This window comes from Caballeronia sp. BR00000012568055 (assembly GCF_029439455.1).
In the GTDB taxonomy this organism is placed as follows: domain Bacteria; phylum Pseudomonadota; class Gammaproteobacteria; order Burkholderiales; family Burkholderiaceae; genus Caballeronia.
In genome coordinates this window covers 83,417-130,632 of sequence record NZ_JAQFVG010000243.1, presented here as the reverse complement: position 1 = coordinate 130,632, position 47,216 = coordinate 83,417, and the positions used below count along the sequence as shown (strand labels likewise).

Genomic DNA, 47,216 nt, shown 5'->3' with positions numbered 1-47,216 from the left:
CCTGAGGAGACGCACATGGACGCGATTTCCTATCAGCGCGCGCCGGATATCGGCGCGGCGCTTGCGGCTGCGAGCCAGCCGGGCACGATGTTTATCGGCGGTGGAACCAATCTGCTCGATCTGATGAAAGGCGGCGTGATGCGGCCGGTCACGCTCGTCGATATCACGCATATCGATGCGTTGAACGGCATCACGGCGTTGCCCGATGGCGGCTTGCGGATCGGCGCGCTGGTCCGCAATAGCGATGCCGCGAATCACGCGTGGGTGCGCGAGCGTTACCCGCTGCTGTCGCAGGCGTTTCTGGCGGGCGCATCGGCGCAACTGCGCAATATGGCGACGGTCGGCGGCAATCTGATGCAGCGCACGCGTTGCTATTACTTCTACGACACCGGTTTTCCCCAGTGCAACAAGCGCAATCCCGGCAGCGGATGCGCCGCGCTTCAAGGCAACACGCGCATCCACGCCATTCTCGGCGCGAGCGCGCAGTGCATCGCGACGAATCCATCCGATATGAGCGTGGCGCTCGCCGCACTCGATGCCGTGGTGCGTGTGACCGGTCCGCAAGGCGATCGGGCGATTCCGTTTGCGGAGTTTCATCGCTTGCCAGGAGATCGGCCGGAACTGGATACGACCCTTAAGCAGGGCGAACTGATCACGTCAGTCGATCTGCCGCCGCCGATGTTCGCCGATCACGCGAAGTATCTGAAGGTGCGGGACCGGGCGAGTTATGCGTTCGCGCTCGTGTCCGTCGCCGCTGCGTTGCAGATGGATGGACGCACGATCAAACAGGCGCGTATTGCATTGGGCGGCGTGGCGCACAAGCCGTGGCGCGCGACGGCGACCGAGCAGGCATTGACCGGCCAATCGCTCGATACGAACACGCTGCAACACGCCGCCGCCCTCGCCGTACGCGATGCCAAACCGCAGCGCGACAACGCGTTCAAGGTGCAACTCGCGCAGCGCGCCATCGTGCGTGCGATTCAACAGGCCGGAGGTGTCGCATGAGCGTAATCGGACAACCGTTGGATCGCACCGACGGCATTCTCAAAGTCACCGGCCAGGCCCGCTATTCCGCCGACAACACCGACGCCAAACTCGCGCACGCGGTGTTGATTACGAGCACGGTGGCGAAAGGCCGTATCGCATCGATCGATACGAACCGCGCGCCATCCATGCCCGGCGTGCTGCTGGTGATGACGTATCAGAACGCGATGCGCCTGCCGAACAACGGCGTCCCCGATGCGCAGCCGCCCGCCGTGCGCAAGCTCACGCTGCTGCAAACGAACGAGGTGCGCTACAGCAACGAGCCGGTCGCGGTGGTGATTGCGGACACGCTGGAACATGCGCAAGGCGCGGCGCGCTACGTCGATATCCGCTACGAAGGCGCGATGCCGAACGCCGATTACACGCGTGCTCGCGCGACGGCGTATCAGCCCGACAAGATGATGGGCCGCGCCATCACCACGCAACGCGGCGACGTCGATGCCGGTTTGCGCCAAGGTCCGACACGATTGGACGCGGTCTACACGACGCCCTACGAACATCACAATCCGATGGAACCGCACGCGACCGTCGCGCGCTGGGACGGCCCGAATCTCACGCTCTACGATGCCACGCAAGGCGTTTCCGGCGCAAAAAGCGCGGTCGCGAAATTCTTCGGCATTCCCGATAACAACGTGCGCGTGATCTGCCCGTTCGTCGGAGGCGGCTTCGGCTGCAAAGGCTCGGTATGGTCGCATGTCGTGCTGGCGGCGATGGCATCGAAACAAACGGGACGGCCGGTGAAGCTCGTGCTCGATCGGCCGCAGATGTTCGGCATGATCGGCAACCGGCCGTTCACGGAACAGCGCATCAAAATCAGCGCGCGCGATGACGGCACTATGACCGGCATGCGTCACGACGTCATCTCCACGACATCGACGTTCGAAGACTGGACCGAAAGCTCGGCGATCGTTACGCGCATGCTCTACGCGGTGCCGAATCAGGCGACCACGCACAAGCTGGTGAAACTCGATATCGGCACGCCGACTTTCATGCGCGCGCCCGGCGAAACGAGCGGCTGCTTCGCGCTCGAAACCGCGATGGACGAGATGGCGTATCAACTGCGCATGGACCCGCTGGCGTTTCGCATCAAAAATCATGCGGCGATGGAACCGCAAGAGAAAAAACCGTGGTCCGAAAAGTCGCTGCTTCAGTGTTATCAGCGCGGCGCGGATAAATTCGGCTGGGCGAACCGCAGCATGCAACCACGTTCGATGCGCGACGGCAATACGCTGATCGGCTGGGGCATGGCGACGGCGACGTATCCGGCCAATCGCAGCGAGGCATCGGCGGTGGCGCGCATTCTGCCCGACGGCACCGCGATGGTCGCCTCCGGCACGCAGGATCTCGGCACCGGCACCTACACGGTCATGACGCAAGTGGCCGCCGACGCGCTCGGCTTTCCGCTCGATTACGTGCGCTTTGCATTGGGCGATTCATCGTTGCCGAAAGCGCCGGTGTCGGGCGGATCGCAATCGGCGGCGAGCGTGTCGCCAGCGGTGCGCGCGGCATGCACGCAGGCGCGCGATCAGCTTATTTCGATGGCGCTCGCCGACAAAGGCTCGCCGCTGTTCGGCGTTCCGGGCGACGACGTGCGCGTATCGAACGGCTGGGTGGTGAGCGTATCGAATCCCGACAAGCGCGATCCGGCCGCCGCGATCATCGCGCGAAACGGCGGCCGCGCAATCGAAACCTTCGCCACCACGAAGCCCGGCGCGGAGAAACAGCAGTTCGCGTTTCATTCGTTCGGCGCGGTGTTCGTCGAAGTTCATGTCGATGCGGACCTCGGCATTATTCGCGTGCCGCGTATCGTCGGCGTTTATGACGTTGGCACGCTACTCAACGAGAAGACCGCGCATAGTCAGTTGATGGGCGGCATCGTGTGGGGCGTGGGGTCGGCGTTATTCGAGAAGACCGAACTCGATGCGCGCTACGGGCGTTATACGAACGCGAATCTGGCGGAGTACCACGTGCCGGTGAACGCGGATATCGGCATGCTGGATATTTCGTTTATCGGCGAGGCCGATCCGCATATCAATCCGGATGGCGCGCGCGGGATCGGCGAAATCGGCATCACGGGCGTGGCGGGCGCGATCGGCAATGCGGTCTATCACGCGACCGGCGTGCGCGTGCGTGACTTGCCGGTGACGCTGGATAAAGTGTTGGCGTGAAATATCGGACGATGCGCGGCAGCTTTTTCAGCTTGCCGCGCCGTTCGATGCGCTGCACAATCGACGCTTCTCCCCACACGAGCAGCCGCGATGACCTATTCGTCCAGCGCGACCGGCATCCTGCTGGCAGCGGGCCTCGGCACCCGCTTCGACCCGTCCGGACTGCACAACAAACTGCTTGCTTCGTTAGCCGATGGCACGCCGGTGGTGTTTCAATCGGCGCGTCGTTTGTTGCTGGTGGCGGCGGAAGTCGTGGCCGTCGTGAGGCCGGGCGCGGAAAAGCTCGCGGATGTGCTGAACGAAGCGGGCTGCAACGTGATCTTCAGTATCGATGCCGAGCGCGGCATGGGCGCGACGCTGGCCGCAGCGGTTCGGGCGACATCGGAAGCGGAAGGCTGGCTGGTCGCGCTGGGCGATATGCCGTGGATCGAGCCTTCGAGTATCGAAGCCGTCGCGCGTCCGCTGGATGCGGGCGAAGCGCTGGTCGCGCCGGTTTATCGCGGAAAGCGCGGGCATCCGGTGGGATTCGGCATCGGGCATCGCGACATGCTTATGACACTTGATGGCGATGCCGGTGCGCGCGGCGTGTTTGCTACCGCGACGCCTTTCGTCGTGGAAGTGGATGATCCGAATGTGCTGCGGGATGTGGATTTGCCGGGGGATTTGGAGGGGCGGTAGCGCCTGCGTTTCCTACCATCGACATATCAACCGCAGATCGAAGATTAGTCAAGATACCTAATCGAATTGTCACGCCGCCAGCCCCACCTCATTTCCCGCATCATTCCCCACCGCCAGAATCCGCTGGCTCACCTCCAGCAGCGTCGCCCCGAATCCCTTCTGCGCGCGAAAATCCGTTCGCGCGCTGGTCACCACGCGCGGCCCCGCGCTCCACTCGATACGCGCGCCACTTCGCACCAGCGCATCGACGAGTGCGACGTCTTCGCTCGTCGCCAGCGGCGGAAAGCCGCCCGCCCGCAAATACGCACTCGCCGATACCCCCAGGTTCGCGCCATGAATATGCCGATGCCCGTCCGCATCCGTGTACATGCGGCCAAAGTGCTCGCGTACCGCGCCGGTATGCGGTGACCAGTCGCGCACGCCGATCACCCCGCACACCGCGTCCGCGCAGCAGTCGAGCTGGCGCGCGAGCCAGTCGTCGGCGACGGTGGAGTCGGCGTCGGTGAAAGCGAGCCAGCGCGCGCCGAGCGCCAACGCCCGTTCCGCGCCATGCGCACGCGCCATGCCGACGTTGCGCGCATCGATGCTCGTCACGTCCGCGCCGTGCGCACGGGCGGTCTCGCCGGTGGCATCGGAACAGCTATCGAGCACGACGATCACGCGCGCGTCTTCGCCCAGCAATTGATGATGATCTGCCGCGCGTCGCGCCGCGGTGACGCAGGCGGCAATGTGATCGGCTTCGTTATGGGCAGGGATGACGATGGCTAGCATGACCGCTCCGTTTGGCTTGTTCGTCGGCATGCGAGCCGCGATAGGCCAATTTCAGCAAAGGCTATTCCACCGTTTCTATCGACAAAACGAAGCGGTAGGCTGTTTCGCATAAAGGGTTCGACCAACCGTAAAAATTTGCTTAAAAGCAGTGGGCATCGCTAGAATCACTGTATGGATATACAGTACTTTTCATGCGCTAGCTCTCGTGCCTTCAACCAGAAAAAACGTCCCGCTCGATCCCTCTTTCGCCGCCTGGCGTCGTGCCGCGCGCTCGCTGCTTATCGAAGGCGTGCCGCCGCAGGAGGTGCTGTGGCTGGAGTCCGACGCATCGGCGACGGTGTTCGGCGTGGTCGATCCGCCGCCGCCCGGTTCCGTCGATCCGAACGCGCCCAAGCCGCCCAAGATCGCTCGCGAGTTTTTGTCGATGCTCGAAGCCGCCGCGTGTGTGCGCGTGCCGGATCGCTGGCCGTTTCTGTACAAGGCGCTGTGGCGATGGACGCAGGGCGACCGCGCGGTGGCATCGCGCGAAGATGAGGACGGCAGCCGGTTGCATCGGATGATCGAATCCGTGCGGGCCGAGGAAGACAAGATGCGCAAGATCCTGCGCTTTCGGCATCGCGACGATTCGCTCGGGCCGCCCGAGTTCATCAGTTGGTTCGAGCCGGTGCACGATCTGCTGGAGCACGCGGCCATGCACTTCGCCACGCGCATGGGCAACGCGACGTGGATGATCGCCACGCCGCACGGCGCGGCGTTCTGGGACGGCGCACTGCTGCGCGTGGATCGCACCAGCGAGCCGGAAGAAAAGCCCGCCGATTTCGGCGAGACCTCGGGCGGCATGAACGGCGAGGCGGTGAGCGGCGACGCCATCGAAGCGCTCTGGCTGGCCTATTACGAAAGCACCTTTGCCGAAGCGCATGCCAACGCCATCAAAATGGCCTCGCATATGCCGGTGCGCTACTGGAAAAGTCCGCCGGACGGTCGCGTCGATCCTTCGCTGATCTCGCGCGCCGATCCTTACTCGCGGCGCGATCGCCGGCCGCGCAACGTGCCGTCGGACATGGAAGTCGCGCTCGATACGAGTCTGGAGCCGCTCAAGGGCACATCGCTGAAAGAGCCGCCGTCGCTCGATGTGTGCAAGCGCTGTTCGCTGTGGCGCAACGCGACGCAGGCGGTGGCAGGCGTCGGTCCCGCCAATGCGCGCGTCATGCTGGTCGGCGAGCAGCCCGGCGATCAGGACGATCGCGAAGGCAAGCCGTTTCTCGGTCCGACCGGCAAGCTGCTGGATGAGGCGATCGCGGAAGCGGGACTGGCGCGCGAATCGCTCTATCTGACCAATGCGGTGAAGCACTTCAAGTTCGAAACGGAGACCGGCAGCGACGGCGAGCGTCTGCATACCACGCCTTCTCAACGCGAGCGCGAAGCCTGCCGCTTCTGGCTCGAAGAGGAAATGACGCGGATCGGGCCGAAGGTCGTGGTGGCGCTCGGCGCAACGGCGCTGAAAGCGCTGACGGGGCATCGGACGGCGTTATCGGAATATTTGGGGAAGACGATCGAGCACAAGGGGCGCATTGTCGTGCCGACGTATCACCCGTCGTATCTGATGCGGCTGACCGACGAGAAAATCCGCGCCGAAGTGTTCGGGACCATCGTGGAGGCGCTGGTGTTCGCGCAGCAGATTGCGGACGGCACGGCGAGTATCCGCACGCCGATCAAGCCGCGCTGATCGACGGAAGATGCAACAAGGCGCAACAGGAAGAAACAAGACGAAAGTGCCGTCAACGATCTTGTAAGCCACGCGTTATTACCGGTGTCGCGCCGCACTGGCGCTCTACGAAGGTCCAGACGACACCTCCATGGCCGCTCTCCCGCTCCAAGAACTTCGCCGCCAACAATCCCTGATCGCGCTCGTGCCGAAAACCGCCGGGCAACTGAACACCGAACGCGAGCGCATCGTCGCGCGGCTCGGTGTGCTGCTGCATGCGACCATCGCGCTGGCGCTCGCGGGCGCGGTGCTGATCGCGTATCTGCCGTTTTCGTCGGTGCCGAACGAATATCGCTTTGGCGTGCAGGAAGTGCTGGCGGTCGGCGTGTTCGCCACTTGTTTGTTCCTGCTGCACGAACGCGCCGAACTCGCGCTCGGCCTCTACAACTTCGAGCCGGTCGAGCAAACCACGCAAGGCGAACTGCGCGCGCTGCTGCATCGCGTGCCGGAAGGCGTGTCGTATCAGGAAAAACTCGCCGCCGATAACCGCACCTTCGTGACCGGCGAAATCGACGATATCCGCCGCCGCGCCGAAGCCTTCGCGCCGACGCCGCTGCCTTCGGAAGACGGCAACACGGAAACCTGATCGACAGAACATCGACTGCACTGCGTTATAAAACCGCCGGCCTGCGCCAAGCAGGCCGGCGGTTTTGCTTTTCGACTGCCGATTTTTTCAATCCAGCCGATGCGCCCTTGACGTTCCCTTTTCCGGCATCTTCAATGAGCGTAAGGCCGGGCGCGAAACGAAGCGCGCCAGCGCTACGCGGGCACGCCCGGTGCTTGCCCATGATTTTTGCCTCGTACGCCCGGTCGCCCTACACACCGTGGCCAAGCCCATTGCCGGAGCAAAGATGCGCGCCATCCCCCTCTCCATGCTGATCGAAAATCTGGTTCCCGATATGCCCAGCGCCACCGCATCCCTCGAACACGAGCACGACGATTACGACGCCCTCGTCGCTTTCCACGGCATCGAGCGCGAACGGCTGGTGCTGATCCATCCCGGCAGCCATCAGTCGGCGCCCGCCTGGCCCGCCGAACGATACGCCGATGTGGCAGACCAGCTCGCCGCGGACGGCTGGCAAATCGCCATCGTCGGCGACGCGCCGGAACCGGAGCGCACCGCAGGCGTTTTGGGCGCGATGCAAACCGCCGCGTTGTTCCTCGCCGGCGCGGTCGGCCCGCGCACGCTGCCGCGCCTGATCGCCGACGCGCGCCTGCTCCTTTCCGACGATGCCGCCGCGCCCTCGCCCGTCGCCAAAGCGCGCGCGCTCGGCACGCCCCATATCGTGCTCGCCGAGCATCCGCGCGATACCGACAGCGCCGCGATCATCGCCCGGGCGCGCGCCGAACTCTCCGGCACCCGCGACGCGCATCCCGGCCGGCCATTCACGCTGCATATGCCCGCCGAACACGACGCGCTTTAAGCGATAAGGCACAGGAACATCGACATGACATTCGACCTGCAAACCACGCCCGTCCCCGATCCGATCGCCGACCCGAACCGCGATCCGGAAGCCGATCCGCTCACGCCGCCATCGCCGGGACATCGTCCGGACGAGCCGCAGCATCCCGACGCGCCGCCCGACAAAGATCCGATCCGGCGCTTTTAAAAATTTACTGCTAATAGTCCGGGATTTCCCTCATACGCCTTCATTCGCGCCGCCGCGTGCCGTAAATCGGGCATGCGGCGGCACGTCGCCGTCGCCATCAAACGACCTGGCGCACTCATGAACGGAATGACGTTGAATAGAAAGCTCGGCTCGCTGATCGCCGTGCTGTGGATCGGCCTGATCGCGATTGGCGTGATCGGCGCGTGGCAAAACCGCACGTCGATGATCGAGGATCGCAAGGAGCAGTTGAAGACGCTGGTCGGCGAGGCGTACGCCATCACCACGTACTACGCGGCGCTCGCCGACAACAAAACCCTCACGCAAGACGATGCCAGGAAACAGGCGCTGGCCGTGATCGGCGCGATCCGTTACGGCACGGACGGCTATCTGTCGATCAACGACTCGCATCCGACCATGGTGATGCACCCGATCAAGCCCGCGATGAACGGCAAGGACTTGTCGAGCTATACCGATCCGGCGGGCAATCGCCTGTTCGTGGATATCGTCAAGGCGGGCGATCAGACGGGCGGCGGTTTCATCAATTATTTGTGGACGAAGCCCGGCAGCGATAAGCCCGTGCCCAAGCTCTCGTACTCGCAAAAATTCGCGCCGTGGGACTGGTATCTGGTCACCGGCATGTACATGGACGACGTGCAGAGCGCGTTCTATGCAAGCGCGCTGCGCTGGCTCGGCATCACCGTGCTGCTCGGCGCCATGGCGACGGCCGCGATGATCGTCGTGTTGCGCAGCATCCGGCGCAATCTCGGCGGCGAGCTGGAACTGGCGGTGGGCGCGGCGCATCGCATCGCGAATGGCGATCTGACGGCCAATGTGAGCGTGCATCCGAATGATACGACCAGCCTCCTGCACGCGCTGAACACGATGCAGCGCGGTCTCGTCGAAACCGTGTCTCGCGTGCGTCATGGGACGGAGAACATCAACGTGGGCGCATCGGAAATTGCGGCGGGCAATACCGATCTGTCGCAGCGCACCGAGGAACAAGCGGCGGCGCTGGTGCAAACGGCATCGAGCATGGAGCAGATGACGGCGAACGTGAAAAGCAACGCCGACAGCGCCGCGCAGGCCGCGCGCCTCGCCAGCCAAGCGGCGGACGTCGCCACGCGCGGCAGCGGCGTGGTCAGCGATGTGATCGATACGATGACGCGCATCACGGCCAGTTCGAAGCAGATCGGCGACATCATCGGCGTGATCGATGGCATCGCGTTTCAGACCAACATTCTCGCGCTGAACGCGGCCGTGGAAGCAGCGCGCGCCGGTGAGCAAGGACGCGGTTTCGCAGTCGTGGCGGCGGAAGTGCGCAGCCTCGCGCAGCGTTCCGCAACAGCGGCGAAGGAGATCAAAGCGCTGATCGAGACATCGACGGATACGGTGCAGCAAGGCGCATCGCTCGTATCTAATGCAGGCACGACGATGAGCGAAATCGTGCAATCCGTGCGGCGCGTGAACGAGATTCTCGATGAAATCAGCCACGCATCGAGCGAGCAGAGCGCGGGCATCGAACAGGTGAATCGCGCGGTGGTGGAGATGGATCAGGTCACGCAGCAGAACGCCGCGCTGGTGGAACAAGCCGCCGCCGCCGCGCACTCGCTGAAGGATCAGGCCGATATGCTGCGCGAGGCGATCGGCAGCTTCAAACTGCCGGCGTAAGCGTTCTTACGCGAGATATCGCTCGACCAGACGCGCCCAGTACGCCGCGCCGATCGGCAAATTCTTGTCGTTGAAATCGTAGTGCGGGTTGTGGACCATGCAGCCGTCCTCGCCCGCACCATTTCCGATGCGCAGAAACGTGCCCGGCCGTTCCTGCAGCATGAACGCGAAATCTTCACTGCCCATCAGCAAATCCGTCTGCGCAACGACGTTTTCATCGCCGACCAGTTCGCGCGCCACCTGCGTCGCGAATTCCGTTTCCGCCTCCGAATTGACCACGACCGGATAACCCGGCGTGACCTTCACGTTCGCCGTCGCGCCATAACTCGCGGCCTGCGCTTCCACCAGTTCCTTGATCCGCGCCCGCAGCCGTTCGCGAATCTGCGGATTGAACGATCGCACCGATAATTCCAGCGTCGCACGCTGCGGAATCACGTTGTTGACCGTGCCCGCGTGCATCGAACCGACAGTGACGACGGCGGGTTGCGCGGGATCGATATTGCGCGCGACGATGGTCTGCAAGGCCATCACGATGCTCGCCGTCACCACCACCGGATCGACCGCCATATGCGGCCGCGCCGCGTGCCCGCCGACCCCGACGATTTCGATCGACACCTGATCGCACGCCGCCATGAACGGCCCTTTGCGGAACAAAAATGTGCCCGGCTGCGCGCCCGGATGATTGTGAACGCCGAAGACCGCATCGCAATGAAAACGGTCGAACAGGCCTTCCTGAATCATGCGTTCCGCGCCGCTCGGCACGCCGTGTTCCTCGGCCGGCTGAAAGTACAGATGCACCGTGCCGTTGAAACGCTTCGTGCGCGCGAGATGACGCGCCGCGCCGAGCAGCATAGTCGTGTGGCCATCGTGGCCGCATGCGTGCATCTTGCCGGGCGTTTCGCTTGCGTACGGCTTGCCGCTTTGCTCGATGATCGGCAGCGCATCCATATCCGCACGCAGTCCGATACTCTTCGTGCCCTCGCCCGCGCTGAGCGTGCCAACCACCCCCGTCCCCGCGATACCGCGCGTCACCTGCCATCCCCACTCTTCGAGCCGTTGCGCGACCAGCGCCGAGGTGCGCGTCTCTTCGTAAGACAGTTCGGGATGGCGATGGATGTCTTGGCGAATCTCGCGCAACGCGGGCGCGTCGTCGGCGAGATCGGCCAAAACAGTAAAGCTCGCAGTGAAGCTCGACATGGGCAAACCTTTTGAGGATGAAAACGGAATCGCAAAACGGCGCACATCATGCGCCACTCACGCGGCGTGCGCCAGTTCCAATTTCACTTCGACCGACATGCGCGCGAGGGTTCACTCACTACACCTGGAAAGTGGCTCCATCGGTTTTAATGAAATGGCCCTGATGTCCGGAGCCAAATGTCTCTATATTTGTCCGTGAAAGCTCTGGCCTGGTCAGGCCGCCACAGAACCCAAGGAGATCGTCGCCGTGAATTCCCCTCTCAATAACGCCAGCCTGCAAGCCCGCAAAAATGCCGCCACGCCGCGCGGCGTCGGCGTGATGTGCGACTTTTATGCGGCGCGCGCCGAGAACGCGGAATTGTGGGACGTCGAAGGACGGCGTTTTATCGACTTCGCGGCGGGGATTGCGGTGTGCAATACGGGGCATCGGCATCCGCGTATCGTCGAGGCGATTCGCGCGCAACTCGATTGCTTTACGCACACGGCGTATCAGATCGTGCCGTATGAATCATATGTGTCGCTGGCGGAAAAGATCAGCGCGCGTGCGCCCGGCAAGTTTCAGAAGAAGACCGCGTTCTTCACGACCGGCGCGGAAGCCGTCGAAAACGCCGTGAAGATTGCGCGCGCGGCGACCGGACGTCCCGGCGTGATCGCGTTCGCGGGCGGTTTTCATGGCCGCACGCTGATGGGCATGGCGCTCACCGGCAAGGTCGCGCCGTACAAGATCGGCTTCGGGCCGTTCCCGTCGGATGTGTATCACGCGCCGTTTCCGAACGCGCTGCATGGGGTATCGACGGAAGCATCGTTGCGCGCGGTCGAGCAGTTGTTCAAGAGCGATATCGAGCCTGCGCGCGTCGCGGCGATCATCTTCGAACCGGTGCAGGGCGAAGGCGGTTTCAATCCCGCGCCGCTGGATTTCGTGCGCGGCCTGCGCAAGATCTGCGATCAACACGGCATTCTTCTGATCGCCGATGAAGTGCAGACCGGCTTCGCGCGCACCGGCAAACTTTTCGCGATGGATCACTACGACGTCAGCCCCGACCTCATGACGATGGCCAAGAGTCTCGCGGGCGGCATGCCGCTGTCGGGCGTCGTGGGCCGCGCGGAGATCATGGATGCAGCCGCGCCGGGCGGACTCGGCGGCACGTACGCGGGCAATCCGCTGGCGGTGGCGTCGGCGCATGCGGTGCTGGACATCATCGACGATGAAAAGCTGTGCGAACGCGCGGTCGTGCTCGGCGACAAGCTGAAAGCGAAGCTCGAAACGCTGAAAAGCGAAGTGCCGCAACTTGCCGATGTGCGCGGCCCCGGCGCGATGATCGCCGCCGAATTCCGCGCGCCCGGCACGACCGAACCGGACGCCGCGTTTGCCAAACTCGTGCAGACGCGCGCCCTCGAACGCGGCCTGTTGCTGCTCGTGTGCGGCGTGTATTCGAACGTGGTTCGCTTCCTGTTTCCGCTCACCATTCAGGACGCCGTGTTCGATGAAGCGCTCGCCATTCTCGAAGACGTGCTGACCGAAACGGTCGGCGCGACGGTTTGAGGTCCGAACGAATGAGCCTGAAAGATCAACTGAAAGACGCGTCGCTGCTGCGTTTCGATGCCTTTATCGATGGCGAATGGCAGCAAGCCGACAACGCCGCCACCTTCGACGTGCTCGATCCATCGAACGGTGAATCGCTCGGCCGCGTGCCGATGATGGGCGCGAGCGAAACGCGCCGCGCCATCGATGCTGCGAACGCCGCGTGGCCCGCATGGCGCAGCAAGACGGCGAAGGAACGCGCCGCGATCATGCGCCGCTGGTACGACCTGATGATGGCCAACGCCGACGACCTCGCGCGCATTCTGACCGCTGAGCAAGGCAAGCCGCTTGCCGAAGCGAAGGGCGAAATCGGCTATGCGGCGTCGTTTATCGAATGGTTCGCGGAGGAAGGCAAGCGCGTCGCGGGCGATACGCTCGCCACGCCCGCAGCGGACAAGCGCATCGTTGTGACGAAGGAACCGATCGGCGTGTGCGCGGCGATTACGCCGTGGAATTTCCCGGCAGCGATGATTACGCGCAAGGTCGGCCCGGCGCTCGCGGCGGGTTGTCCTATCGTCGTGAAACCGGCTGAAGCCACGCCGCTGTCCGCGTTCGCGCTGGCCGTGCTCGCGGAACGCGCGGGGGTGCCGAAAGGCGTGCTCAGCATCGTGACCGGCGATCCGAAGGCCATCGGCGCGGAAATGACGTCGAATCCGATCGTGCGGAAGTTGTCGTTCACGGGTTCCACGGCGGTTGGCCGCTTGCTGATGGCGCAGAGCGCGCCGACGGTCAAGAAAGTTACGCTGGAACTCGGCGGCAACGCGCCTTTCATCGTGTTCGACGACGCCGATCTGGACGCCGCGGTGCAAGGCGCGGTGGCATCGAAATATCGGAACAGCGGGCAGACGTGTGTGTGCACCAACCGCTTCTATGTGCACGAACGCGTGTACGACGCCTTCGCCCGCAAACTCGCCGATGCAGTCAGCGCACTGACAATCGGACGCGGCACGGACGACGGCGTGACGCTCGGCCCGCTCATCAACGAAGCAGCCGTGCAGAAAGTCGAGTCGCACATTGAAGATGCGCTGTCGAAAGGCGCGTCGGTCATGACGGGCGGCAAGCGTCACGCGCTCGGCCACGGTTTCTTCGAAGCGACCGTGCTCGCCAACGTCACGCCCGACATGAAGGTGGCGAAGGAAGAGACCTTCGGCCCGCTCGCGCCGCTGTTCAAATTCTCATCCGACGAGGAAGCCGTGCGCCTCGCCAACGACACCGAGTTCGGTCTTGCCGCGTACTTCTACAGCCGCGATATCGGCCGCGTGTGGCGCGTGGCGGAGCAACTCGAATACGGCATGGTCGGCATCAACACCGGTTTGATTTCGAACGAAGTCGCGCCCTTCGGCGGCGTCAAGCAATCGGGGCTGGGCCGCGAAGGGTCGCATTACGGCATCGACGACTATGTGGTGATCAAGTATCTCTGTCTCGCCGTTTGATGCTCACGGTGGCCGCGTCTTACTTCGCTGCGGCCACCGGCGTCACCTTCACCACCGCCGCCGACATGAACACCGCATGCACGGTGTCGCCCTTCTTGAATTTCTGCGATTCAAACTGCGGCAACAAGTCGATGGTTTCCGTATGCCACGGACCGCGCAGCGTTATCTTGTGACGCTTGACATCGACATTTTCGACGGTGGCCACGACCTCCGTCTGACGCGAAGAAGTAAAGCCGCTCTCGCCGTTCGCGCCTGATGCGGGCGAGATGCTCTGCGAATCTTTGCGCGCACGCTCGCCCGCGCCCTTGCCCGTCACCTTGTCTGCGGTCAGCAACACCGCGTTCTTGTACAACACATCCACCTTGTCGCCGACGTGCAATTGATCGAAGTTCGTCACGTCCTTGCTGATGACGAGCGTCGCATCGCGACGCGGTCCGCGCACGGTCACCATCCGCGTGCCCCGATCGATACTGAGAATGGTCGCCTGAATATGCACCGGCGGCGCGGCGGCAAGCGTGTCTTCTGCCTGCTTGACCAATGCGTCGTTATCTTGCGCGACGGCTGCGCGCAGCGGCGCAGCGACAGCGATCGCGAAGAGAATCGAAAGCGCGCAACGTTTCATTTTCATACATGTTCTCCGTAATGTAATCCGTAGTGCCAAGTATTTCAGATTGCTGTCGGCACGCGTGATATTGCCGAGGCTCGGAAGTTATACCGCGCCGTCATAAGGCATGTCCATTCCCACTCGCGGCACACATTTTGACGAACCGGTAGAATCGGTTCCAGAGTCGGCGCGGGCGCAATTTTGTGCATAAACGCACCCGTCGATGCGCCGTTCGTCACCTCTCTCAGGGCCGTTATGCGTCGCTCCGCGTTCTTTATCCGTTTCATCGGTATCGGCGTTCTCTTTCATATCTATGTCGGCGTGCGGCTGATTCCGGATGCGCCGGTCGCGCATGCGTGGAAAGTGCTCGCGGTGGCGCTGCTGGTGGCTTCACTGGTACTGATACCGCTTGGCATGTCGGCGCGCAATATCGAACAGCAACCTTTGTCGGATCGTCTTGCGTGGCTGGGGCTGACGGCGCTCGGGTTCTTTTCGTCGTTGCTGCTGCTGACCTTTGTGCGCGACATCGTCTTGCTGGCCGTGCGTGTGACCGACTGGCTGCGCGGTGCGCCGATCGGCTCGCCCACGTTCGTGGCGCGCAGTGCGCTGGTGGTGCCGGCGCTCGCGCTGATGTCATCGGCGATCGGGTTTTACAACGCTCGGCGTCGCGCGCCGGTCGTCAGTGTCGATGTGCCGATCGACAATCTGCCCGCCGCGCTGCAAGGTTTCACGATCGTGCAGATCAGCGATATCCACGTCGGTCCGACCATCAAGCGTCATTACGTGGAGCGGATCGTCGCGGCGGTGAATGGATTGAAGCCCGATCTGATCGCCGTCACGGGTGATGTCGTCGATGGCGCGGTGCCGCATCTGGCCGATCACACGCGCCCGCTGTCCGAACTGAGCGCGCGGCACGGCGCGTTTCTCGTCACGGGCAACCATGAGTACTACTCGGGCGCGGAAAAGTGGATCGCGGAATTTCGACGGCTCGGCCTGATCGTGCTGCTCAATCAGCATGTCGTGCTCGATCACGACGGCGCGCGCGCCGTGATTGCGGGCGTCACCGATTACAGCGCCGGCAGTTTCGATCCCGAACATCACAGCGATCCCGCCAAAGCCATCAGCGGCGCCCCCGACGACGCCACCGTGCGCGTGCTGCTCGCGCATCAGCCGCGCAGCGCGCCCGCCGCCGCCGATGCCGGTTTCGACTTGCAGCTTTCCGGCCACACGCACGGCGGCCAGTTCCTGCCGTGGAATTTTTTCGTGCGATTACAGCAGCCGTTCGTCGCGGGCCTCGTCAGGTTCAACGGATTGTGGGTCTATACGAGCCGCGGCACCGGCTATTGGGGACCGCCGAAACGTCTGGGCGCGCCATCGGAAATTACGCGCGTGCGATTGATCGCAGCACCGGCCGTATAACGCTTACGCGGGAAACAAGAGAAGTGGACGCGCGCGATACACGCCGCGCGTCCTGCGCTCGGGGAGAAGCGCGACGTCCGGTCTGGGGAAGACCGGACATCCACATCGCCGGAGGGGAACCGTCGATGCAGAAGCGACAAAGTACGGGAAATGCATACGCACAAGCCAGTAGAAAACTCTTAACTTGCGCATTTTTCCGCAGCGTTTCGAATTACTTTTTGGTCTGCAGCACGACTTTGACCAGTGAGCCGCTCGAGAGCTTGGCTGCCTCGTGCGCGTCGCGTGCGTGAATCTCGATCGGCAGTTGGTTGGCGTCTTTCAGTACGACCACGCCCGTCGATACATCGACGCTCGATACCTGCGCGACGAATTCCTTGTCGCCGGGAATCATCTCCTGCACTTTGGCATGCTTGACGGGTGTCAGCGTGACCGGCTGCATGGCGCTGCTATTCACGCGTGAACCGACCGACACTTGACGAAGGTCAAGTACCTGACTGCCGACGTTCAACTGCGTGGCATGTCCTTGCGCATCGACAACGGTGACGCGATGCGCTTCGGGATCGACCGACTGCACCGTGTCGATGGTCTGCACGAGCACCGCGCCCGCAATGGATGAGGCGTTGACCATCGCCGACGCGCCCGTGCTCGCCAGCACGGTACACAGCGTGGTTGCAACAGTCCCGAATACTTTCATTGTCATGGTTATGTTCCTTTGTTTCGAGCGACCAGCGAGGCTCGTGAGCGGATTGTGCCGCGTCGAAGGATCAATCATGAATGATCGGACTGCGAAATTTTGTCAAAACTCACACGCCAATTTGAACCGATAGCGCACGCATCAGGCCGCGCCCGACATCACCGTGGGTTTCGTTGCGTACACGCTGCGATGCGGCGCGGTGCCGTCGCGCGGCCAGTCGGAACGCGCATCGAAAAACCACTCGGCGCGTTCGCGGCCTTTGCGCAGCAATGCATGAATCAGCGCAGGATTTCGATCGAGTTTGGACGCGTAATCAAGGGGACCGGGATAATCGCGCGCTTCGAGATGCATCTGCACCACGCGTATCTTGATGGGCTTGTAGCGCGCCTTCAAAGACTCGTCTTGTTCGATCAGCGCGTTGATGCGCGTCGTGAAGTAAAGCTCCTGCCCGAGCGCAAGATTGCCCGATAATTCGTTGCGCCGATCGATGATTTCGTTCGAGGACTCAGGCAATTCGTGCCGCCGCTGCGGATTGATCTGCACAACCCAGATTTCATCCGGACGATGCGCGAGGTCAAAGTCGGTGAATTCACGCACGGGCGGATTGCTGCTGAACAGGCCATCCCAACACAAATGCCCGCTCGCTTCGACCGCGCGATAAATCGGCGGCACGGCGGCGGACGCCACCAGTTGGTCCTGATTTAGATGCTCGCCGGGAAAGATCAAACGGTCGCCGGTGCGCACATCGGTTGCGCCGATCAGCAGCGTGGGTTTGGCGCGACGGGCGGAATCGGTGGGAAGCGCGTTGAAGGGAAGATGCTTGCTCAGCAGTTCACGCAAGCGATCTTCGGCAATCGGCGGATAGAGATACGGACTGACTTCGGCGCTGACCGGCAGGCGCGTGACCCACACGCCCAGCGCATTCGCAACGATATCCGGCGCGGCGCGCGCTTCGAGATCGCGCCAGAATCCGGCGAGGCGTTCGACGGCATCGGCGGGGCCATCGAGCAGCAAACCAGCCCACGCGATGGCGCTGCACATCGCACCGCCCGACGTGCCCGACAAGCCGACCAGCTCAAAGCGGTTAAAGCACTCCGCGCTGAACAAGCGCTGCAGCACGCCCGCCGCGAATGCTGCGTGGCTGCCGCCGCCCTGACATGCAATCGCTACTTTGGGAATCGCCATTGCCGCACCTCGCTTTGCGCTGCATCGCTCGACAACTCAAGCATAGGCTACGCGAGTGCGCTTAAGACCTGCTGCGTCGAACGAATCCGGCCGATGCGCGGAAAGATAAAGCGGCATGTGGCATCGTGCATATCGGCGTGGAGATCGGCCATGGCGTCTTCGACGAAGATTTGCTGATAGCCACGCTCGTTCGCGCCGCGCGCCGTCGAATCCACACCAATGGATGTGGAAATGCCCGCCAGCACGATCGTATCGATACCGCGCCGCCGCAAATGCAGATCGAGGTCCGTGCCGTAGAACGCTCCCCACTGCCGCTTTATCACGACGATGTCCGATGGCTGCACGCCGAGTTCGGGGCACGGGTCCATCCAGCCGGCGGGCGCGGTCTCGGGCATCGCTTGCGGCGAATCGGTGATCGGCCGCAAGCCGCCCGGCGCGGACGGCCACGCGACGCGCACCAGCACCACGGGCGCACTCACGGCGCGGAATCGATCGGCGAGCAATCGCGCGTTGGCGAGCACTTCGGCGGCCGTATGCGTCTGCACCGGCAGCGCGGCGATACCCGCCTGAAGGTCGATCAGCACGAGCGCGGTCTTGCTCGTGTCCAGCTTGAGTTCGGGAGCGTTCATCGGAATCGAGGACAGGTTGTTTACGCGTCGGTCTGCTGAAATTTCAGCGCCGCGCCGTTCAGGCAATAGCGCAGGCCGGTAGGTTTCGGGCCATCGTCGAATACGTGACCGAGATGCCCGCCGCAGCGCCTGCAATGCACTTCGATACGCGGCATGCCCAGATCGGTATCGACATGGGTGGACACCGCGCCGTCCATCGGCATGAAAAAGCTCGGCCAGCCCGTGCCGCTGTCAAACTTCGCCGCCGATGAAAACAGCGCCAGCCCGCAACCCGCGCATTCGAACAAACCGTCGCGCCGCTCGTTCAGCAGCGGACTGGCGAACGGCGGCTCGGTCGCGCCGCGCCGCAACACGCGGAATTGCTCGGAGGAAAGACGGCGACGCCAGCCGGCATCGCTATGTTGAACTTCGCGGGATGCGTGCGCGGAGGACATCGCATCGCCGGAAAAATTGGCCGTGAAGGCGCCGAAGAAGCCACGTTTCGTGCGTTTCATGATTTTCATCCGAAGAACGCCTCTTACGTTTTGACCGGCGTACGCGTTGGCACGCCGGGCCGTTGCCGCCTTGAAAACCCCTACGACTTCAGCCGATACCCCGTCTTGAAGATCCACGCGACGATGCCGATAAACACCGCGAGGAACACCAGCGTCATACCGAGACTCACGGCCACGTCCACATCGGCGAGACCGTAGAAGCTCCAGCGAAAGCCGCTGATCAGATACACGACCGGGTTGAACAGCGCCACGGTCTTCCAGAACGGCGGCAAGATATTGATCGAATAAAAGCTGCCGCCCAGAAACGTGAGCGGCGTGACGATCAACAGCGGAATGATCTGGAGTTTCTCGAAACCATCCGCCCATACGCCGATGATGAACCCGAGCAAGCTGAATGTCACCGACGTCAGCAGCAAAAATACGATCATCATCACCGGATGGTCGATGCGCAGCGGCACGAACAGCCCGGCCGTGGCCAGAATGATCAGCCCGAGTATGACCGATTTCGTCGCCGCCGCGCCGACGTAGCTCAGCACCAGTTCGAAGTACGAAACCGGCGCGGACAATAGCTCGTAGATGGTCCCGGTGAACTTTGGAAAGTAGATGCCGAAGGACGCGTTGGCAATGCTTTGCGTCAGCAACGACAGCATGACCAGACCCGGCACGATAAACGCGCCGTAGCTGATGCCGTCCACTTCCGGAATGCGCGAGCCGATGGCCGCGCCGAACACGACAAAGTAAAGCGATGTGGAAATCACCGGCGACACGATGCTCTGCATCAGCGTGCGGCCGGCGCGCGCCATTTCGAAGCGATAGATCGCGCGGACTGCGTACAGATTCATGTGTTTTCCCTGACGAGGCTCACGAAGATGTCTTCCAGCGAGCTTTGCGTCGTCTGCAAGTCCTTGAAGCGCACGCCGGCTTCGTCCACATGGCGCAACAGCGCGATGATGCGGCCGGGTTCGTCGTGCGAATCGTATGTATAAGTCAGCTCGTGACCGTCCGCCGACAGCGCCATGTCGTACGAAGCGAGCGCGGCCGGCACGGCATCGAGCGTGTGTTCGAGTTGCAGCGTGAGTTTCTTTTGCCCGAGCTTGCGCATGAGTTCGGCTTTCTCTTCGACCAGCTTGATCTCGCCTTTATTGATCACGCCGATGCGGTCCGCCATCTCCTCCGCTTCCTCGATGTAATGCGTGGTGAGAATGATGGTCACGCCGTTCGAGCGCAGTTCGCGCACGAGATTCCACATATCGCGGCGCAATTCGACGTCCACGCCCGCGGTCGGTTCATCGAGAAAGAGAATCTCCGGCTCATGCGCCAGCGCTTTCGCAATCAGCACGCGCCGCTTCATGCCGCCCGAAAGCGTCATGATTTTGTTGTCCTTCTTGTTCCACAGCGACAGCGCCTTCAGCACCTTTTCGATATGCGCCGGATTCTTCGGCTTGCCGAACAGCCCGCGACTGAACGATACGGTCGCCCAGACGGATTCGAAGGCATCGGTGGTGAGTTCCTGTGGCACGAGGCCGATCATCGAGCGCGCCGCGCGATAGTCGGTGACGATATCGTGACCATTGACGGTCACCTTGCCTTCGCTCGGATTTACGATCCCGCAAATGGTGCTGATCAGCGTGGTCTTGCCCGCGCCGTTCGGCCCGAGCAAAGCGAAAATTTCGCCGCGCCGGATCTCCAGATTGATATCGGAGAGCGCGCGGAATCCCGACCCGTAGGTCTTGGACAGATTGGATACTTGGATGACGGTTGGCATGGCACGGACGATAGCAGATAAGGCGCGTTTCGGCTTGATCCGTCCGGCCTTCGTGCGCCTCGTGCTGCACTGCCTACAATGTGTGCTGCACAGGAGCCAAAACATCATGCTGTTCGAACAGATTCAGACCGCCTGCCTCAACGACGCCGATTTGCCGTGGGTGCCCTTCACGCCCTATAGCGAGCGCGTGTTGATCAAATATTTCAAACTCGATCCGATTCGCGGCGAGACCATCGCGTTGCTGAAAGCGCCTGCGAAAGGTCAGATGCCGAGGCATCGGCATACGGGGACGGTGATCGTTTATACCGTGCAGGGGCGATGGAAGTATCGCGAGCACGAGTGGATCGCGGAGCAAGGGAGCATCGTGTACGAGACGGCGGGGTCGAGTCATACGCCCGAAGCGCTCCCCGGTGAGCAAGACAATCAAGACATCATCACGCTCAATATCATTCAGGGCGAACTGCTGTTCGTGAACGACGGCGGCCAAGTGCTGGCCGCCGAAGACTGGCGCAGCGGCTGGGAACGCTATGCCGCGTTCTGCCGCGCGCAGGGTATCGAAGCGAAAGATCTGACGGCGTTCGGCTAAGGCTTCACGCAAAGCACACGTTTCGGTTTCCTATCGAATGGGAATGGGCCGCACGTAAATCCGCGTTCTGTCTTTTTCGCTGGGTAGAATCGCGGATAAAGGGCGATGCGTGCCCTGAAATTCATCGAGTTTGCCGGGCGCAGGTCCGGCGCCATCACTGGAGGAAGACAGCATGAGCATTCGGACCGTCGGTATCGTAGGCGCGGGAACCATGGGCAACGGCATTGCGCAAGTCGCGGCTGTCGCAGGCTTGCAGGTCATCATGATCGATGTCAACGATGCCGCGCTCGCTCGCGGCGTCGCCACGCTCACGGGCAGCCTGGAGCGGCTCGTATCGAAGGAAAAGCTGCAAGCGTCTGCGCGCGATGCGGCCATCGCACGCATCGAAACATCGACGGATTATGGTCGCCTGTCGGCAGCGGATATCGTGATCGAAGCAGCGACCGAAAACGTCGATCTGAAGCATCGCATCCTGAAGGAAATCGAACGCGTGGCGCGCGAAGACGCGATCATCGCGTCGAACACGTCGTCCATTTCGATCACCTCGCTCGCGGCCACGTTGAGTCAGCCGGAACGCTTCATCGGCATGCACTTTTTCAATCCGGTGCCGCTCCTGCAACTGGTCGAAGTGATTCGCGGCATTCAGACCAGCGACGCAACCTTCGCCGCCGTGCGCGAACTGACCGAAACACTCGACAAGTCGCCGATCGGCGTGCGCAATTCGCCGGGTTTCGTCGTCAACCGCATTCTGGTGCCGATGATCAACGAAGCCTTCTACGTGCTTTATGAAGGCGTGGCGAGCGCCGAGGAAATCGACGCGGGCATGAAGCTCGGCGCGAATCATCCGATCGGGCCGCTGGCGCTGGCCGATCTGATTGGTATCGACGTGTGTTTGTCGGTGATGGACGTGTTCCTGAAAGATTTCGGCGATTCGAAATACCGCGCCTGCCCGCTGATGCGCGAACTCGTTGCGGCGGGTCGCCTTGGCCGCAAGACGAAGCACGGTGTGTACAAGTACGACTAAACCGCCGCGAAACTGCCGTAGGATCGCTCCATTGAACACGTTCGATGGAGCCGAACATGTTGTCCGAGGACGAACTCTCGCTGCTCGACGCAATCCGCGAAACCGGCAGTCTGTCGCGCGCGGCGGCACGGCTGGGCAAAGCGCCTTCCACCGTTTCGCACGCCGCGCGGCAACTCGAAACGCGCTTCGACGCGCTGCTGTTCGACCGCCGCCGCTATCGCCTGCAACTCACGCCCGCCGGCCATCTGCTCGCCGATGAAGCCGCGCGGCTGATGCTCGACGTAGGCCGTTTATCGCAGCGCGTCAAGCAAATCGCGAGCGGCTGGGAAGACCGGCTGTGGATCGTCTGCGATGAAATACTCGAATTCGAAACGATGCTGCCCGTCGTGCAAGCCTTCGATGCGCTCGGCTCCGGCGTCACGCTGCGCATGACGCACGAAGTGCTGAGCGGCACCTGGGAAGCGCTCCGCGATGGCCGCGCGGACCTGATCGTCGGCGCGACCAACGAGCCGCCCGCGATTCCCGGCCTGCGCTGGTTCGAACTCGGCGTGATGGAATGGGTATTCGCAGTGGCATCGCGCCACGCGCTCGCCGCCGTCGATGAACCGCTGCGGCGCGAGCAGATCGCGGCGCATCGCGCAGTGGTGGTGGCGGATTCGTCGCGGGCATCGGCGGGGCGCGCGTACGGCGTGGTCGGCGGACAGAGCGCGCTGGCCGTGCCGAGCATGCGGGCGAAAATTCTGGCGCAGCGGCAGGGATTGGGCATCGGCTGGGTGCCGAGGCATCGCGTGGCGGGCTTGCTGGCGCGCGGCGAACTTATCGAAAAAATCACCGCCGATCCGCGTGAGCCGAACACGCTTTATGTCGCGTGGCGCGGCGATCACGAAGGCCGCGCGCTGAAATGGTGGATCGAGCAATTGAAGCAGCCGCGTCTGGCCGAGCGGCTGGTCAAAGGACTCGACACACTCGTCTGACACTTTCGGTCGATCGTAAAAACTCGTTACAACTTCCGCAACGATAGAGCGACGGATTTCCCGCCGATACGACGTTTAACCGAATGTCGCAACCAAAAACCGACGAGAAAGCTCATGAAGAAAAATATCTGGACGATTCGACTCGCCGCGCTCGCCGCATTCGGCGCGCCGCTGGCCGCTGGCTCGTTTGCCCTCCTCCATAGCAGCGAAGCGTCGGCGCAGGCCGTGATCATTGCGCCGAACGCGCCGCCCCCGCCGATGCGCTCCGAACCGCCGCCTCCGCCGCGTGCGGGTTACGCGTGGGATCCCGGCCACTGGCGCTGGGCGGGCGGTCAATACGTGTGGGCGCCTGGACACTGGCGTCCGGTGCGCGTGGGCTACCGCTGGGTGCCTGGCCACTGGATTCAGCGCGGTCCGCATTACCGCTGGGTCGAAGGCCACTGGGCCTGATTCACGCGATCCGCTTTCTTCGCAGGAGACCCGCGCCGCCCGCCCGAGCACGATAACCGGACAACCGGAACACGAGGCGGCGCGTTATCAATCGTCATAAGGTGATTCATCATGTTGAAGACGCTCTGCGCAATTGCGCTCGCGGAGGTGATGCTGGCCGGCTGCGTGGTGTATCCCGCGCATCCGGCTTATTACCGCGCGCCGGCCGTAGTGGTTTATTAAGGCGGTAACACCCGCGCGACACCACAACCGACACGACTTTGAACGAAGAAGAAGATCCGGATATCGCGCTGCTGGCCCGCGTCGGCAATCAGGACTCGGGCGCGGTCCGCGAGATCGTCGCGAGGAAACTGCCGCGCATCGTCGCGCTGGCGTCGCGCATGCTCGGCGATCGCGACGAAGCCGACGACATCGCGCAGGAAGCATTTCTGCGCATCTGGAAAATTGCGCCGCGCTGGAAACCCGGCGCGGCGCGCTTCGATACCTGGCTGCATCGCGTGACACTCAATCTTTGTCATGACCGGCTGCGCAAGCAACGCGAAACCACCGCACCCGATGACGATCTGCCTGAACAGGCCGATGCCGCCCCGCTGCCCGACGAACGGCTCGATGCCGCGGGCACCGGCAGCCGGATCGGGCGTGCTTTACAGGCGCTGCCCGCGCGTCAGCGGGAAGCGCTGGTGTTGCAGTACTACCAGGAACTGCCGAACGCGGAAGCCGCCGCGCTGATGGGCGTGAGCGTGGACGCGCTCGAAAGCCTGCTCGCCCGCGCGCGCCGCAATCTGAAGATCGCGCTCGCCGATCTCGAGCGCCCCGCCGGGGAAACGAAATGACACCCGAACGATTCCGCCATCTCACCGAAGCCTATGGCGCGCTGCCCGAGCGCTGGCCGCCTGACGAGCGCGAAGCGGCGCGCGCGCTGATCGAGGCGCGCGATCCTGAAGCGCTGGCGGCACTCGCCGAAGCACGCGCGCTCGATGGCCTGCTGGATGCGCATAAAGTCGAAGCGCCGTCCGCGCAGTTGATCAGCCGTATCGTCGCGTCGGCGGCGAAGCGGCGGCCGTTCTGGCGAAGGCCGCGTGTGTGGTTCTCCGGCGTCGGTTTTGTCGGCGCGGGCGCGGCGGGCGTCGCCGTTGGCGCGCTGATCGTGTCGATGCTCGCGGCATCGCCCGCGCAGACGGCGTCGCACACGCACGGCTGGTTCGATCAATCGTATTCGGGCACGGCGTTCGGCGCGCCGCCCGACGACTGGAGCGATCAATGAGTCCACGTTTCATCAAGACGATCGCGGTCGTATCGATCGTGCTGAATGTGTTTTTGCTGGGATCGCTGGCGGGCGGGGCGTATCGCGTGTCGGGGATGTTTACACATCAACGCGCCGATGCCGAGCAGCAACGCGGCATCCGCTTCGCCGCCGCCGATCTCTCCGCCGACCGTCAACGCGAATTACGCGATGCGCTGCGCGAAACGCGGCGCGATAGTCAACCGCTGATCCGGCAGGCGCGCGATGCGCGTATCGATCTCGCGCACGTGCTCGCCGCGCCGACGCTGGATCGCGCGGCGCTCGATGCTGCGCTGGTGCGCGCGCGTGAAGCGGATATCGGGCTGCGCACGCGTATCGAAGGCGCGGTCGCGAATTTCGCGGCGACGTTGACGCCCGAGGAGCGCATCAAACTCGTCGGCGCAATGGAGCGATACGGCCCGCTGCGCGCAGTGCCGCCGAAAGAACGGCCCGCGCAATAAAAACGACGGATTTCGCTGATTCGCACGTGTAAGTAGAAAACCACGCAGGAGACCAACATCATGGCCATCGCGCCGCAACTCTCGCCTGCCGCCATCGCGGTGAATCGCTTCGGCCTCGGCGCGCGGCCGGGCGAAGCGCTGCCCGACGATCCGCGCGGCTGGCTTACCGAACAGGCCGATCCGAAACGTAGCGCGTATCAACCGATGCCCGCCGCTTTGTCGAATCAGCCGAACAGCGCGCAGCTTTCCGCGCAATTTGCTGAACGCGAGCGCGCGTTAAAAGACACGAAGAGCGACGACAAGCAAGACAAAGCCGCCGTGCGCAAGCAATACGCGGAGATGATCCGCGACGACTACCGCAGCGCCGTCGATGCCCGCGTCGCGAGTGCGCTGACCGCGAGCGCGCCGTTCGTCGAACGGCTGGTGCACTTCTGGTCGAACCACTTCGCCGTATCGATCGAAAAGCCGCCTGTGGCGATGCTCGCCGGTTCTTTCGAAACCGAAGCGATCCGCCCGCACGTGCTGGGCCGTTTCGAAGACATGCTGATCGCCGTCGAGCGCCATCCGGCGATGCAGATTTTTCTCGATCAGCCTCGTTCCATCGGTCCGGACAGCGTCGCCGCGCAACGCGCCGCGATGCGCAATCCCGACAACAAGCGCGGCCTCAACGAGAACCTCGCGCGCGAGATCATGGAACTGCATACGCTCGGCGTGCGCAGCGGCTACACGCAGGCCGACGTAACCGAATTCGCGCGCGCGCTCACCGGCTGGAGTCTCGGCGCGATGGGCGCGAACGCGGGCAACGAACCGGTGCCGCCCGGCCAGTTCGTGTTCCGCGCGCGCGTGCACGAACCCGGCGTGCGCACGATCATGGGCCGTCAGTACGCACAATCCGCTCAGGCCGATGAAGCGCAGCCGCTTGCCGTGCTGCACGATCTCGCGACATCGCCCGCCACCGCGCAGCACATCGCGCTCAAGCTCGCGCGCCATTTCGTCGCCGATAACCCGCCGCCCGCGCTGACCGAGCGCCTCGCGACCACCTTCATGCGCAGCGGCGGCGATTTGCCGAGTGTGTATCGCGTGTTGATCGAGTCGCCGGAAGCGTGGTCGAGTACCCCCGCCAAGTTCAAGACGCCGTGGGAATGGACCATTTCCTCGCTGCGCGGTTTGGGTCGTACCGATCTCCACGGCATGCAGGCCGCGCCGCTGCTTACGCAATTGGGCCAGCAAACCTGGCGTCCCGGCTCACCCGCCGGTTTCGACGATGTCGCCGCGAGCTGGGCTGCGCCCGACGCGCTGGTGCGCCGCGTGGAACTGGCACAACGCTTTTCCGCCCGCACTGGCGATTCACTCGATGCCCGCGCGCTCGGTCCGCAATTGCTGCCCGGTTCGCTGTCCGAAACCACGGCCACCGCCATTTCCCGCGCCGAAAGTCAGCAGACCGCGCTGGCGCTGCTGCTCGTATCGCCCGATTTTCTGAGGAGATGAAACCATGATTTCGCGTCGCCATTTTTTGACGTGCGCCGGTGCAGGCGCAGGCGCGATGCTCATCGCGCCGCAACTCGTGTTCGCCTCCGCCGAAACCGACAAGCGCTTCGTGTTCGTGATTCAGCGGGGCGCGGCAGACGGGCTGAATATCGTCGTGCCGTACGGCGATCCGGCGTATGCGTCGCTGCGCGGGCCGCTGGCGATCGATGCATCGAATGCGTTCAAGCTCGACGGCACTTTCGCGCTGCATCCGTCGCTTGCGCGCACGGCGCAGATGTATCGCGATAAACAGGCGCTGTTCGTGCAGGCGGTGGCGTCGCCCTATCGCGAGCGTTCGCATTTCGACGGCCAGAACGTGCTCGAAACCGGTGGCACCGCGCCGTATCAGATGAAAGACGGCTGGCTGAATCGCTTATTGTCGATGCTGCCCGCGCCGCGCACCGATGCCATCGCGTTCGCGCCAACCGTTCCGCTGGCCTTGCGTGGCCGCGCGCAGGTGACGTCGTACGCGCCGTCGTCGCTGCCGCAAGCGCCCGACGATCTCATCACGCGCGTCTCCCAGCTCTATGCCGGCGATGCGCAACTGCATCCGCTGTGGGACGCCGCGATGCAGGCTCGCGGCCTCGCCGCCGATGCGGGCGCGCGTCAGGATCCCGCGAGTCTCGGCAAGCTCGCCGCGAACTTCCTGAGCAAGCCCGACGGCCCGCGTATCGCGATGATCGAAACCGGCGGATGGGATACGCACAGCGCGCAGAATCCGCGCCTCGCCAATACGCTCAAGGCGCTCGATACCATGATCGGCGCACTCGCCGATGGCATGGGCGCGCAATGGGCCAATACCACAGTGCTCGTTGCCACCGAATTCGGACGCACGGCGGCGGCGAACGGCACGGGCGGCACGGATCACGGCACGGCATCGGCGGCGATGATTTTCGGCGGCGCGGTATCGGGCGGGCGCGTGATCGCGGATTGGCCGGGATTGAGCAATGGCGCGCTGTATCAATCGCGCGATCTGAAGCCAACCACCGGGCTCGACGCCGTGATCGCCAGCGCGACGGGCGAGACGTTCGGCATCGAGCCGCAGCGCGTCGCGTCGAACTTGTTTCCGGAGCTTGGGACGCAGCGCTTCGGCCAGCGGATTCTGCGCGCCTGATTTATTGCGTCAGTAGCGCCGCGACGTGCGCCGATCCCGTCTGCACCGCGATGTCCTTCGCGGTCATGCCGCGATCGTCGCGCAGAGCGGGATTCGCGCCGCGCGCCAGCAACGCCGATGCCGTCTGCGCCTGATCGTAGCCCGCCGCCCACATCAACGCGGTCAGATGGTTGTGATACGGCGTGTTGACATCGCTGCCCGCGTCGAGCAGTTGCGTGACGATGGCGGTGTGCCCGCGCCCCGCTGCGTATTCCATCGCCGTTTTGCCGACGCGATCGGTCGCCTTGAGGCCGGCGTGATGCGCGATCAGTAACGCGGCGAGTTCGGCGTTGCCATCGTAGGCGGCGGCCATCAGCGGCGTGATGCCTTGCACATCGGCCTGACTCACGTTCGCGCCGCGATCGATCAGCATGCGCGCCATCGGCGTGAGGCCGCGCTTGCACGCGCTGATCAACGGTGTATCGCCGATACGGTTGCGCGTATCCACTTTCGCGCCTTCATCGAGCGCACGCGCGACGGCTTGCGTATCGCCGTTGCGTGTGGCCGCGAGCAGCCGTTCGTTGAGCGCATAGGCGGCGTCTTGCGCATACACGTTCGCGCAAAAACACGCAGCGAACAGCATCGTCGATATTTTCATTGAAGATTGGCGATGTAGTTGGCCAGATTCTCGATATCCGCATCGGATAAATTCTTCGTCACGCTGGTCATGTTGCCCGCGTCGTTCGTGCGCTTCTTCGCACGAAAATCCTGCAACTGTTTGACGATATACGCGTACTGCTGACCCGCCACGCGCGGAATCTCGTTCTGCCCTTTGAAGCCGCCGAGATGGCACATCGTGCAGAGCACCTCTTCGGACTTCTTGCGTCCCGCTTCGACCTTGACCGCATCTGCCTTGAAGTCGGTCGATGCGGGCGTTTGCGCGGCGAAGTAATCGGCGAGATCGTGCATATCGTCGGGCGAGAGATTCGCGGCCATCGGCGACATGCGCGGATCGCTGCGGCGGCCCGCTTTGAAGTCGCGCAGTTCGAGATAGATATAACGCGATGTCTGACCCGCGAGCGACGGATAATCGCCGCTCGTCGAATTGCCGTTCTGGCCGTGACACGCCGCGCACACGGCGGCTTTCGCGGCGCCGGCCTGCGCGTCCGCGAAAGAATGGGAAGGCAGCGACAATAACAGGCACGCGACGGTCCACAGCGCATACACGAGCCAGACGCGCAGGCGCTTCGGGCGGGTCATCATCGGTCAGTTCAGCGCGAACACGACGACGCTATTGCCACGCTTGTAGTCGAGCTGCGTATTGCCGCCCGCCGCCACCGCGATGTATTGCTTGCCGTTGACCATGTACGACACCGCAGGCGCATTCACGCCCGCGCCGCACTGGAACGCCCAGAGCTTGCGGCCGCTGGACGCATCGAACGCGGTGAACATGCCGTTGCCTTCGCCGTTGAAGACGAGATTGCCCGCCGTCGCCAGCACGCCGCCGATCAACGGCTGGTCGGTCTTCACGCCCCACGCGATCTTTCCCGTGTCCACGTTCACCGCGACCAGCCTGCCCCATTGCTGCTCGGACGGAATGGTCTTGAACGCGCCGCCGAGCCACAGCTTGCCGCCGGGATACGCGGCGTCTTCCACCTGATACGTCATCGGCTGATGAAGATTCGCGGCGTAGGCCAGACGCGTCTTCGGATTGAAGGCCATCGGCGACCATTCGACGCCGCCGTTCGCGCCCGGCAACATGCGTGCGCCGTTCGCCGTCGGCAAGGTCCAGACGCCTTCCTGCGGAATCATCGCTTCGGAGACGCGGATCAGATGACCGTCGCGCCTGTCGTGCACGTAGACGAATCCCGTCTTGCCGCCGTGGATGATGCCGGGAATCGTCTTGCCATCCTTGTCCTTTACGTCGATGAGAATCGGCGGGCTGACGGCATCGAGGTCCCACACGTCATGCGCGATGTACTGGTAATGCCATTTGTACTTGCCCGTGTCGAGATCGACAGCGACGAGGGAATCGGTATAAAGATTGTCGCCGGGGCGAATTGCGCCATACAAATCCGGCGATGGATTGCCGACCACGAAATACAGCGTGTGCGAGGCGCGATCGACGGCGGGAGCCATCCACACGCCGCCGCCGAGTTGCTTGTAGAAGTCGCCGCCCTTTTCCGCGAGCGTCTTCTTTTCGGCGGCGATATCGCGCTTCATGTTGCGGCCCACGGCGTCGTTTTCGGCCCAGACGCCTTCCTGACCGGAATCGGGAATCGTGTAGAAGGTCCAGAGCAACTGGCCGGAATTCGCATCGAACGCTTTGACGAAACCGCGTATGCCGTACTCGCCGCCGTTCGTGCCGATCAGCACCTTGCCATCGACGACGACCGGGGCCATCGTTTCCGAATAGCCTTCTTCGGGATCGGCGATCTGCGAAGACCAGACTACGTTGCCGGTTTTCGCATCGAGCGCGACGAGTTTGGCGTCGAGCGTGCCCATGTAGAGCCGGTCGCCGGAGATCGCGACGCCGCGATTGTTCGGGCCGCAGCAGAACGTGGTGACCGAACCCATCTTGTGCTTGTAATGCCAATACTCTTTGCCGGTGACGGCATCGATTGCATAGACGTGGTTGTAGGACGTGGTCAGGAACATCACGCCGTTCGATACGATCGGCGCGGTTTCCATCGACTCCATCACGGCGGTCTGGAAGATGAACACCGGTTTGAGCTTGCCGACATTCGACGTATTGATCTGCGATGCGGGCGCATAGCGCGTTTGCGCATACGATCCGTTCGAATGCAGCCACGACGCGCTGTCGGTGCCGGACGCGTCGAGTTGCGTTTGCGAGACGGGCCGCAACGCCGATGGAACCGGCGCGGCTTGCGTGGTATTGGTGTTTTGTATCTCGTCCGCTGCGCGCGTTCCGGGCGATGTAATCATCCCGAAAGCGCCGAGCACGACGGCGAGTGAACCAAGCGAAGTACGGGAATAACCGGACATGGCAGTCTCCCAATTCGTTCTTGTTTTGCGCGGTGGGGTGAACGTCGGGGTCGCTCGATCGGCGTCCTTCACGTCCTCAATGAGCATAGGCAATTTAACGATGCAATTCCAGAAACCGTGTTGATCGTTATGTCTCGTACCATGACCTGATCGCACCAAATTTTTTAGTAGTATGGATTGCAATGCGGGTATGATGCCGCCGTCGTATCAGGCTGCTTTCTTGTCCTGATCATTCCTCTTCTTGCCGATTCCACGCTCATGTCAACCACACCGAACGGGCAACCCAATCCTTCGCCGCGGCAATCGGTCGATATCGCGCGGATTCTGCTGATCATCGTGATTCTCACGGGGCTGACCATCGGCAGTCTGTATGTGCTTCGGCCATTCCTGCCGGGTCTGATCTGGGCGACGACCATCGTCGTGGCCACGTGGCCGCTGATGCTCGGCGTGCAGCGGCGCGTGGGCAACCGGCGCTGGATCGCCACCACGGTCATGCTGCTCATGCTGCTGATCGTGATCGTACTGCCGCTTTATCAAGCGATCTCCACGCTCGCGCTGCATGGCGCGGAAATCATGGCGGCGATCAAATCGCTGCCGACTTACGCGCTGCCGCCGCCGCCGAGTTGGGTTCACGATGTGCCCGTCGCCGGTCAGCGTGTGGCGACCGAATGGCAGTCGCTGTCGGATGCCGGTCCCGGTGGTCTGCTCGCCAAGCTCGAACCGTATGTGACCATCGCGGCGCGCTGGATGCTTTCGCATGCGGCCGTGGTCGGCGTGTTCGTCATGCATATGGCCATCACCATCATCATCTCGGGCATTTTGTATATGCGCGGCGAGGCGGCGGCGCAGTACATCGTGCGCTTTGCCACGCGTATCGCGGCGCAGCGCGGCGCGGAAGCGGTCAAGCTCGCGGGGCTGGCCATTCGCGCGGTGGCGCTGGGCATCGTGGTGACGGCGGTGACGCAATCGGCGCTGGGCGGCATCGGCTTGTGGGTGGCGGGCGTGCCGGCGGCGGGCGTGATTACGGCCGTCATGCTGATGCTGTGTCTGGCGCAAATTGGACCGTTGCCGGCGCTGCTCGGCGGCGTCGCCTATCTCTTCTGGCATGACGCGCATGTGGCCGCCGCGCTTCTGCTGGTCTGGTCGATCATGATCGCCATGCTCGACAACTTTCTGCGCCCCATGCTTATTCAACGCGGCGTCAATCTGTCGATGCTGCTGATTCTGTCCGGCGTGCTCGGCGGCATGTTCGCGTTCGGCATCGTCGGATTGTTTATCGGGCCGGTGATTCTGGCGGTGACCTCGGCCATTCTGAATGCGTGGATCAACGAGCAGCCGCCGCTGCCGCAAGTGGAAGCGGTGAATGGCGAAAGCATCGCCGATGGCACCGCGGACAAGGATCTGGCGAAGCTGTCGGGAAAGCGTTCGTGATTAAGACGGAATAATTCCGAATTCATTATCTCGATTTAATGTATGCAATAAGACATGCCTTAAATCGAGTATTCGGAGTCTGACGAATTTGAGAATTTAAATCAGTTAACTCAAAGTTTTACAGCTATTTGCCCAGGCATTCTCCGCTACAATGCAGTCCTTTGAATCTTGCCCGCCAGGGCGCAGGGGAAGGCCATGTCAGTGCGCGACGTGGAAGCAATCGATTACGTAGGGGTGAATATCCTATTCAAGAAAGTTTATGTCGGCATTTTCGACGAACTCGATTGGCAGGACGAATCGGAACATAGGAATTTGCTTACTCGTAAAATCGATCACTGCATTCGACATATTCGTTCGGGACAGTTGCTGGCGAATTACCCGAAAGTGCGCGGTTACGAGATCGTGATCGAATACGTGTCGATGCACCCCATGACGCAAGCGGGCCTCGAATTCTGGAAATCGCGTGAGCACATCATTCGCCAGGCAGGTTTCGACGTACGCACGCGTGGTGTCAACGTGCGTGGCTCACTCGGGCTGAAGGTCGAGGAAGTCGCGGAGCGTGAAGCGCCGGTGCTGAATGATCTGGTCGAGCCCGCGCCGCTCAAGCTGGAGAACATCGAAGTGCTCGACGCCGATCCGCTCGCGGGCACCGCAGATTATTCGGATGTGTCGTTCTTGCCGCCGCCGTCATCGAAGCCGCGCAATCGCCACAATCTTCCGGTTCTCACACGGTTGTCCGGACGGCGCGCCGCAGCACACTAGCCATGCCTTCGTGACCGCTCCACGCGCAACGGCGCGGTCATTGAACGGTATGCGCATGCTTTCACGGCTTATCCGGTGAAAAGCAAAACGGCGAAGCAATGAGCTTCGCCGTTTTTTTATTCGTAACGATACGTTCACGACGCCGTTGTCTGCCGCAACTCCGGAAAGTCCTCTTCCCAGAACTCGAACTCGCCGCGCGCGCCGTCCTGCACGCGCGATGCTTCCTGCCTGCGCAGATCGACACGACGAATCTTGCCAGAAATGGTCTTCGGCAACTCGGCGAATTCCAGACGACGAATGCGCTTGTACGGCGCGAGCCTTTCGCGCGAAAACGCGAACACGCTCTTGGCCAGTTCCGGGCCGATCGTATAGCCGTGACGCAGCGTGACGAACGCCTTGGGCACGGACAAACGCAATGGATCTGGACTCGGCACCACCGCTGCTTCCGCGATCGCTTCGTGTTCGATCAGCACGCTTTCCAGTTCGAACGGACTCAGCCGATAGTCCGACGACTTGAACACATCGTCCGCGCGTCCGACATAGGTGAAATAGCCGTCTTCACCGCGCGCGGCGACGTCGGACGTGCGATAGAAGCCGCCGCGCATGGCGTTGTCGGTGGCGGTGGGGTTATCGGCGTAACCGGTCATCAGGCCGAGCGGCGGCGGATTCAGTTCCAGCGCAATTTCGCCCTCTTCCGCGATCACGCCGTCCGGATCGAGCAGCGACACGCGATAACCCGGCAGCGGCCGCCCCATCGATCCCGGCACGAGCTTCTGTCCCGGCGTGTTGGCAATCTGCGCGGTCGTTTCAGTCTGGCCATAGCCATCGCGGATCGACAAGCCCCACGCATGCTGCACGCGCTCGATGATCTCCGGATTCAGCGGCTCGCCCGCGCCGACGATCTCGCGCAGTTTGATCGCGTACGAGCTGAGCGGTTCCTGCACGAGCATGCGCCAGACGGTCGGCGGCGCGCACAGCGTCGTCACTTCGTATTTCACGAGTGCTTCAAGCGTACGCACGGCATCGAAACGGGCGAAATTGCAGATAAACACGCACGCCTGCGCGTTCCACGGCGCAAAGAAGCAACTCCACGCATGCTTGGCCCAGCCGGGCGAACTGATATTCCAATGCACATCGCCGGGTTGCAGGCCAATCCAATACATCGTCGATAAATGCCCGACCGGATAGCTTTGATGCGTGTGCGCCACGAGCTTCGGTTTCGATGTCGTGCCCGAGGTGAAGTACAGCAGATACGGATCATTCGCATATGTTTCGGCATCCGTATTAAATTCCGCCGATGCCGCGTAAGCCTCGTCATACGCAAGCCATCCATCCACCGGCGCGCCCACCGCGATTCGCAACCCCGGCACGTCGATGCCCTCGAACTTATGCGCCTCGCTCGAATCCGCCAGTACATGCCGCACATGACCCAGCGCGATACGATCGCGCAAGTCGCCGGTGGCAAGTTGCGTGGTTGCGGGCAGCACGATCGCGCCGAGTTTCATCGCCGCGAGCATGGTTTCCCATAGTTCGACCCGGTTCGGCAGCATCAGCAGAATACGTTCGCCGCGCTTGACGCCGGGCGCACGCAAATGATTCGCCACGCGCGCGGAACGCTCGCTCATCTGCGCGAAAGAGAGACGCAATTCATCGCCGTTATCGCTGACGATATGCAGCGCGGGCGCGTGATTGCCGCGCGCCATCGGATCGAAATAATCGAGCGCCCAGTTGAAGCGATCGAGCACCGGCCACGCGAAATCGCGATACGCTGTTTCGTAATCCGTACGATGTCTGAACAAAAAGTCTCGTGCGTCGATAAAGGCCTGCACTGCGCTCATTGCGTCTCCCATTTGTGTCTTATACGTTGCGTGCAATCACCATCCGTTGCACTTCGCTGGTGCCTTCGTAAATCTGCGTGATACGCGCATCGCGGTAATGACGTTCCACCGGATAGTCCTGCAAATAGCCGTATCCGCCGTGAATCTGAATGGCATCGGAACATACGCGCTCCGCCATTTCCGATGCAAACAGTTTGGCCTGCGAAGCTTCCGACAAACATGGAATGCCTTCGGTCCGCATGCGCGCCGCATGATGCACGAGCAGGCGCGCGGCGTTGATCTGCGTCTGCATGTCCGCAAGCATGTTCGCGACCGATTGATGGTTGGCAATCGACGTGCCGAACTGCACGCGATCCTTCGCGTATGCGCGGGCCGCATCGAACGCCGCGCGCGCGATACCCAGCGCCTGCGCCGCAATGCCGATCCGCCCGCCTTCCAGATTTGACAACGCGATCTTCAAGCCCTCGCCGCGATTGCCGAGCAGATTGGCAAGCGGAATCGCGCATTCATCGAAGTTGATCGGACACGTATCCGATGCGCGAATGCCGAGCTTATGCTCCGGCGCGCCGACGTTGAAGCCCGGCGTATCCGTCGGCACGATAAAGGCCGAGATGCCGCGCTTGCCCGCGTCGGGATCCGTGACGGCGAAGACGATCGCCACGCCCGCGCGACGCCCGTTGGTCACGAACTGCTTGCTGCCCGAAATCACCCATTTGCCGTCTTTTTCGATGGCGCGCACACGCAGGTTATTCGCCTCCGATCCCGCCTGCGGCTCGGTCAGGCAGAACGCGCCGATCACTTCGCCGCTCGCCAGTTTCGGCAGCCATTCGTCCTTTTGCGCATCGGTGCCGTAGGCGAGGATCGGGCCGCAGCCGACGGAGTTGTGCACGCTCATCATGGTCGCGCACGAGGCGCAGCCGGCGGCGATTTCTTCCATCGCGAGCGCGTAGGCGGTGTAGTCGCTGAAGGTGCCGCCGAGTTCAGCCGGCACGATCATGCCGAGCAGACCCAGCTCGCCCAACTGACGCACGACGGCGTCGGGAATCGCGCCGTCGCGGTCCCATTGACCGGCGTTCGGCGCGAGCACTTCGGTCGCGAACTGACGCGCGGCGTCGCGGATCATGCGTTGTTCTTCGGTGAGGAAAGCGTCGATCATGATTGAACCTGTAGACTTTGCAGCCAGTCAGTTTAGGCAAAGGCCACGCCTCAGCCGATGCCCGAAACGATCACGCTAACTGAGCGCTTACGCCACCTAGTGACAACCCGAACTTCTGTCGAACGCGACTCGATCGCCGTCAGTCTCGTCGATGCCGCCTTGCGATGCGCCGAAGCACGCGGTATCGACCGAAACGCGCTGTTGAACGACGCGGGCATCGCGCCGGCGATGCTCGATTCGCCGCGCGCACGCGTCTCGCCGGTTCAATACGGCAAGTTGTGGCACGCCATCGCCGATGCGCTCGACGACGAGTTCTTCGGCCAGGACCCGCATCCGATGCGGCGCGGCAGCTTCGTGCTGATGTGCCACGCCGCGATCAGCGCACGCGATGGCGCGCAGGCTTTAAGCCGTATCGCGGGCTTTATGCGGCTGGTGCTCGATGAACTCAGCTTCGATATCGATATCGACGACAAACGCGTGCGCATCTGGCTCACGGATCGTCACGAAGCCAAGCCGATGTTCGCGTACGCGACCGGCTTTATCCTCGTCTACGGTCTGCTGTGCTGGCTGCTCGGGCGGCGCGTGCCGCTCTTGTCCGCGCATCTGCGCTGTCCGGAGCCGGTCGAGCGCGACGAATACCGCCTGATGTTCTGCGACGAACTGCGCTTCGATCAGCCTCGCTCGTACGTCGATATGTCGCCGGAATGCGCTTCGTTGCCCGTCGTGCAGTCCGCCGCCACGCTGAAACCCTTTCTCCGCGATGCCCCCGCGAACTTCATCGTCAAATACCGGAATCCGGATTCGCTGGCGGCGCGCATCCGAAAGCGGCTGCGGCAAACGCGGCCGTGCGACTGGCCGGAAGCGGACCAGATCGCGGCGGCGCTGAATATGGGCGAAGCGACGCTGCGGCGGCGTCTGAAGCAGGAAGGGCTGAGCGTGCAGGCAATCAAGGACGCATTACGCCGCGACCTTGCCATCTCCCGTCTCGCCGATACCCCCGACACCATCCCGCAAATCGCCGATGCGCTCGGGTTCGCCGAGCCGAGCGCGTTCCGGCGTGCGTTTCGCAAATGGACGGGCGTGCGACCGGCGGATTATCGGCGCGAGCGCTGAATGTTGTTATATTGAGATGAACCGAAAACACGGAGCCCATCATGACAAAACCGAGTCAGGACAAGCCGCACGAAGACGAATTGCTCGATGAAGCGCTGGACGAAACATTCCCCGCCAGCGATCCGATCGCCGTCGATGCGGAACCGGAAGACAATGAGGAACGTAAGCGTCAGAAGCAGTAAAGATCAATAAGGATCAGTGCAGATCGCCGGAATTGCCGTCTTCCGAACTGGTCAGCAACGCGACCAGCTTTTCCACATGCTGATGCAGCAGCTTCACATGTTTATCGACCTGCTCCAGCCGGCCTGACAGATCGGCCTTGGCGCTTTCGCTCATGCGATCGGACGCCAGCAGTTCATCGACCTTCGGCTGCATGCCATCGACCTGCAGCAATGTGAGTTGCCGTTCCAGCCGCCGCAAATCCTGCGACAGCAACTCGCGATTTTTCCTGAACAGCAAATCCCGCCGATTCGCCTCCGCCACCTGCTGCGCCTGATCGGCCACGCGGCGCGTGGCTTCGGTCTGCGCCAAAAGCGGCTCCGGCCCGCGCAGCACCGAGCGCTTGGGCTGCGGATGCGCCGTGCCACGGAACACCGCCAGCGGCGTTTCCTCGTCGAGCGCGCGCTGCGATTCGGGCGGAATCTCGCTCCGGTCGTGGCGATCGTCCATCCAATGCGGCGGCAGGCCGGTCACCAGTTCGATGCCGCGCACGAATTCCTCATTGAAATCCCGCTGTCCCGCGACGATCAGCTTCATGAACGTCGGCGAGAAACTCATCATGCGCGCGAGGCGCCCGGCCGCGCCCGGCGTGCCGACCAACACGTTCAGATTGGAACGCCAGACCAGAAACAGCGTTTCGTCGAAATCTTCCATGAACAGGCTCCTGGCAAACAAATGCGCCGAGTGCGTTCATCGCCAAATGTGCAAAAAAGGCCGCGTGTACGCGCATGCGGTTTCAGCGGAAACCGGTCGCCGCGGCGGGCGCGCCGCGCGTACATACCGCATAAAACACCAAACTACCGACATCGGCAAGTTGGACCGATATCAGGGTCCGCGCCTATGGAAATCGAAAAAGATCGTTCCGAGGGCAGCGAACCGCTGAAAACGCTATTTTACGGCTCGTTGCGCAAATAGCCTTCCTTGCTTGGCTCCATCATGAAGAAGGACACCGCGAAGGAAATCGCGCACATCACTGTGACGTACCAGAAGAATGCCGATTCGTTGCCCGCCGACTTCAGCCACAACGCGACATATTCCGCCGATCCGCCGAACACCGCATTGGCGACCGCGTACGACAAACCCACGCCCAGCGCGCGCACTTCGGGCGGGAACATTTCCGCCTTGATCAGCCCGCTGATCGACGTATAGAAACTGACGATGGCCAGCGCCACGACCACCAGCACGAAGGCCATTACCGGACTGGTGACGCCCGACAGCGCGTGCAGCAGCGGCACCGTGCCGATCACCGCGAGCCCGCCGAACCAGAGCATCGACGTACGGCGACCGATGCGGTCGGACAGCGCGCCGAACACCGGCTGCAACAGCATGTAGACGAACAGCGCGCCGGTCATCACGTTGCTGGCGGTCTTGGCGTGCATGCCGGCCGTGTTGACCAAATACTTCTGCATGTAGGTCGTGAACGTGTAGAAAATCAGCGAGCCGCCCGCCGTGAAGCCGACCACGGTGAAGAACGCGCCCTTGTGCTGCATCAGCCCGCGAATCGTGCCCGCTTCCTTGCGATCGCGCTGCTCGGCGGTGGTGGTTTCATCGAGCGAACGGCGCAGGTAGAGCGAGATCAGCGCCGCGCACGCGCCGACGAAAAACGGAATGCGCCAGCCCCACGCCTTCAACTCTTCCGTCGATAAAAACATCTGCAAGATCACCAGCACGAGTAACGCGGCGAGCTGCCCGCCGATCAGCGTCACGTACTGGAACGATGCGAAAAAGCCACGGCGTCCGCGCAGCGCGACTTCACTCATGTAGGTGGCGCTGGTGCCGTACTCGCCGCCGACCGACAAGCCTTGAAACAATCGCGCGAGCAGCAATAGGAACGGCGCCCACGCACCGATCGACGCATACGTCGGAAGAAAGGTGATGACGAGCGAGCCGCCGCACATCATCAGCACGGAGATCATCATGGCGTTGCGGCGGCCGTGTTTATCGGCGATACGGCCGAACAGCCAGCCGCCGATCGGGCGCATCAGAAAGCCAGCGGCAAACACGCCTGCGGTGTTCAGCAACTGCACGGTCGGATTGCCGCCTGGAAAGAACGCCGCCGAGAAATACAGCGCGAGGAAGGAGTAAATATAGAAGTCGAACCATTCGACGAGGTTGCCCGACGACGCACCGACAATCGCGAAGACGCGACGCCGGGTATCTGCTGCGGTGTATTCGGGTAGATCGGTCATAGTCTCTTTGGGCCTTGGTCGTTTATTGGAAGTTATCGTGATTCGGGCGCAAGTTTATACGACGCTTTCCATCGCCGCGCACTCCGAAATAACGTGTAGGCCCGCGTGTAGGTAAATACCCTTATCGCCCTTTTTATCGATAAAGTCGCGGGAATAGACGAATCGCATGACGAGGAAATCATGATTGAACTGAACGACGCGTTGGCATCGAAATTTGCGCGGGTCGCGTTGGGGCATCTGACGCGCGAATATCCGAACAAGCTGGATCATGTAATGGCGAGCGCTGCGGATGTGCAAAGTCCGCGCGCGCTGCATCCGATTTTTTATGGCAGTTACGATTGGCATTCGTGCGTGCATGGATATTGGCTGATTGCTCGTCTGCTCGATCGGTTTCCCGCGTTGCCGGAAGCCGCGCAGATTCGCGCGGTGATCGACGAGCATTTTACGGATGCAAATGTGGCAGCAGAAGTCGCGTATCTGGAGCGGCCGGCCGCGCGCGGATTCGAGCGCCCTTATGGCTGGGCGTGGCTGCTCGCACTTTCCGGCCAATTGCATTCGATGCAATCCGACGATGGCAAACGCTGGGCCAAAACGCTTCAGCCGCTCGCCGATGCCTTCGTTGCGCGCTTCAGCGAGTTTCTGCCGAAGTCGACGTATCCGTTGCGTGTGGGCACGCATTTCAATATGGCGTTCGCGTTGACCTTATCGCTCGGCTATGCGCGCACAGTGAACAACGCGTCATTCGAACGCCTGCTCAGCGAAACCGCGACACAGTGGTTTGCAAAAGACGAAGCCTGTCAGGCTTGGGAACCGTCCGGCGACGAATTCCTTTCCCCTTCGCTGATGGAAGCCGTGCTCATGCGTCACGTGTTTCCGAGCGATGCCTATATCGACTGGCTGAACCGCTTTTTCCCGCGACTCGCGCAACGCGAACCCGCGACGCTTTTCATTCCAGCCACGGTCACCGATCGCAGCGACGGCAAGCTCGCGCACCTCGACGGGCTGAATCTGAGCCGCGCGTGGTGTCAGCGCACGATCGCGCGAGCGCTGCCTGCGGGCGATGCGCGCATCGGCATATTGAATGCGAGCGCGGACGACCATCTCGCGTCGGGCATCGCGCATGTGGCGGGCGATTACATGGGCGAACACTGGCTCGCGACTTTCGCGATGCTCGCGCTCGAAGCGTAGTCAAACGCGCGGCTGAAACGCGATCACGCTCATGCCGATCAGCGCGATCGCCGCGCCCGCGATATCCCACGCCGTCGGCCGAATCCGATCGACGGCCCATAACCAGATAATCGCCACGCCGATATACACGCCGCCATACGCCGCATAAATGCGGCCAGCGGCGGTATCGTGCAGCGTAAGCAGCCACGCGAACAGCGCCAGCGACAACGCGCCCGGCACCAGCAGCCACGGCGAGCCGTCCGCCTTCAGCCATCGATACGGAAACCAGCAGCCCGCGATCTCCGCAATCGCCGTGAGCACATAAAGCAGAAGTGTTTTCATGATGCGCATTATCCGTGGCTTCGGGTTGCGCTGACGCGCCGCGCTCGGGAGAATGTCGCCTTCGATCCGCCATCGAACGGACACACACGTGAATTCCCCACAAGAACAAGCCGCCGCGTTGCCGGTGCACTGGCATCGGCGTGTGCTGATGCTCGCGGTTCCCATCGTCCTCGCCAATCTGACGCAGCCGATTCTCGGCGCTGTCGATACCGCCGTCGCCGGTCATCTCGACGGCCCGCAATATCTCGGCGGCGTCGCGCTCGGCGGGCTGGTGTTCAGCTTCGTGTTCTGGGGCTTCGGCTTTTTGCGCATGGGCACCACGGGGCTTGCCGCGCAGGCGTTCGGCGCGCGCGATCAGGCCGCGTTGCGCGCGACGCTGCTGCGCGCGTTGATGCTTGCGTTTTCGATCGGCATCGGCGTGCTGGCCTTGCAGGTGCCGATCATTACCTACGTGCTGTCGGCGCTCGGCGGCAGCGCGGCCGTACACGATACCGCGAGCGCCTATTGCCACGCGCGCAATTGGGCCGCGCCGTTCGCGCTCGGCAATTACGTCGTGCTGGGCTACTTGCTCGGCTGTCAGCGCGTGCGGCTCGGGCTGACCATTCAGGTGTTCATCAACGCGGTGAATATCGTCGCGGTGCTGCTGTTTGTTTATCGATTCGACTGGAGCATTGCGGGCATCGGCGCGGCGACGGCGTTCGCGGATTTCGCCGGTTTCGTGCTCGGCCTTGCAATGCTGTGGCGTCTGCGCGCGCACGGCCTGCCGCCAATCGCCCTCTCCACTTTATTCGATACCCACGCGCTCAAGCGTCTAGTCGGAATCAATCGCGATATCTTCGTGCGGACCTTGTGCCTGCTCGGATCGTTCGCGTGGTTCGCGCACATGGGCGCGCGTCAGGGCGATATCGTGCTCGCTGCGAACGCCTTGCTGCTCAACTTCCAGACCTTCATGGCCTACGGACTCGATGGCTTCGCGCATGCCGCCGAAGCGCTCGTCGGCGCAGCGATCGGCGCACGTGACCGGCACGCGTTCCGCCAGGCCGTCAAAGTGACGATGCTGTGGTCGGCTATCGGCGCGGCGGGCTTTTCCGTGGTGTATTGGATCGGCGGGGAATGGATCATCGCGCGGCTCACGGATCAGGACGCGGTGCGCGCGGCGGCGGCGCGTTATTTGCCGTGGGCGGCGGTGTTGCCGCTGGCATCGGTAATGGGATTTCAGCTCGATGGCGTGTTTATCGGCGCGACCCGCACGCATGAATTGATGAAGGCGATGGTGGTATCGCTCGTGGTATTTGCGGTGGCGGCGTGGGCGCTGGTCGGGCCGTTCGGGAACCACGGATTGTGGCTCGCGCTCACCGTTTTTATGGTGGCGCGAGGGGTGTCGCTGATGGTGCAGGTGAAGGGGATTGAGCGGGTTGTTGCCGCTTAGTTCTGCTGCGGCTTCAAGTCGGCGAGACCTTTCAATAATGCCTTGTGGAATACCGCCGGATCCTGCATCTGCGGCGCGTGGCCCGCGTCCGGAAACTCGATCAGCGTCGAGCCCGCGATGCGCTCGTGCGCGAGCTTCGCCAGTTCCGGATATCGCCCGAGCGTCGGACGGATTTCAGGCGGCGCGAATTCGCGGCCGATGGCCGTCGTGTCTTTATCGCCGATCAAAAGCAAAGTCGGCGTCTTGAGCTGATCGAATTCATAGCAAACAGGCTGCGTCATGATCATGTCGTACTGCAAAGCCGAATTCCACGCGACGATATCCTTCCCCGGCCCGCGATACATTCCCGCCAGCATCTGCACCCAAGGCTCGTAATCCGCGCGCCATTGCCCCGCGTAATACGTGCTGGTCTCATAAGCGCGAATGCTGTCCGCGCTGGTCTTCAACTCACGCGCATACCAATCGTCGATGGAAACCGACGGCACGCCCTTCGCCTTCCAGTCCTCCAGCCCGATCGGATTCACCAGCGCCAGTTGCTCCGTCTCGCGCGGATACATCAACGCATAGCGCACCGCGATCATGCCGCCCGTCGAATGCGCGATGATCGTCGCCTTCGAGACACCGAGCGCCGCCAGCAACGCATGCGTGTTGCGCGCGAGTTGCTGGAAGCTGTACTGATAGCGCTGCGGCTTAGTCGATTTGCAGAAGCCGATCTGATCCGGCGCAATCACGCGATACCCCGCATCGCTCAATGTGTCGATGGTCTGCTTCCACGTCGCCGCGCAGAAATTCTTGCCGTGCAGAAGCACCGCCGTCCGGCCATTCGGATGCGCGGGATGCACATCCATATACGCCATCTTCACGACCTGCCGCTGCGACGTGAACGCAAAGCGCGCCACGGGATACGGGTAATCGAAGCCTTCGAGTTCGGGACCATAGGACGGACCGTCGTCGGCTGCGTGCGCCTGCAGCGACATCGCAAGGCAGGAGACAAGCGCGAGCAGGACACGGAGGCAGAGATTCATATCGGCGGATCGCTCATTGAAAGGTGCGAGGCATTCTATCGTTCGATACGCAATCGTGCCCCGCGCGTGCATCGCTGCGCTTATACTTTTCGGCCTGTTTCCACGCGCTATTTCGACGCGCTCATTCAACACGACACAATGCACTCAGGCATCAAGGCTTTCATCGCGGCGCTGTTCGCCACGGTATGCGTCAGCGCCACCGCGAGCGACTGTCCGCAGTTCAGTCCCAACGGCCGCACGCCCATCGTCACGAACACGAAGATGCGCGCCGCCACGCAGGAAATCTGCTATTCCGATTTCGCGTTGCTTCATTCCGGCGTCACGCATGGCCCTTTGTGGTCGGCAGAACATCTGACCGCGCAGGGTATCGACGACGCGAAGGACAACACGCGCACCAATCGCTTTTTTGTCGAGAAGCGTCTGCCGCAAGGCGAAAGCGCTCAACTCGATGACTACAAACGCAGCGGTTACGATCGCGGCCATATGAGTCCCGCGGGCGATCGCGGCACGAAGAAGGGCATGGCGGAATCGTTCTCGCTGGCGAATATCGTGCCGCAGGATCCGTCGAACAATCGGCGCATCTGGTCGCGTATCGAACAATCGGTGCGCAGGCTGACGGAAGAATCCGGCGAAGCGTATGTCGTGACCGGGCCGCTGTTTTCAGGGCGGCAGTTGCAGACCATTGGCGACTCGCGCGTGTTCGTGCCGACGCAGCTTTATAAAGTGGTGTACTTGCCGCAGCGAAAAATCGCGTTCGCGGTGGTCGTCGAAAATACGCCGACCAACACCTACACGATGAAAACCGTGCGCGAACTCGAAGCCATCAGCGGCCTCGCGTTTCCCGGCATTCCGGACGCGCTCAAGGACAAACGAATTGGAGGATTGAACGGTGTTTAAACCCTTTGGCAACGATACCGACGCACTCAATATCGCGGGCGACGCGATCAACATCGTCAACGGTAGAACGCGCTTGACGATCAGCGGCGACCTGACCATCGCGCGCGATCAGGCGGGTCTCGCCAACGCGATCGCGCTGCAAAAAGCCGTGAACGCCATCGTCGATGCCTTGCAGAAAGAGGCGTCGCTGCCCGCCAAACTCGCGGACGAACCAACAAAGCCCGGTGGCGCCACAGACAATCCGTTTATCTGAGGCGTCTACACTTGGCTGTTACCGCAGTACGGAGAACGGATGTGATCGAATGCCATGTCGGCCCGAGCCCGCTCGGGCACATTTTGTATCGCGCTGAAAACGAGGCGCTGACGGGCTTGTATTTCGTCGGACAGAAGCATTTTCCGCCGGGCGTGCCGGAATCGACCTTGTCGGAGCACGCGCCGACATCACGCGTGATCGCGATTGCGCGCGAGGAAATCGCCGAATACTTTGCGGGTGAACGCACGGATTTCAGCGTAGCGGTGAAGCTCGCGGGCACGCCCTTTCAACAGCAAGTGTGGGAACAATTGCGCCTGATTCCCTTCGGCGAAGCGTGGACGTATGGCGATCTCGCGCGTCGCCTCGGCTTGCCGCCGGGCGCATCGCGCGCGGTGGGCGGCGCGAACGGGCGCAATCCGGTGGCGATCATCGTGCCGTGTCATCGCGTAATAGGCGGCGATGGCGAACTGACCGGCTATGCGGGCGGCGTCGATCGCAAGCGTCATTTGCTGACGCTCGAAGGCGGACCGGGACGCGAACAACTGAGCCTGTTCTAGAGGCATCAACGGGCGAGTTTGCTTAAACGGACGTCCGCGCTACCGAAGAGGCGGCGTCTGTGGCGGCGGAAGGTCGCTGTCGCTTTGTCTTTGCAGATCCTGAACGCGCTGCTGCAAGGCGCGCAGTTGCGCCTGCGCGGCCGCCTGCTCCGTGCGCAAATTACGAATGGCTTCTTGCTGTTCGAGTTGATGGCTCGCCACCTGCCCTTGCTGCGCATGGGCGATAGCGAGATCCGCCTGCAGGCGATTGGCCCGATCCGTCTGCGCGGCGATCTGCTTATCGGCGTAAGCCTTTTCCGCTTCCAGTTTGATGCGGCGGATTTCAGTATCGGCAAGTGTCGCGGATGATTTCACGAAATCCGCATAGACCGCTTCGGCGCGCGAATCGTTTTGCGTCTTGTAGACACGCCACACTTTGCTTTGCTGAAACAAAGCGGCGTAATAAATCATGCTTTCCGCATAATACGAAAGACTCGCGCCATAACTGCCATTGAACGCCTTGCGCAACGTGACGATTTTCCCGTCACGCGACAAGCTCTCCAATTCGGCGACATCGCCATTTGCAGGCTGGCCGTCATCGGGAATATCGATAATCACAGGCTGACTGGCCGCGTCATTGCCCACGGCGCGCGCAGACGGCAAAACGCCGATGCACACGGCCATGATTAATACGCTTCGCGCAATCGTCATGGGCTTCATTGCGAAATCCCCGAGCATCGAGAAACTTCATTCGCAATGGATTATGGCGATAGAAATCGGCTAATTCCAGCCTATTCGATTGGCGCTTGGCAAACGACGAATCACAACAACGTCGGACGCGCGAAGCGGTCTTCGGATAACTGCGGTTCGCGATTACCCGACAACGATTTACGCGGCGAGAAAATGCGCGAATCAGACGGCGTATCGTGGTGCTTCGAAAAAATAGCGCCGTCGCTTTTGAATGTGAATGGCGCGGCGGAAAGAATGCCGCTATCGGGGAGCGGCTGGGCTGCGCGAACCGGCGCAGCGGTCACGACGAGCAACGTGGCGAGGCTGGCGGCGAGCGCGATGACGCGCTTGTTGGAATTCGAACGGTGCATGGCGAAGACTGATCGGTAAATGGCGCGGCGCGCCGAAAAAAGGCGGCTGATAAAAGCATTGGCCGCGCGCTACGAAACAGCCTGTATTTCAGCAGCGACGCCCTACTTCGCCCATGAGAAACATCTCAAAATAATCCGAAGTGCGCCTGAAAAAGCGTGTTTTCGATTGCAAAGGCCGAGCGGGCGTGAAAAATGCCTCTGATCAGCATTCGCACCTTCCGCTCGACGGCTCGATGTACAGGCCACCGCGACACCGGTTCCGTCATATCGAGCCGTGGCGCGGCGTTGTGGCTGCCCGAGGTCGGCAGTAAGTGAGACGCAATCGAGCGACATCGAAGCTGCAGTCAGCCATAATGCGCGTTCACCTGACGCCGGTCCGCCAAGTAAAAACGAAAATGCAATGACTGAAGAGCACAACCTCTCGAATCCACCAGACCGGCCGAACGCCGCCGCAAGCGACGGCAACGTCACGACGGGCGTGCCTGGGCTGGACGAAATCATCGGCGGCGGTTTTGTCGAAGGCGGCCTGTATCTGATCGAAGGCATGGCGGGCGCGGGCAAGACCATCTTGTCCTCGCAGATCGGCTTTCATCGCGTGGCGAACGGCGACATGGTGCTGTACATCACGCTGATCGCGGAGTCGCATACCA

The 47,216-nt window shown here is 62.3% G+C and carries 49 protein-coding genes and 1 pseudogene; 30 read left to right on the top strand and 20 right to left on the bottom strand.

Annotated elements, in window-relative coordinates; all coding sequences use genetic code 11:
* Nucleotides 1-15 precede the first annotated feature (15 nt).
* From P7F28_RS12320 to P7F28_RS12310, 3 genes are all read left to right on the top strand, one after another.
* Nucleotides 16-1,005 carry a xanthine dehydrogenase family protein subunit M gene (locus P7F28_RS12320; RefSeq protein ID WP_277184771.1) on the top strand — a complete coding sequence of 330 codons (990 nt, stop codon included), beginning with the start codon at nucleotides 16-18 and terminating at the stop codon, nucleotides 1,003-1,005.
* Nucleotides 1,002-3,212, top strand: a complete 2,211-nt coding sequence (locus P7F28_RS12315; RefSeq protein WP_277184761.1) for a xanthine dehydrogenase family protein molybdopterin-binding subunit — start codon at nucleotides 1,002-1,004, stop codon at nucleotides 3,210-3,212. Before P7F28_RS12320 ends, P7F28_RS12315 begins: the two co-directional genes overlap by 4 nt.
* A gap of 90 nt (nucleotides 3,213-3,302) precedes the next feature.
* Nucleotides 3,303-3,890, top strand: a complete 588-nt coding sequence (locus tag P7F28_RS12310; protein WP_277184760.1) for an NTP transferase domain-containing protein — start codon at nucleotides 3,303-3,305, stop codon at nucleotides 3,888-3,890.
* A 69-nt stretch (nucleotides 3,891-3,959) separates the two neighbouring features.
* On the opposite strand, the gene P7F28_RS12305 is transcribed toward P7F28_RS12310, so the two are convergent.
* Nucleotides 3,960-4,661, bottom strand: coding sequence for a glycosyltransferase family 2 protein (locus P7F28_RS12305; RefSeq protein WP_277184759.1), 702 nt, complete (start codon nucleotides 4,659-4,661; stop codon nucleotides 3,960-3,962).
* 205 nt (nucleotides 4,662-4,866) lie between these two features.
* On the opposite strand from P7F28_RS12305, the gene P7F28_RS33855 reads away from it, so the two are divergent.
* From P7F28_RS33855 to P7F28_RS12280, 5 genes are all read left to right on the top strand, one after another.
* The gene (locus P7F28_RS33855; RefSeq protein WP_277184758.1) at nucleotides 4,867-6,387 is read left to right on the top strand and encodes a UdgX family uracil-DNA binding protein; all 1,521 of its coding nucleotides are present in this window, start codon (nucleotides 4,867-4,869) and stop codon (nucleotides 6,385-6,387) included.
* Between the two features lie 130 nt (nucleotides 6,388-6,517).
* On the top strand, nucleotides 6,518-7,012 hold the full coding sequence (locus P7F28_RS12295; protein ID WP_277184757.1) for a hypothetical protein: 495 nt from the start codon (nucleotides 6,518-6,520) through the stop codon (nucleotides 7,010-7,012).
* 265 nt (nucleotides 7,013-7,277) lie between these two features.
* Nucleotides 7,278-7,850, top strand: coding sequence for a glycosyltransferase family 9 protein (locus P7F28_RS12290; RefSeq protein WP_277184756.1), 573 nt, complete (start codon nucleotides 7,278-7,280; stop codon nucleotides 7,848-7,850).
* Between the two features lie 24 nt (nucleotides 7,851-7,874).
* On the top strand, nucleotides 7,875-8,036 hold the full coding sequence (locus P7F28_RS12285; protein ID WP_277184755.1) for a hypothetical protein: 162 nt from the start codon (nucleotides 7,875-7,877) through the stop codon (nucleotides 8,034-8,036).
* Nucleotides 8,037-8,162: 126 nt separating this feature from the next.
* Nucleotides 8,163-9,704 carry a methyl-accepting chemotaxis protein gene (locus tag P7F28_RS12280; protein WP_277184770.1) on the top strand — a complete coding sequence of 514 codons (1,542 nt, stop codon included), beginning with the start codon at nucleotides 8,163-8,165 and terminating at the stop codon, nucleotides 9,702-9,704.
* Between the two features lie 6 nt (nucleotides 9,705-9,710).
* Here the strand turns inward: P7F28_RS12280 and P7F28_RS12275 are convergent, their stop codons facing one another.
* Nucleotides 9,711-10,901, bottom strand: a complete 1,191-nt coding sequence (locus P7F28_RS12275; protein WP_277184754.1) for a M20 aminoacylase family protein — start codon at nucleotides 10,899-10,901, stop codon at nucleotides 9,711-9,713.
* Nucleotides 10,902-11,148: 247 nt separating this feature from the next.
* Here P7F28_RS12275 and P7F28_RS12270 point away from each other — a divergent pair, with 247 nt between their 5' ends.
* Nucleotides 11,149-12,444, top strand: coding sequence for a 4-aminobutyrate--2-oxoglutarate transaminase (locus tag P7F28_RS12270; protein WP_277184753.1), 1,296 nt, complete (start codon nucleotides 11,149-11,151; stop codon nucleotides 12,442-12,444).
* Nucleotides 12,445-12,455: 11 nt separating this feature from the next.
* A complete protein-coding gene (locus P7F28_RS12265; protein ID WP_277184752.1) occupies nucleotides 12,456-13,916 on the top strand; it encodes an NAD-dependent succinate-semialdehyde dehydrogenase in 1,461 nt (486 codons plus the stop codon).
* A 19-nt stretch (nucleotides 13,917-13,935) separates the two neighbouring features.
* Here the strand turns inward: P7F28_RS12265 and P7F28_RS12260 are convergent, their stop codons facing one another.
* Complete coding sequence (locus tag P7F28_RS12260) at nucleotides 13,936-14,544, bottom strand: hypothetical protein (protein WP_277184751.1); 609 nt, start codon at nucleotides 14,542-14,544, stop codon at nucleotides 13,936-13,938.
* 231 nt (nucleotides 14,545-14,775) lie between these two features.
* Between P7F28_RS12260 and P7F28_RS12255 the strand changes: the two genes are divergently transcribed.
* Nucleotides 14,776-15,939 (top strand): metallophosphoesterase, encoded by a 1,164-nt coding sequence (locus tag P7F28_RS12255; protein WP_277184750.1) that lies wholly within the window; start codon nucleotides 14,776-14,778, stop codon nucleotides 15,937-15,939.
* A gap of 211 nt (nucleotides 15,940-16,150) precedes the next feature.
* Here P7F28_RS12255 and P7F28_RS12250 read toward each other — a convergent pair whose 3' ends face one another.
* The 6 genes from P7F28_RS12250 to P7F28_RS12225 all read right to left on the bottom strand — a co-directional run bounded on the left by P7F28_RS12250 (nucleotide 16,151) and on the right by P7F28_RS12225 (nucleotide 20,706).
* Nucleotides 16,151-16,639, bottom strand: a complete 489-nt coding sequence (locus P7F28_RS12250) for a hypothetical protein (protein WP_277184749.1) — start codon at nucleotides 16,637-16,639, stop codon at nucleotides 16,151-16,153.
* Between the two features lie 135 nt (nucleotides 16,640-16,774).
* Complete coding sequence (locus P7F28_RS12245; protein WP_277184748.1) at nucleotides 16,775-17,818, bottom strand: patatin-like phospholipase family protein; 1,044 nt, start codon at nucleotides 17,816-17,818, stop codon at nucleotides 16,775-16,777.
* Between the two features lie 47 nt (nucleotides 17,819-17,865).
* Nucleotides 17,866-18,447 (bottom strand): hydrolase, encoded by a 582-nt coding sequence (locus tag P7F28_RS12240; RefSeq protein ID WP_277184747.1) that lies wholly within the window; start codon nucleotides 18,445-18,447, stop codon nucleotides 17,866-17,868.
* 20 nt (nucleotides 18,448-18,467) lie between these two features.
* On the bottom strand, nucleotides 18,468-18,950 hold the full coding sequence (msrB, locus tag P7F28_RS12235) for a peptide-methionine (R)-S-oxide reductase MsrB (RefSeq protein ID WP_277184746.1): 483 nt from the start codon (nucleotides 18,948-18,950) through the stop codon (nucleotides 18,468-18,470).
* A gap of 71 nt (nucleotides 18,951-19,021) precedes the next feature.
* Nucleotides 19,022-19,783, bottom strand: coding sequence for an ABC transporter permease (locus P7F28_RS12230; RefSeq protein WP_277184745.1), 762 nt, complete (start codon nucleotides 19,781-19,783; stop codon nucleotides 19,022-19,024).
* Nucleotides 19,780-20,706: an ABC transporter ATP-binding protein gene (locus P7F28_RS12225; RefSeq protein ID WP_277184744.1), complete on the bottom strand. Its 927-nt coding sequence runs from the start codon at nucleotides 20,704-20,706 to the stop codon at nucleotides 19,780-19,782. The genes P7F28_RS12230 and P7F28_RS12225 overlap by 4 nt, the downstream gene beginning before the upstream one ends.
* Before the next feature lie 106 nt (nucleotides 20,707-20,812).
* Between P7F28_RS12225 and P7F28_RS12220 the strand changes: the two genes are divergently transcribed.
* From P7F28_RS12220 to P7F28_RS12180, 9 genes are all read left to right on the top strand, one after another.
* Nucleotides 20,813-21,292, top strand: a complete 480-nt coding sequence (locus P7F28_RS12220) for a 2,4'-dihydroxyacetophenone dioxygenase family protein (RefSeq protein ID WP_277184743.1) — start codon at nucleotides 20,813-20,815, stop codon at nucleotides 21,290-21,292.
* 172 nt (nucleotides 21,293-21,464) lie between these two features.
* Nucleotides 21,465-22,316, top strand: a complete 852-nt coding sequence (locus tag P7F28_RS12215; protein WP_277184742.1) for a 3-hydroxybutyryl-CoA dehydrogenase — start codon at nucleotides 21,465-21,467, stop codon at nucleotides 22,314-22,316.
* A 56-nt stretch (nucleotides 22,317-22,372) separates the two neighbouring features.
* Nucleotides 22,373-23,290 (top strand): LysR family transcriptional regulator, encoded by a 918-nt coding sequence (locus P7F28_RS12210; protein ID WP_277184741.1) that lies wholly within the window; start codon nucleotides 22,373-22,375, stop codon nucleotides 23,288-23,290.
* Between the two features lie 114 nt (nucleotides 23,291-23,404).
* Complete coding sequence (locus P7F28_RS12205; RefSeq protein WP_277184740.1) at nucleotides 23,405-23,740, top strand: YXWGXW repeat-containing protein; 336 nt, start codon at nucleotides 23,405-23,407, stop codon at nucleotides 23,738-23,740.
* A gap of 260 nt (nucleotides 23,741-24,000) precedes the next feature.
* Entirely contained in the window at nucleotides 24,001-24,573 is a 573-nt protein-coding gene (locus P7F28_RS12200) for an RNA polymerase sigma factor (protein ID WP_277184739.1), read from the top strand.
* Nucleotides 24,570-25,004 (top strand): hypothetical protein, encoded by a 435-nt coding sequence (locus tag P7F28_RS12195; RefSeq protein ID WP_277184738.1) that lies wholly within the window; start codon nucleotides 24,570-24,572, stop codon nucleotides 25,002-25,004. Before P7F28_RS12200 ends, P7F28_RS12195 begins: the two co-directional genes overlap by 4 nt.
* Nucleotides 25,001-25,483, top strand: a complete 483-nt coding sequence (locus P7F28_RS12190; RefSeq protein WP_277184737.1) for a periplasmic heavy metal sensor — start codon at nucleotides 25,001-25,003, stop codon at nucleotides 25,481-25,483. Before P7F28_RS12195 ends, P7F28_RS12190 begins: the two co-directional genes overlap by 4 nt.
* Nucleotides 25,484-25,543: 60 nt before the next feature.
* Nucleotides 25,544-26,971: a DUF1800 family protein gene (locus tag P7F28_RS12185; RefSeq protein ID WP_277184736.1), complete on the top strand. Its 1,428-nt coding sequence runs from the start codon at nucleotides 25,544-25,546 to the stop codon at nucleotides 26,969-26,971.
* Between the two features lie 4 nt (nucleotides 26,972-26,975).
* Nucleotides 26,976-28,124, top strand: a complete 1,149-nt coding sequence (locus P7F28_RS12180) for a DUF1501 domain-containing protein (RefSeq protein WP_277184735.1) — start codon at nucleotides 26,976-26,978, stop codon at nucleotides 28,122-28,124.
* Nucleotide 28,125: 1 nt separating this feature from the next.
* On the opposite strand, the gene P7F28_RS12175 is transcribed toward P7F28_RS12180, so the two are convergent.
* Genes P7F28_RS12175 through P7F28_RS12165 form a run of 3 tightly spaced genes read right to left on the bottom strand, consistent with a single transcriptional unit; the run spans nucleotide 28,126 to nucleotide 31,049 of the window.
* A complete protein-coding gene (locus tag P7F28_RS12175) occupies nucleotides 28,126-28,761 on the bottom strand; it encodes an ankyrin repeat domain-containing protein (RefSeq protein ID WP_277184734.1) in 636 nt (211 codons plus the stop codon).
* On the bottom strand, nucleotides 28,758-29,366 hold the full coding sequence (locus P7F28_RS12170; RefSeq protein ID WP_277184733.1) for a cytochrome c: 609 nt from the start codon (nucleotides 29,364-29,366) through the stop codon (nucleotides 28,758-28,760). The genes P7F28_RS12175 and P7F28_RS12170 overlap by 4 nt, the downstream gene beginning before the upstream one ends.
* Before the next feature lie 3 nt (nucleotides 29,367-29,369).
* On the bottom strand, nucleotides 29,370-31,049 hold the full coding sequence (locus P7F28_RS12165; RefSeq protein ID WP_277184769.1) for a PQQ-binding-like beta-propeller repeat protein: 1,680 nt from the start codon (nucleotides 31,047-31,049) through the stop codon (nucleotides 29,370-29,372).
* Nucleotides 31,050-31,367: 318 nt separating this feature from the next.
* Here P7F28_RS12165 and ydiK point away from each other — a divergent pair, with 318 nt between their 5' ends.
* Both ydiK and P7F28_RS12155 read left to right on the top strand, forming a co-directional pair.
* On the top strand, nucleotides 31,368-32,540 hold the full coding sequence (gene ydiK, locus P7F28_RS12160; protein ID WP_277184732.1) for an AI-2E family transporter YdiK: 1,173 nt from the start codon (nucleotides 31,368-31,370) through the stop codon (nucleotides 32,538-32,540).
* Nucleotides 32,541-32,735: 195 nt separating this feature from the next.
* Nucleotides 32,736-33,302, top strand: a complete 567-nt coding sequence (locus P7F28_RS12155) for a DUF6572 domain-containing protein (RefSeq protein ID WP_277184731.1) — start codon at nucleotides 32,736-32,738, stop codon at nucleotides 33,300-33,302.
* A gap of 134 nt (nucleotides 33,303-33,436) precedes the next feature.
* On the opposite strand, the gene P7F28_RS12150 is transcribed toward P7F28_RS12155, so the two are convergent.
* Together P7F28_RS12150 and P7F28_RS12145 are read right to left on the bottom strand one after the other, a co-directional pair.
* Nucleotides 33,437-35,140 carry an AMP-binding protein gene (locus P7F28_RS12150; protein WP_277184730.1) on the bottom strand — a complete coding sequence of 568 codons (1,704 nt, stop codon included), beginning with the start codon at nucleotides 35,138-35,140 and terminating at the stop codon, nucleotides 33,437-33,439.
* Between the two features lie 19 nt (nucleotides 35,141-35,159).
* Complete coding sequence (locus P7F28_RS12145; protein ID WP_277184768.1) at nucleotides 35,160-36,293, bottom strand: acyl-CoA dehydrogenase family protein; 1,134 nt, start codon at nucleotides 36,291-36,293, stop codon at nucleotides 35,160-35,162.
* A gap of 102 nt (nucleotides 36,294-36,395) precedes the next feature.
* On the opposite strand from P7F28_RS12145, the gene P7F28_RS12140 reads away from it, so the two are divergent.
* Together P7F28_RS12140 and P7F28_RS12135 are read left to right on the top strand one after the other, a co-directional pair.
* A complete protein-coding gene (locus P7F28_RS12140) occupies nucleotides 36,396-37,409 on the top strand; it encodes an AraC family transcriptional regulator (RefSeq protein ID WP_277184729.1) in 1,014 nt (337 codons plus the stop codon).
* 41 nt (nucleotides 37,410-37,450) lie between these two features.
* Nucleotides 37,451-37,591 (top strand): hypothetical protein, encoded by a 141-nt coding sequence (locus tag P7F28_RS12135; protein ID WP_277184728.1) that lies wholly within the window; start codon nucleotides 37,451-37,453, stop codon nucleotides 37,589-37,591.
* 13 nt (nucleotides 37,592-37,604) lie between these two features.
* On the opposite strand, the gene P7F28_RS12130 is transcribed toward P7F28_RS12135, so the two are convergent.
* Both P7F28_RS12130 and P7F28_RS12125 read right to left on the bottom strand, forming a co-directional pair.
* The gene (locus P7F28_RS12130) at nucleotides 37,605-38,282 is read right to left on the bottom strand and encodes a hypothetical protein (RefSeq protein ID WP_277184727.1); all 678 of its coding nucleotides are present in this window, start codon (nucleotides 38,280-38,282) and stop codon (nucleotides 37,605-37,607) included.
* Nucleotides 38,283-38,521: 239 nt separating this feature from the next.
* Nucleotides 38,522-39,817, bottom strand: coding sequence for an MFS family transporter (locus tag P7F28_RS12125; RefSeq protein ID WP_277184726.1), 1,296 nt, complete (start codon nucleotides 39,815-39,817; stop codon nucleotides 38,522-38,524).
* A 180-nt stretch (nucleotides 39,818-39,997) separates the two neighbouring features.
* Here P7F28_RS12125 and P7F28_RS12120 point away from each other — a divergent pair, with 180 nt between their 5' ends.
* Nucleotides 39,998-41,005, top strand: coding sequence for a DUF2891 domain-containing protein (locus P7F28_RS12120; RefSeq protein WP_277184725.1), 1,008 nt, complete (start codon nucleotides 39,998-40,000; stop codon nucleotides 41,003-41,005).
* On the opposite strand, the gene P7F28_RS12115 is transcribed toward P7F28_RS12120, so the two are convergent.
* On the bottom strand, nucleotides 41,006-41,326 hold the full coding sequence (locus tag P7F28_RS12115) for a YnfA family protein (protein ID WP_277184724.1): 321 nt from the start codon (nucleotides 41,324-41,326) through the stop codon (nucleotides 41,006-41,008). It abuts the gene before it with no gap.
* A gap of 148 nt (nucleotides 41,327-41,474) precedes the next feature.
* Between P7F28_RS12115 and P7F28_RS12110 the strand changes: the two genes are divergently transcribed.
* Entirely contained in the window at nucleotides 41,475-42,755 is a 1,281-nt protein-coding gene (locus tag P7F28_RS12110) for an MATE family efflux transporter (RefSeq protein WP_277184767.1), read from the top strand.
* On the opposite strand, the gene P7F28_RS12105 is transcribed toward P7F28_RS12110, so the two are convergent.
* Nucleotides 42,752-43,780 (bottom strand): alpha/beta fold hydrolase, encoded by a 1,029-nt coding sequence (locus P7F28_RS12105; protein WP_277184723.1) that lies wholly within the window; start codon nucleotides 43,778-43,780, stop codon nucleotides 42,752-42,754. The two genes, P7F28_RS12110 and P7F28_RS12105, sit on opposite strands and share 4 nt — an antisense overlap.
* Nucleotides 43,781-43,930: 150 nt before the next feature.
* On the opposite strand from P7F28_RS12105, the gene P7F28_RS12100 reads away from it, so the two are divergent.
* Genes P7F28_RS12100 through P7F28_RS12090 form a run of 3 tightly spaced genes read left to right on the top strand, consistent with a single transcriptional unit; the run spans nucleotide 43,931 to nucleotide 45,487 of the window.
* On the top strand, nucleotides 43,931-44,677 hold the full coding sequence (locus P7F28_RS12100) for a DNA/RNA non-specific endonuclease (protein WP_370467305.1): 747 nt from the start codon (nucleotides 43,931-43,933) through the stop codon (nucleotides 44,675-44,677).
* Entirely contained in the window at nucleotides 44,670-44,930 is a 261-nt protein-coding gene (locus P7F28_RS12095; protein ID WP_277184721.1) for a hypothetical protein, read from the top strand. The genes P7F28_RS12100 and P7F28_RS12095 overlap by 8 nt, the downstream gene beginning before the upstream one ends.
* 41 nt (nucleotides 44,931-44,971) lie before the next feature.
* Complete coding sequence (locus tag P7F28_RS12090; protein ID WP_277184720.1) at nucleotides 44,972-45,487, top strand: methylated-DNA--[protein]-cysteine S-methyltransferase; 516 nt, start codon at nucleotides 44,972-44,974, stop codon at nucleotides 45,485-45,487.
* A gap of 39 nt (nucleotides 45,488-45,526) precedes the next feature.
* On the opposite strand, the gene P7F28_RS12085 is transcribed toward P7F28_RS12090, so the two are convergent.
* Nucleotides 45,527-46,186 carry a DUF2968 domain-containing protein gene (locus P7F28_RS12085; protein ID WP_277184719.1) on the bottom strand — a complete coding sequence of 220 codons (660 nt, stop codon included), beginning with the start codon at nucleotides 46,184-46,186 and terminating at the stop codon, nucleotides 45,527-45,529.
* A gap of 101 nt (nucleotides 46,187-46,287) precedes the next feature.
* Nucleotides 46,288-46,566, bottom strand: coding sequence for a hypothetical protein (locus tag P7F28_RS12080; RefSeq protein WP_277184718.1), 279 nt, complete (start codon nucleotides 46,564-46,566; stop codon nucleotides 46,288-46,290).
* 400 nt (nucleotides 46,567-46,966) lie between these two features.
* Between P7F28_RS12080 and P7F28_RS12075 the strand changes: the two are divergent.
* Nucleotides 46,967-47,216 (top strand): annotated as a pseudogene (locus P7F28_RS12075) (RAD55 family ATPase); the annotation flags it as partial.

Coding starts and splice junctions, on each gene's coding strand:
- P7F28_RS12150 (WP_277184730.1), bottom strand. CDS start 35,140: ATGAGCGCAGTGCAGGCCTTTATCGACGCACGAGACTTTTTGTTCAGA.
- P7F28_RS12195 (WP_277184738.1), top strand. CDS start 24,570: ATGACACCCGAACGATTCCGCCATCTCACCGAAGCCTATGGCGCGCTG.
- P7F28_RS12295 (WP_277184757.1), top strand. CDS start 6,518: ATGGCCGCTCTCCCGCTCCAAGAACTTCGCCGCCAACAATCCCTGATC.
- P7F28_RS12310 (WP_277184760.1), top strand. CDS start 3,303: ATGACCTATTCGTCCAGCGCGACCGGCATCCTGCTGGCAGCGGGCCTC.
- P7F28_RS12220 (WP_277184743.1), top strand. CDS start 20,813: ATGCTGTTCGAACAGATTCAGACCGCCTGCCTCAACGACGCCGATTTG.
- ydiK (WP_277184732.1), top strand. CDS start 31,368: ATGTCAACCACACCGAACGGGCAACCCAATCCTTCGCCGCGGCAATCG.
- P7F28_RS12255 (WP_277184750.1), top strand. CDS start 14,776: ATGCGTCGCTCCGCGTTCTTTATCCGTTTCATCGGTATCGGCGTTCTC.
- P7F28_RS12290 (WP_277184756.1), top strand. CDS start 7,278: ATGCGCGCCATCCCCCTCTCCATGCTGATCGAAAATCTGGTTCCCGAT.
- P7F28_RS12165 (WP_277184769.1), bottom strand. CDS start 31,049: ATGATTACATCGCCCGGAACGCGCGCAGCGGACGAGATACAAAACACC.
- P7F28_RS12260 (WP_277184751.1), bottom strand. CDS start 14,544: ATGAAAATGAAACGTTGCGCGCTTTCGATTCTCTTCGCGATCGCTGTC.
- P7F28_RS12315 (WP_277184761.1), top strand. CDS start 1,002: ATGAGCGTAATCGGACAACCGTTGGATCGCACCGACGGCATTCTCAAA.
- P7F28_RS12105 (WP_277184723.1), bottom strand. CDS start 43,780: ATGAATCTCTGCCTCCGTGTCCTGCTCGCGCTTGTCTCCTGCCTTGCG.
- P7F28_RS12280 (WP_277184770.1), top strand. CDS start 8,163: ATGACGTTGAATAGAAAGCTCGGCTCGCTGATCGCCGTGCTGTGGATC.
- P7F28_RS12205 (WP_277184740.1), top strand. CDS start 23,405: ATGAAGAAAAATATCTGGACGATTCGACTCGCCGCGCTCGCCGCATTC.
- P7F28_RS12230 (WP_277184745.1), bottom strand. CDS start 19,783: ATGAATCTGTACGCAGTCCGCGCGATCTATCGCTTCGAAATGGCGCGC.
- P7F28_RS12215 (WP_277184742.1), top strand. CDS start 21,465: ATGAGCATTCGGACCGTCGGTATCGTAGGCGCGGGAACCATGGGCAAC.
- P7F28_RS12225 (WP_277184744.1), bottom strand. CDS start 20,706: ATGCCAACCGTCATCCAAGTATCCAATCTGTCCAAGACCTACGGGTCG.
- P7F28_RS12120 (WP_277184725.1), top strand. CDS start 39,998: ATGATTGAACTGAACGACGCGTTGGCATCGAAATTTGCGCGGGTCGCG.
- P7F28_RS12185 (WP_277184736.1), top strand. CDS start 25,544: ATGGCCATCGCGCCGCAACTCTCGCCTGCCGCCATCGCGGTGAATCGC.
- P7F28_RS12210 (WP_277184741.1), top strand. CDS start 22,373: ATGTTGTCCGAGGACGAACTCTCGCTGCTCGACGCAATCCGCGAAACC.
- P7F28_RS12265 (WP_277184752.1), top strand. CDS start 12,456: ATGAGCCTGAAAGATCAACTGAAAGACGCGTCGCTGCTGCGTTTCGAT.
- P7F28_RS12110 (WP_277184767.1), top strand. CDS start 41,475: ATGCTCGCGGTTCCCATCGTCCTCGCCAATCTGACGCAGCCGATTCTC.
- P7F28_RS12285 (WP_277184755.1), top strand. CDS start 7,875: ATGACATTCGACCTGCAAACCACGCCCGTCCCCGATCCGATCGCCGAC.
- P7F28_RS12135 (WP_277184728.1), top strand. CDS start 37,451: ATGACAAAACCGAGTCAGGACAAGCCGCACGAAGACGAATTGCTCGAT.
- P7F28_RS12115 (WP_277184724.1), bottom strand. CDS start 41,326: ATGAAAACACTTCTGCTTTATGTGCTCACGGCGATTGCGGAGATCGCG.
- P7F28_RS12190 (WP_277184737.1), top strand. CDS start 25,001: ATGAGTCCACGTTTCATCAAGACGATCGCGGTCGTATCGATCGTGCTG.
- P7F28_RS12125 (WP_277184726.1), bottom strand. CDS start 39,817: ATGACCGATCTACCCGAATACACCGCAGCAGATACCCGGCGTCGCGTC.
- P7F28_RS12155 (WP_277184731.1), top strand. CDS start 32,736: ATGTCAGTGCGCGACGTGGAAGCAATCGATTACGTAGGGGTGAATATC.
- P7F28_RS12180 (WP_277184735.1), top strand. CDS start 26,976: ATGATTTCGCGTCGCCATTTTTTGACGTGCGCCGGTGCAGGCGCAGGC.
- P7F28_RS12305 (WP_277184759.1), bottom strand. CDS start 4,661: ATGCTAGCCATCGTCATCCCTGCCCATAACGAAGCCGATCACATTGCC.
- P7F28_RS12080 (WP_277184718.1), bottom strand. CDS start 46,566: ATGCACCGTTCGAATTCCAACAAGCGCGTCATCGCGCTCGCCGCCAGC.
- P7F28_RS12320 (WP_277184771.1), top strand. CDS start 16: ATGGACGCGATTTCCTATCAGCGCGCGCCGGATATCGGCGCGGCGCTT.
- msrB (WP_277184746.1), bottom strand. CDS start 18,950: ATGAAAATCATGAAACGCACGAAACGTGGCTTCTTCGGCGCCTTCACG.
- P7F28_RS12170 (WP_277184733.1), bottom strand. CDS start 29,366: ATGATGACCCGCCCGAAGCGCCTGCGCGTCTGGCTCGTGTATGCGCTG.
- P7F28_RS12245 (WP_277184748.1), bottom strand. CDS start 17,818: ATGGCGATTCCCAAAGTAGCGATTGCATGTCAGGGCGGCGGCAGCCAC.
- P7F28_RS12275 (WP_277184754.1), bottom strand. CDS start 10,901: ATGTCGAGCTTCACTGCGAGCTTTACTGTTTTGGCCGATCTCGCCGAC.
- P7F28_RS12085 (WP_277184719.1), bottom strand. CDS start 46,186: ATGAAGCCCATGACGATTGCGCGAAGCGTATTAATCATGGCCGTGTGC.
- P7F28_RS12175 (WP_277184734.1), bottom strand. CDS start 28,761: ATGAAAATATCGACGATGCTGTTCGCTGCGTGTTTTTGCGCGAACGTG.
- P7F28_RS12240 (WP_277184747.1), bottom strand. CDS start 18,447: ATGAACGCTCCCGAACTCAAGCTGGACACGAGCAAGACCGCGCTCGTG.
- P7F28_RS12130 (WP_277184727.1), bottom strand. CDS start 38,282: ATGGAAGATTTCGACGAAACGCTGTTTCTGGTCTGGCGTTCCAATCTG.
- P7F28_RS12250 (WP_277184749.1), bottom strand. CDS start 16,639: ATGACAATGAAAGTATTCGGGACTGTTGCAACCACGCTGTGTACCGTG.